This is a genomic window from Cupriavidus numazuensis, assembly GCF_905397435.1.
Taxonomy (GTDB): domain Bacteria; phylum Pseudomonadota; class Gammaproteobacteria; order Burkholderiales; family Burkholderiaceae; genus Cupriavidus; species Cupriavidus numazuensis.
This window is the reverse complement of sequence record NZ_CAJPVI010000002.1, coordinates 113629-170692: the sequence shown is the minus strand read 5'-3', so window position 1 is coordinate 170692 and position 57064 is coordinate 113629. Positions and strand designations below refer to the sequence as shown.

The 57064-nt window shown below is 66.2% G+C and carries 51 protein-coding genes, 2 tRNA genes and 1 pseudogene (2 of these 54 running past the window's edge); 22 read left to right on the top strand and 32 right to left on the bottom strand.

Annotated elements, in window-relative coordinates:
* The 3 genes from KHO41_RS02780 to KHO41_RS02770 form a co-directional block, all read left to right on the top strand.
* Positions 1 to 193, top strand: partial view of a RidA family protein gene (locus KHO41_RS02780; RefSeq protein WP_011300142.1) — the 3' portion only. Its footprint begins 200 nt before the window's first position; 193 of the gene's 393 nt are visible here — the last part of the coding sequence; its start codon lies off the left edge, out of view; its stop codon occupies positions 191 to 193.
* A 133-nt stretch (positions 194 to 326) separates the two neighbouring features.
* Positions 327 to 1688: a GntP family permease gene (locus tag KHO41_RS02775; RefSeq protein WP_211951778.1), complete on the top strand. Its 1362-nt coding sequence runs from the start codon at positions 327 to 329 to the stop codon at positions 1686 to 1688.
* A 122-nt stretch (positions 1689 to 1810) separates the two neighbouring features.
* Positions 1811 to 2986, top strand: a complete 1176-nt coding sequence (locus KHO41_RS02770) for an ABC transporter substrate-binding protein (protein WP_211951777.1) — start codon at positions 1811 to 1813, stop codon at positions 2984 to 2986.
* Positions 2987 to 3020: 34 nt separating this feature from the next.
* Here KHO41_RS02770 and KHO41_RS02765 read toward each other — a convergent pair whose 3' ends face one another.
* The 13 genes and pseudogenes from KHO41_RS02765 to KHO41_RS02710 all read right to left on the bottom strand — a co-directional run bounded on the left by KHO41_RS02765 (position 3021) and on the right by KHO41_RS02710 (position 14581).
* Entirely contained in the window at positions 3021 to 3977 is a 957-nt protein-coding gene (locus KHO41_RS02765) for a phosphatidate cytidylyltransferase (RefSeq protein ID WP_211951776.1), read from the bottom strand.
* Between the two features lie 4 nt (positions 3978 to 3981).
* The gene (locus KHO41_RS02760; RefSeq protein ID WP_211951775.1) at positions 3982 to 4617 is read right to left on the bottom strand and encodes a lysophospholipid acyltransferase family protein; all 636 of its coding nucleotides are present in this window, start codon (positions 4615 to 4617) and stop codon (positions 3982 to 3984) included.
* A gap of 7 nt (positions 4618 to 4624) precedes the next feature.
* Positions 4625 to 5083 carry a hypothetical protein gene (locus tag KHO41_RS02755; protein ID WP_211951774.1) on the bottom strand — a complete coding sequence of 153 codons (459 nt, stop codon included), beginning with the start codon at positions 5081 to 5083 and terminating at the stop codon, positions 4625 to 4627.
* A complete protein-coding gene (locus tag KHO41_RS02750) occupies positions 5073 to 6467 on the bottom strand; it encodes a phosphatase PAP2/dual specificity phosphatase family protein (protein WP_211951773.1) in 1395 nt (464 codons plus the stop codon). Before KHO41_RS02750 ends, KHO41_RS02755 begins: the two co-directional genes overlap by 11 nt.
* Positions 6467 to 8242, bottom strand: a complete 1776-nt coding sequence (locus KHO41_RS02745; RefSeq protein ID WP_211951772.1) for a bifunctional alpha/beta hydrolase/class I SAM-dependent methyltransferase — start codon at positions 8240 to 8242, stop codon at positions 6467 to 6469. The genes KHO41_RS02750 and KHO41_RS02745 overlap by 1 nt, the downstream gene beginning before the upstream one ends.
* Before the next feature lie 18 nt (positions 8243 to 8260).
* Positions 8261 to 8890, bottom strand: coding sequence for a CDP-alcohol phosphatidyltransferase family protein (locus KHO41_RS02740; protein WP_211951946.1), 630 nt, complete (start codon positions 8888 to 8890; stop codon positions 8261 to 8263).
* Positions 8891 to 9071: 181 nt separating this feature from the next.
* Positions 9072 to 9773, bottom strand: coding sequence for an ABC transporter ATP-binding protein (locus KHO41_RS02735; RefSeq protein ID WP_211951771.1), 702 nt, complete (start codon positions 9771 to 9773; stop codon positions 9072 to 9074).
* Entirely contained in the window at positions 9766 to 9849 is an 84-nt protein-coding gene (locus KHO41_RS41865; RefSeq protein ID WP_407065372.1) for an ABC transporter ATP-binding protein C-terminal domain-containing protein, read from the bottom strand. The genes KHO41_RS02735 and KHO41_RS41865 overlap by 8 nt, the downstream gene beginning before the upstream one ends.
* A 156-nt stretch (positions 9850 to 10005) precedes the next feature.
* Positions 10006 to 10509, bottom strand: a pseudogene (locus tag KHO41_RS02730) (ABC transporter ATP-binding protein); the annotation flags it as partial.
* Between the two features lie 5 nt (positions 10510 to 10514).
* Positions 10515 to 11552: a branched-chain amino acid ABC transporter permease gene (locus KHO41_RS02725; RefSeq protein ID WP_211951945.1), complete on the bottom strand. Its 1038-nt coding sequence runs from the start codon at positions 11550 to 11552 to the stop codon at positions 10515 to 10517.
* Between the two features lie 17 nt (positions 11553 to 11569).
* Positions 11570 to 12433 (bottom strand): branched-chain amino acid ABC transporter permease, encoded by an 864-nt coding sequence (locus tag KHO41_RS02720; protein WP_211951769.1) that lies wholly within the window; start codon positions 12431 to 12433, stop codon positions 11570 to 11572.
* Between the two features lie 57 nt (positions 12434 to 12490).
* Entirely contained in the window at positions 12491 to 13678 is a 1188-nt protein-coding gene (gene pobA / locus KHO41_RS02715; RefSeq protein WP_211951768.1) for a 4-hydroxybenzoate 3-monooxygenase, read from the bottom strand.
* A 264-nt stretch (positions 13679 to 13942) separates the two neighbouring features.
* The gene (locus KHO41_RS02710) at positions 13943 to 14581 is read right to left on the bottom strand and encodes a VTT domain-containing protein (protein ID WP_211951944.1); all 639 of its coding nucleotides are present in this window, start codon (positions 14579 to 14581) and stop codon (positions 13943 to 13945) included.
* Positions 14582 to 14765: 184 nt separating this feature from the next.
* Between KHO41_RS02710 and KHO41_RS02705 the strand changes: the two genes are divergently transcribed.
* A complete protein-coding gene (locus KHO41_RS02705) occupies positions 14766 to 15689 on the top strand; it encodes an aldo/keto reductase (protein WP_211951767.1) in 924 nt (307 codons plus the stop codon).
* A gap of 3 nt (positions 15690 to 15692) precedes the next feature.
* Entirely contained in the window at positions 15693 to 17087 is a 1395-nt protein-coding gene (locus KHO41_RS02700; protein WP_211951766.1) for an NTP/NDP exchange transporter, read from the top strand.
* Positions 17088 to 17111: 24 nt separating this feature from the next.
* Here the strand turns inward: KHO41_RS02700 and KHO41_RS02695 are convergent, their stop codons facing one another.
* A complete protein-coding gene (locus KHO41_RS02695; RefSeq protein WP_211951765.1) occupies positions 17112 to 18833 on the bottom strand; it encodes a methyl-accepting chemotaxis protein in 1722 nt (573 codons plus the stop codon).
* 254 nt (positions 18834 to 19087) lie between these two features.
* On the opposite strand from KHO41_RS02695, the gene KHO41_RS02690 reads away from it, so the two are divergent.
* Both KHO41_RS02690 and fghA read left to right on the top strand, forming a co-directional pair.
* Entirely contained in the window at positions 19088 to 20194 is a 1107-nt protein-coding gene (locus tag KHO41_RS02690) for an S-(hydroxymethyl)glutathione dehydrogenase/class III alcohol dehydrogenase (protein ID WP_211951764.1), read from the top strand.
* Between the two features lie 10 nt (positions 20195 to 20204).
* On the top strand, positions 20205 to 21056 hold the full coding sequence (gene fghA / locus KHO41_RS02685) for an S-formylglutathione hydrolase (RefSeq protein ID WP_211951763.1): 852 nt from the start codon (positions 20205 to 20207) through the stop codon (positions 21054 to 21056).
* 44 nt (positions 21057 to 21100) lie between these two features.
* Here the strand turns inward: fghA and KHO41_RS02680 are convergent, their stop codons facing one another.
* From KHO41_RS02680 to KHO41_RS02665, 4 genes are all read right to left on the bottom strand, one after another.
* Positions 21101 to 21355, bottom strand: coding sequence for an RNA-binding protein (locus tag KHO41_RS02680; RefSeq protein ID WP_211951762.1), 255 nt, complete (start codon positions 21353 to 21355; stop codon positions 21101 to 21103).
* A 43-nt stretch (positions 21356 to 21398) separates the two neighbouring features.
* Entirely contained in the window at positions 21399 to 21980 is a 582-nt protein-coding gene (locus KHO41_RS02675; protein WP_211951761.1) for a GNAT family N-acetyltransferase, read from the bottom strand.
* A gap of 186 nt (positions 21981 to 22166) precedes the next feature.
* Positions 22167 to 22243 (bottom strand) — tRNA-Arg (locus KHO41_RS02670).
* Positions 22244 to 22339: 96 nt separating this feature from the next.
* Positions 22340 to 23086 carry a hydrolase gene (locus KHO41_RS02665; protein ID WP_342344453.1) on the bottom strand — a complete coding sequence of 249 codons (747 nt, stop codon included), beginning with the start codon at positions 23084 to 23086 and terminating at the stop codon, positions 22340 to 22342.
* A gap of 393 nt (positions 23087 to 23479) precedes the next feature.
* Here KHO41_RS02665 and KHO41_RS02660 point away from each other — a divergent pair, with 393 nt between their 5' ends.
* Positions 23480 to 25279, top strand: a complete 1800-nt coding sequence (locus KHO41_RS02660; protein WP_211951759.1) for a GGDEF domain-containing protein — start codon at positions 23480 to 23482, stop codon at positions 25277 to 25279.
* 88 nt (positions 25280 to 25367) lie between these two features.
* Here KHO41_RS02660 and KHO41_RS02655 read toward each other — a convergent pair.
* The 11 genes from KHO41_RS02655 to KHO41_RS02605 form a co-directional block, all read right to left on the bottom strand.
* Positions 25368 to 25454: transfer RNA gene (locus tag KHO41_RS02655), tRNA-Leu, on the bottom strand.
* Between the two features lie 95 nt (positions 25455 to 25549).
* On the bottom strand, positions 25550 to 26848 hold the full coding sequence (locus tag KHO41_RS02650; protein WP_211951758.1) for an amidohydrolase family protein: 1299 nt from the start codon (positions 26846 to 26848) through the stop codon (positions 25550 to 25552).
* A 27-nt stretch (positions 26849 to 26875) separates the two neighbouring features.
* Positions 26876 to 27841: an ABC transporter permease gene (locus KHO41_RS02645; RefSeq protein ID WP_376989613.1), complete on the bottom strand. Its 966-nt coding sequence runs from the start codon at positions 27839 to 27841 to the stop codon at positions 26876 to 26878.
* A complete protein-coding gene (locus tag KHO41_RS02640; protein ID WP_211951756.1) occupies positions 27838 to 28929 on the bottom strand; it encodes an ABC transporter permease in 1092 nt (363 codons plus the stop codon). The genes KHO41_RS02645 and KHO41_RS02640 overlap by 4 nt, the downstream gene beginning before the upstream one ends.
* A complete protein-coding gene (locus KHO41_RS02635; protein WP_244873688.1) occupies positions 28919 to 30541 on the bottom strand; it encodes an ABC transporter ATP-binding protein in 1623 nt (540 codons plus the stop codon). Before KHO41_RS02635 ends, KHO41_RS02640 begins: the two co-directional genes overlap by 11 nt.
* Positions 30542 to 30559: 18 nt before the next feature.
* Entirely contained in the window at positions 30560 to 31567 is a 1008-nt protein-coding gene (locus KHO41_RS02630) for a BMP family protein (protein WP_211951755.1), read from the bottom strand.
* A 39-nt stretch (positions 31568 to 31606) separates the two neighbouring features.
* Entirely contained in the window at positions 31607 to 32308 is a 702-nt protein-coding gene (locus KHO41_RS02625; RefSeq protein WP_211951754.1) for a TetR/AcrR family transcriptional regulator, read from the bottom strand.
* Positions 32308 to 32991, bottom strand: coding sequence for a uracil phosphoribosyltransferase (gene upp / locus KHO41_RS02620; RefSeq protein WP_211951753.1), 684 nt, complete (start codon positions 32989 to 32991; stop codon positions 32308 to 32310). The genes KHO41_RS02625 and upp overlap by 1 nt, the downstream gene beginning before the upstream one ends.
* Positions 32992 to 33089: 98 nt before the next feature.
* On the bottom strand, positions 33090 to 34394 hold the full coding sequence (locus tag KHO41_RS02615; RefSeq protein ID WP_211951752.1) for a URC4/urg3 family protein: 1305 nt from the start codon (positions 34392 to 34394) through the stop codon (positions 33090 to 33092).
* The gene (locus tag KHO41_RS02610; protein WP_211951751.1) at positions 34391 to 35629 is read right to left on the bottom strand and encodes a GTP cyclohydrolase II; all 1239 of its coding nucleotides are present in this window, start codon (positions 35627 to 35629) and stop codon (positions 34391 to 34393) included. Before KHO41_RS02610 ends, KHO41_RS02615 begins: the two co-directional genes overlap by 4 nt.
* A 278-nt stretch (positions 35630 to 35907) precedes the next feature.
* Complete coding sequence (locus tag KHO41_RS02605) at positions 35908 to 37002, bottom strand: acyltransferase family protein (RefSeq protein WP_211951750.1); 1095 nt, start codon at positions 37000 to 37002, stop codon at positions 35908 to 35910.
* Positions 37003 to 37271: 269 nt separating this feature from the next.
* On the opposite strand from KHO41_RS02605, the gene KHO41_RS02600 reads away from it, so the two are divergent.
* Entirely contained in the window at positions 37272 to 38186 is a 915-nt protein-coding gene (locus KHO41_RS02600; RefSeq protein WP_211951749.1) for an amino acid ABC transporter substrate-binding protein, read from the top strand.
* A 194-nt stretch (positions 38187 to 38380) separates the two neighbouring features.
* Positions 38381 to 38683: an amino acid ABC transporter permease gene (locus KHO41_RS02595; RefSeq protein WP_211951748.1), complete on the top strand. Its 303-nt coding sequence runs from the start codon at positions 38381 to 38383 to the stop codon at positions 38681 to 38683.
* Positions 38684 to 38765: 82 nt separating this feature from the next.
* Here KHO41_RS02595 and KHO41_RS02590 read toward each other — a convergent pair whose 3' ends face one another.
* Positions 38766 to 39611 (bottom strand): hypothetical protein, encoded by an 846-nt coding sequence (locus KHO41_RS02590; protein WP_211951747.1) that lies wholly within the window; start codon positions 39609 to 39611, stop codon positions 38766 to 38768.
* A 215-nt stretch (positions 39612 to 39826) separates the two neighbouring features.
* Between KHO41_RS02590 and KHO41_RS02585 the strand changes: the two genes are divergently transcribed.
* The 8 genes from KHO41_RS02585 to KHO41_RS02550 all read left to right on the top strand — a co-directional run bounded on the left by KHO41_RS02585 (position 39827) and on the right by KHO41_RS02550 (position 47987).
* Positions 39827 to 40387 carry an HdeD family acid-resistance protein gene (locus KHO41_RS02585; protein WP_211951746.1) on the top strand — a complete coding sequence of 187 codons (561 nt, stop codon included), beginning with the start codon at positions 39827 to 39829 and terminating at the stop codon, positions 40385 to 40387.
* Between the two features lie 424 nt (positions 40388 to 40811).
* Positions 40812 to 42533 (top strand): glycosyltransferase family 39 protein, encoded by a 1722-nt coding sequence (locus tag KHO41_RS02580; RefSeq protein ID WP_211951745.1) that lies wholly within the window; start codon positions 40812 to 40814, stop codon positions 42531 to 42533.
* Positions 42534 to 42543: 10 nt separating this feature from the next.
* On the top strand, positions 42544 to 42915 hold the full coding sequence (locus KHO41_RS02575) for a DMT family transporter (protein WP_211951744.1): 372 nt from the start codon (positions 42544 to 42546) through the stop codon (positions 42913 to 42915).
* A 52-nt stretch (positions 42916 to 42967) separates the two neighbouring features.
* Positions 42968 to 44143, top strand: coding sequence for a DegT/DnrJ/EryC1/StrS family aminotransferase (locus KHO41_RS02570; protein WP_211951743.1), 1176 nt, complete (start codon positions 42968 to 42970; stop codon positions 44141 to 44143).
* Positions 44122 to 45099, top strand: coding sequence for a glycosyltransferase (locus tag KHO41_RS02565; protein WP_211951742.1), 978 nt, complete (start codon positions 44122 to 44124; stop codon positions 45097 to 45099). Before KHO41_RS02570 ends, KHO41_RS02565 begins: the two co-directional genes overlap by 22 nt.
* The gene (locus KHO41_RS02560; protein WP_211951942.1) at positions 45099 to 46034 is read left to right on the top strand and encodes a formyltransferase; all 936 of its coding nucleotides are present in this window, start codon (positions 45099 to 45101) and stop codon (positions 46032 to 46034) included. The genes KHO41_RS02565 and KHO41_RS02560 overlap by 1 nt, the downstream gene beginning before the upstream one ends.
* Positions 46031 to 47083 carry a bifunctional UDP-4-keto-pentose/UDP-xylose synthase gene (locus KHO41_RS02555; protein WP_211951741.1) on the top strand — a complete coding sequence of 351 codons (1053 nt, stop codon included), beginning with the start codon at positions 46031 to 46033 and terminating at the stop codon, positions 47081 to 47083. Before KHO41_RS02560 ends, KHO41_RS02555 begins: the two co-directional genes overlap by 4 nt.
* Positions 47084 to 47093: 10 nt before the next feature.
* Entirely contained in the window at positions 47094 to 47987 is an 894-nt protein-coding gene (locus KHO41_RS02550; protein ID WP_211951740.1) for a polysaccharide deacetylase family protein, read from the top strand.
* A gap of 168 nt (positions 47988 to 48155) precedes the next feature.
* Here KHO41_RS02550 and KHO41_RS02545 read toward each other — a convergent pair whose 3' ends face one another.
* On the bottom strand, positions 48156 to 50531 hold the full coding sequence (locus KHO41_RS02545) for a heavy metal translocating P-type ATPase (protein WP_211951739.1): 2376 nt from the start codon (positions 50529 to 50531) through the stop codon (positions 48156 to 48158).
* 149 nt (positions 50532 to 50680) lie between these two features.
* Between KHO41_RS02545 and czcI the strand changes: the two genes are divergently transcribed.
* From czcI to KHO41_RS02525, 4 genes are all read left to right on the top strand, one after another.
* Positions 50681 to 51052: a cation efflux protein, CzcI family gene (czcI, locus tag KHO41_RS02540; protein WP_211951738.1), complete on the top strand. Its 372-nt coding sequence runs from the start codon at positions 50681 to 50683 to the stop codon at positions 51050 to 51052.
* A gap of 170 nt (positions 51053 to 51222) precedes the next feature.
* Entirely contained in the window at positions 51223 to 52503 is a 1281-nt protein-coding gene (locus tag KHO41_RS02535; protein WP_211951737.1) for a TolC family protein, read from the top strand.
* A 20-nt stretch (positions 52504 to 52523) separates the two neighbouring features.
* Positions 52524 to 53762, top strand: coding sequence for an efflux RND transporter periplasmic adaptor subunit (locus KHO41_RS02530; protein ID WP_211951736.1), 1239 nt, complete (start codon positions 52524 to 52526; stop codon positions 53760 to 53762).
* 13 nt (positions 53763 to 53775) lie between these two features.
* The gene (locus KHO41_RS02525) at positions 53776 to 57000 is read left to right on the top strand and encodes a CusA/CzcA family heavy metal efflux RND transporter (protein ID WP_211951735.1); all 3225 of its coding nucleotides are present in this window, start codon (positions 53776 to 53778) and stop codon (positions 56998 to 57000) included.
* Here the strand turns inward: KHO41_RS02525 and KHO41_RS02520 are convergent.
* Positions 56997 to 57064 carry the end of a GAF domain-containing protein gene (locus tag KHO41_RS02520; RefSeq protein WP_211951734.1) on the bottom strand. 436 nt of this gene lie beyond the right edge of the window, so the window shows 68 of its 504 coding nt (coding positions 437–504); its start codon lies beyond the right edge, outside the window; it ends in the stop codon at positions 56997 to 56999. The two genes, KHO41_RS02525 and KHO41_RS02520, sit on opposite strands and share 4 nt — an antisense overlap.

The following is a 57064-nucleotide window of genomic DNA, read 5'->3' as shown; positions in this document are numbered from 1 at the left end:
CGGTTACGGCCCCGAGCACGTGGTGCGTTGCGGCGTTTGGCTGGACGACGCGCGCGACTTTGCCTCGTTCAACAAGATCTTCAAGGAATACTTCGGCGCCAACCCGCCCGCGCGCGCCTGCGTGCAGTCCAGCATGGTGGTGGACTGCAAGGTCGAAGTGGACTGCATCGCGTACAAGAAGCCGGCAGCGTGAGCCAGTTGCCTGCTGATTGCCTGACTGTCTGACTGTCTGATTGCGCTTTCCCCGCCCGCGACCCGGGCGGGACATGAACTTAATTACAAACATTGCCGCCACAAGCGGCCTTTTTTCCACTCAAGGAGACAACATGGGTGCCGTCACCGGAACCACACTGTTGGTGTACGCGCTGATTGCCGTGATCGCCCTGGTCATACTGATCGCGCGCTTCAAGCTCAACCCCTTCATCACCCTGGTCGTCGTCTCTGTGCTGCTCGGCTTCGCCGTGGGCATGCCCATGGGCGACATCATCAAGTCGTTCGAAGCCGGCGTAGGCGGCACGCTGGGGCATATCGCCCTGGTCGTGGGCCTCGGCACCATGCTCGGCAAGATGATGGCGGAATCGGGCGGCGCCGAGCGCATCGCCCGCACGCTGATCGATTTCTTCGGCGAGAAGAACGTCCACTGGGCCATGGTGACCATCGCCTTCATCGTCGGCCTGCCGGTCTTCTTCGAAGTCGGCTTCGTGCTGCTCGTGCCGATCGCCTTCAACGTGGCCAAGCGCACCGGCACGTCGATGGTGCTGGTCGGCATTCCGATGGTGGCGGGCCTGTCCGTCGTGCATGGCCTGATTCCCCCGCACCCGGCCGCGCTGCTGGCCGTCACCGCCTACGGCGCCGACATCGGCCGGACCATCATGTACGCGCTGATCGTCGGCATCCCGACGGCGGCCATTGCCGGCCCGCTGTTCGCGAAACTGATGGACCGCTACGTCAAGCTGCCCGATGTCAATCCGCTGGCCGCGCAGTTCACCGAGGAAGACGAGAAGGTCAAGGAATCGCACGACCTGCCGGGCTTCGGCATCACGGTGTTCACGATCCTGCTGCCCGTACTGCTGATGCTGATCGGCAGCTGGGCCGACCTGTTCACAACGCCCAAGACCTTTGCCAACGACTTCCTCAAGCTGATCGGCAACTCGGTCATGGCGCTGCTGATCGCCGCGCTGGTGAGCTTCTACACCTTCGGCAAGGCGCGCGGTTTCAGTCGCGATGCGATCCTGAAGTTCACCAACGAGTGCGTAGCGCCTACTGCCATCATCACGCTCGTGGTCGGCGCCGGCGGTGGTTTTGGCCGCATCCTGCGCGACTCCGGCATTTCCACCGCCATCGTCGACGTTGCCACGAACGCGCACGTGTCCGTGCTGGTGCTCGGCTGGCTGGTTGCGGTGATGATCCGCATCGCGACCGGCTCCGCCACCGTGGCCATGACCACGGCCGCCGGCATCGTCGCACCGATCGCAGCCAGCGTGCCGGGGACGCGCCCCGAACTGCTGGTGCTGACCACCGGCGCCGGCTCGCTGATCTTGTCGCACGTGAACGACGGCGGCTTCTGGCTGGTCAAGGAGTACTTCAACATGACCGTGACCCAGACCTTCAAGACCTGGTCGGTCTGCGAAACCCTGATCTCGGTGGTGGCGCTGCTGCTTACGCTGGCACTGGCCACGGTCGTCTGACCTGCACTGCTCCGGGCCCGGGCACCCGTGTCAATCGGGATTGCCTTGGCCCGGGCACCCTCCTACACTCCCTCCTCGATGCGGCCGCCAGTGCCGCACCGGTCCTATCGAGGAGACAATCCATGACCTTCACGCTGTTGCAGCGCGCCATCGTTGCCTGCGGCGCCCTCGCCCTGCTGTCGACCGCGGCACAGGCCGCCGATCCTATCAAGATCGGCCTGATCGCTCCGTTCTCCGGCAGCTTCGCCGATTACGGCAAGCAGATGGAAGCCGGCGTCAAGGCCTACCAGTCGCTGCATGGCGACACGGTGGCCGGACGCAAGGTGCAGGTCATCATGAAAGACACCACGGGCCCGGTACCGGATGTGGCCAAGCGCCTCGCGCAGGAACTGGTGGTACGCGACAAGGTCGACATCCTGGCCGGCTTCGGCCTGACGCCGGAAGCGCTCGCCGTCGCGCCGGTCGCCGAGCAGGCGAAGAAAGCCATGGTGATCTTCAACGCCGCTTCGTCGGTCATCACCACCAAGTCGAACTACATTGCGCGTGTGTCGATGACGTTGCCGCAGATTTCGGCGCCCATGGCCACGTGGGCGGTCAGGAATAATGTGCGCAAGGTGGTCACGCTGGTGGCCGACTACGCGCCCGGCATCGATGCCGAGACCGCGTTCAAGACCAACTTCATCGGCGGAGGCGGGCAGATCATCGAGTCGATCCGCGTGCCGCTGCGCAACCCGGAGTTCGCGCCGTTCATCCAGCGCATCAAGGACGCGAAGCCGGAGGCGGTGTTCCTGTTCCTGCCCGCCGGCGAACAGGGCGTCGCTTTCATGAAGGGCTTCCGCGAGCGCGGGCTCGCCGAGGCAGGCATCCGCGTGATCGCCACGGGCGACCTCACCGACGACCACGTGCTGCCGGCCATGGGCGATTCGACGCTGGGCGTGATCACGTCGTTCCACTACTCGATGGCGCACGATTCGCGCGAGAACAAGGCCTTCCTGAGCGCCTATTCCGCCGCCAACCCCGGTGCCGGCCGCCCGAATTTCATGACGGTAGCCGCCTATGACGGCATGGCGGCCATCTACGAAGCGCTGAAGAAGACCAATGGCGCCACCGATGGCGACAAGATCATTGGCGCGCTCAAGGGCATGAAGATCATGAGCCCGCGCGGGCCGATCATGATCGATCCGGCCACGCGCGACGTCATCCAGACCGTCTACATCCGCAAGGTGGAAAAGCGCGGCAGCGAGCTCTACAACATCGAGTTCGACAAGTTTGCCGATGTGAAGGATTCCGGCAAGTAAGCCCCTCGCCGCCCCGCTTCCGGACCGGCACCGCTCACGGCACCCACCAGTAGCGCGTGAGATGGAAGAACACCGGGGCGGCGAACACCACCGAGTCGAGCCGATCCAGCATGCCGCCATGGCCCTGGATCATATGACCCCAGTCCTTGATGCCGCGGTCGCGCTTGATCGCCGACATCACCAGCCCCCCGAAAAAACCCATCAGGGCGATGACCAGCGCGATTGCACCGGCTTTCCACGGTGAGCCGTAAGGCGTGATCCACCACAGCGAAGCACCGAGTGCCGTCGCGCTGGCCACACCGCCGACAAAGCCTTCGACCGTCTTGGACGGCGACAGCAACGGCGCGATCTTGCGTTTGCCGAGCAGTTTGCCCCACACATACTGCAACACGTCGCTGCCTTGCACGACGATCACCAGGAAGGCGATCAGCAGCAGGTTGCGGTCCTCGTAGCCGGGAATCGGCAGCGTCAGCAGCGCCGGCACGTGCGAGATGCAGAAGACGCAGATCATCACCGCCCACTGCACGCCCGCACACCGCTCGAGGAAGCGCGTGGTCTCCGAAGACAGCGCGGACAGGATCGGCAGGATCAGGAATGCATAGACCGGGATGAAGATCGAGAAGAGCCCATACCAGCCGATGTAGACCAGGATGTACTGACAGGGCAGGAAGACAAAAAACGCGGCGACCATCGCGCGATGATCGCCGCGACGGGTCGTCGTGATCGTGATGAATTCACGCAGCGCGTAGAACGACAGCAGGCCGAACAGCACGATGATCGCCGTGCGTCCCATCGCGAACGCAATGCCAAGGACGGCCACCATCCACCACCAGGCCGATACCCGCGCCGCCAGGTTGTCGATGACTGCGTGGGGCGCGCCGCCCGCCACTCGCCAGCGCAGCAGTGCGGTCACCAGGGAGGCCAGCAACAGCACGCACAGCACGCCGCCGAACAGCACGCGCGTATCGTGGATAGCCTGAACACTTGACATGGTTTCACTCCAGCGCCGGCGCCAACGCCAGCAGTTGCTCGCGGCAGCGGGACAGGAAGGATTCTTTCGGTTCCTCGGGCTGCAGCCGCAGCGGCGTGCCGAAGGTCACGGTGCAGAGCAGCGGCACGGGAATGACCTCGCCCTTTGGCATCACACGGTTGAGGTTATCGATCCACACGGGCACAAATTCGATATCCGGGCATGCGCGCGCCAGGTGGAAGACGCCGCTCTTGAACGGCAGAAGCTGCGCGTCGGTTGTGTTGCGCGTGCCTTCCGGGAAGATGATCAGCGAGGCGCCGCCTTGCAGCGCCTGCTCCATCTGAGCAATCGGATCCGGCCCCGCCCCGTCACGGCCGGCGGTGCGGTCGATCAGCAACGCGCGGAAGACATCGCGCCCGATAAAGCGCCGCATCGGCGAGGCTTCCCAGTAGTCCGCGCCAGCCACCGGGCGCGTCGCCGCGCGCAGGTCCGGCGGCAGGCAGCCCCAGATCAGCACGAAATCGCCGTGGCTGCTGTGGTTGGCAAAGTAGACCCGCTGTATGGCCGCCGGCAGGCAACCGTTCCAGCGCGCCTGCATGCCCGTGAGCATCTGCGCGAACAGGATGATGGCGCGGGCCACCAGTCGTGAAAGCCAGGTCATGTGGAAGTCATTTCAGTAGCAGCAACAGGAGCGCCAGCACCAACTGCGCGGACGTGAGGGCGCCGGCGAACTTGAGGAAGCGCAGCGCCGCGCGCGAACGCTCGGCCAGCGAACGGCCGCCACGCCCCGGCGCCAGCCACCCGAGGACGGAAAGTGCCTGGTCGAGTGCGTCCAGTTCAGCCGCATCCGCTGACACGGCAAGGGCGTCGAACAGCCGGCGGTCCAGTTCGACACGAACCAGCAGCCAGAGCTCGATCGCGCCCACGACCGCCACTACCAGACCGAGAATCAGGTACACCAGCGAAGCCGGTGCAAAGTATCCGGCAAGCAGGAGGTTGATCATTGCCAAAACCAGGCCGGCACCGTTCAGCCGGGCGGCGGCGTGCATGGCGCCGGCGGCAATGCGCGCAATCCACGCATCGCTGGCGGGATGGGGATGAGGATGGGGATCGACTTCAATCGGCATGGGCGGCTCCTTGCGGATCGGCTACGGCGGTTTGCAGGTAGCGCGCCAGGGCCGCGACGCTCTGCGGCCCGAGCACCACGGCGGGACGGCTTTGCCGCAACAGCGCCAGCACCTGCCGCGGATCGCGCAGACGTGCATGCACGCCCAGCCACGCGGCCGCGATCAGCGCGCTGCGCGAATAGCCGAGGGCGCAGCTGACCAGCACGGTGCGCCCGTCCTGCTGCCAGCGTTCGATGATCTCCACACCGGCGTGAATCTGCAACTGCGATGGCACGGTCAGGTCCAGCACGGGCACGCAGCGGTAGACCACGCCTGTCACGAGCCGCGGCAGTTCCGCGGTCAGGTCGAGCACGGCATCCGCGCCGGACTCGCGCAGTTCGGCTTCGCCGGGCAGCCTGCCGATCCAGACGCCATCGGTGAGCCGGCTGACGGCGGGCTGGCGCCTTGTCCACCAGCGCGAGTTGGCGAAGGCGCCGAGCAGATAAGGCCACAGCACCCACCACGCCGCCATGGCCAGGGTTCCGTCAGCACGCTTCTGGAACAGCAGCGGCTTGCCGGCACGGTAGATCAGCGCGACGCAGCCCAGCGAGATGGCCGCCCACGCCAGCAGGAAACCGGCCACGACCGAAACCGGCAAGGCCGCGACAGACGCCAGCCCCAGCAGCGCAGCCGCCAGAGCGTAACGGCGCGCAAGCGTGGGATCAGGCGTGCTCGCGTCCGCCCCTGCTGCCGGCATCGACAGCGCTATGGGAAACGCAAATACGCATAGCCAACCGACCAGCCAGCCCGTCGGAATATCGATGAAATGATGCTGGTACGTAGTCAGGACAGAGAGCCCGATCAGCACGAACCAGCCATGCAGCAGCCAGCGCCAGGCGCCGCGCAGGTGCGCGGCATACGCGACCCACAGAATCACCAGCAGGCTGATATGCAGCGACGGCGCCTGGTTGAAGGGCTTGTCGAAGCCGCCAAGCAGCGTGAAAAGCTGCCCCGGCAGCCCCTCTGCGGGTGGACGCGCAAACGCAAAGCGCAGCGGAAACGCAATGAAGCATGCGACCGAGATGACCTGCGCCGCCAGCAAGCGCTTCACGTGGGCAAGCAGGTCCGTGCGGGTCGCCCACAGGAAGAACGAGATGCCGTAAAGCAGGTCGATCGACCAGTACGGCACGATGGACCACGGCACGAACGGCATGCCGCGCTCCCAGCCGAAGTGGAAATACGGCACGTCCGCACGCTGGCTGGCCAGCCAGTTCGCCAGGCCGTAGGACGAAAAGAACAACGCACCCATGACCGCGAGCAGGCCCAGAGCCAGCCCCCATGGTCGGCCTGGCGCCGGACTTCCGTCCAGCGTGGCAGGGCCATACGATGCGCCGTCGCGCTGCATCAGGCGCCCTCGCCTTTCCGGCGCGCCAGGCTGACCGTGAAGATGCCCCACGGATCGATGCGCTGCGCGAGCTTTTCGAAACCGGCGTGGCGCACGAGTTCATCCATCTCGGCCTGCGAGCGGCGGCGCATGACCCACGCGGATCCGGCACGGTGGCTGGTCAGCGCGCGTGCGATGAACTCAAGTTGCGGATGCCACGGCTGCCCCGTATAGACCAGATAGCCGCCCGGACGCACCGCCTGTGCCAGGCCGCGCAGCGAGCGCCCGACCATCTCGTTGTCGCCGAACAGTTCATAGAGGCCGGAAACAATGGCCAGCGTCGGCGCCGGATCCAGCGTGGCAAGGCTGTCGCCATCGAACGCATCGCCCTTTTCAAAGCGCGCGATCGGATGGAGCCCTTTGCGGCGGATCAGGTTTCGTCCCTGCTCGACATTGAGGTCGCTGTAATCGCGCAGCAGGATGCTCTCCACCGCGTTGCCGTCGATGTTGCCGCTTTGCGAGGTCAGCGCCTCCAGCACATAACGCCCGTGGCCGGCGGCAATGTCGACGATGCGCACCGGCGCGCCCACGGCCTGCAGGCGGCGAATGGCTTCGCCGATCAGTTCCTCGACATGCAGCTTGCGCTGCCGGATCCCGCGCCAGCCGATCGCGTCCAGGTAGTTGCGGTCGACTGCCTGGCCAATGCCGAAGCGGCCCGTCGCCTTGTTGCGATAGACATAGTCGAGCGTCGAGCCTGAATCGAAACCGGTCTGGTGACCCAGCCGTACCCCTTCGGACAACATGCCGCCAAAGCGCAGTCCCCCGCGAACCAGCCCCCAATAGAGGCCAGCCGGGCTGCCGGCGGATAGCGGCACGGCGAGCCGGTCGGCCTCGTCCTTGAACGGCCCGTGCCGGTCGGCGCCCAGCAGCGATACAGGTTCCGACGGCGTATCGAATTCGCGAACGATGAAACGCCGCGCAGCCGCCACGGCAGATGCGCGGTCGCGTTCGCCGAGCGTGTCATGGTAGAAGCCATCGAGCACGATGCGCTCCTTCACGCGCGACCCCAGCCGATCGAAGAACGCGTCCTGCGGACCGCGATGCACGACCCAGTCCGCGCCGGAAATCAGCAGTTGCGTGGGAACGGTGATCGCCCCTGCATCGGCCACCACGCGCTCGCCGGCGTCGTAGAGATCGAGCAGCATATTGACCGCGATCGGCCGCGTGATGAGCGGATCAGCGTTGTAGCTGGCGACGCGCTGGGGATCGTGCGTCAGGAATTTCGCCTTGACGTAGCTGTTGACGAAGAACTTGCCGCGCACCTGCTGCATCAGCTTCAGGCCGGGCCGCGCGAATGGCACGTAGAGCTTGACCTTGAACGCCGGCGATGCCACAACGAGGCAGCGAATGCGCGGCGCGTAGTCGTGCACCCACGTCGCGGCCAGCACCGCGCCTACGCTTTGGGCGACTACGGCAATGCGCTCCACGCCGATGCCGTGCGCAGCTTCGATATGGTCGACGAAGGTCTGGAGATCGCGCACCGAACAGGCAAGCCCCGGACTGTAGCCGCGCTCGCCGGGCGAGCGCCCGTGGCCGCGTGCATCCCAGGCAAAAAAGGCATGGTCCGGCAAGTCCAGTTCATCTACCAGATGCGCAACGCGCCCGGAGTGTTCATGCCCGCGATGGAACAGGAGCACAGCCCCGCGCGGCTGGCCGCTGGCCGCCGGCCAGTGCCGGTAGAACAATTCCTGCCCGTCATGGGTGGCAAAGGACGACTCGATCGGCGTACGTTCCACGCGGTGCGTCTCCACAGGTTAGAACGCCGACCGGCGGGCCTGGCTCTCACGAGCCTCCTGCACACCACGGCGTACGCGGTTGATGATGGTCAGCACCGTCAACAGCGACAGCAATATCCAGAACCAGTGCCCGAACCCGCCCAGCCCCAGCCCGCAACCGACCCACAGTCCCAGCGCGCCGAGCACCAGTGCGCGATCGCTCTTGCCGAGCGGGCCGTCATAACGCCGGCTCGCGCCGGCCAGCGGCCCGATCAATCCCGCACACTCGGCCACCACGGCCAGGATCGCGAACAGGATGACTTCGCCACCCGATGAAGGCATGGCCCAGGCAAACGGAATGGTCAGTGCGAGGTCCGAAACAATGTCGCCAAGCTCATTGAGGTATGCGCCCAACACACTTTGCTGCCCGTGTTCGCGCGCGAGCATGCCGTCGATCGCGTTCAGCGCCATCCGCACGAACAGCCACAGCGGCATCAGCAGGAATACGGCCGGGAGCCAGGCCAGTCCGCCAGCCAGCGCGCCGACCACCAGCGAGCCCGCAGCCGCAGCCAGCGTGACCTGGTTGGCCGTCACGCCCGACGCTGCAAGCCGTTGCACCGTGGGGCGCAGCAGGGCCTGGAACTTAGGTTTGATCTGGTAAAGCGTCATGGTCTTGGTCGGTCCCGGGATCGAAGCATGCTGCCGTGCCACGGCACTACCACCGTGTGCGTGAGCTCGCCTGCACAATCTGCGGAGCATAGCGGGAGTTTGCGCAACCGCAAACTATCGTGACAGCCCCCGATACATTTTCGGCCACTGGCGCCCGGGCGAAGCCATCCCGGGACCGTGGTCAGCCTATCCCCATCAGCCGGTCCAGACGCCCTTTGTCCGCCAGCAGGCTGGCGCTGTCGGACGCATGGACCACCCTGCCCCGGTCAAGCACCATCACCTGAGCGGTCATCGCCAGCGCCAGCCGTGCATGCTGCTCGACCACAATCACGGCCATCCCGCCCTGGGCGATCAGCTTGCCGATCACGCGCTGCAGTTCCTGCACGATGATGGGCGCCAGCCCCTCCATGGGCTCGTCCAGCAGCAGCAAGGCGGGATTGAGCATCAGCGCACGCGCAATGGCCAGCATCTGCTGCTCGCCGCCCGACAACTGGTTGCCGAGGTTGCGCCGGCGTTCCTGCAGGCGCGGGAACAGTTCATAGACGCGCGCCAGCGTCCAATGCCCCGGACGCGCCACGGCACTCAGGTTCTCTTCCACGGTCAGCGACGGAAACACCCAGCGCTCCTGCGGCACCCAGCCGATGCCTGCCTGGGCGCGCTGGTGTGGCGGCAGCCGCGCCAAGTCGCGCCCCTGCCAGCGCAGCGTGCCGCGGCGCATGCGCGTAAAACCCATCAGCGTGGCGAGCAATGTGGTCTTGCCCACGCCGTTGCGGCCGAGCAGCGCGAGGCTGTCCCCGGCTCCCAGTGCAAGGTCGATGCCGTCGATCACCACGGCGTCGCCGTAGCCCGCGCTCAGCCCGTCGATACGCAGCAGTTCAGCCATGCGCGGCCTCCCCAAGATAGACCTCCTTCACGCGCGGATCGGCAGCGATTTCGGCCGGTGTACCCTCGGTCAGCACCTTGCCGCCCACCAGCACCGTAATGCGCTCGGCAAAGCGGAATACGAGGTCCATGTCATGTTCGATGAACACGATCGTGATATCGCGCGGCAGCGCAGCAATGACATCGAACAGCTCCGCACTTTCGGCCGATGGGATGCCGGCCGCTGGCTCGTCCAGCAGCAGGATCGACGGCCGCGTGGCGAGCGCCAGCGCGATCTCGAGCAGCCGCTGCTTGCCATACGGCAGCAGGCGCGTCTCCACGTCGGCCTCGCCATCGAGGCGCAGGCTCGCCAGCACCGCCATGGCCTCATCTACCAGCGGGCGCTGCGACGCTACGGTCCGTGACCAGATGCGCGCCGCGCCGGTACGTTCGGCCACGGCCAGCACCACCGATTCGAGCACTGTCAGCCCCGGAAACAGCGTGTTGATCTGGAATGTCCGTGTCATGCCCAGGCGCACGCGCGCATGCTGGGGCAGCCTGGTAATTTCCTGGCTCCCCAGCCAGATGCGCCCGGAGGTGGGCGCCAACGCACCGGTCAGCAGGTTGATGAATGTGGTCTTGCCCGCGCCGTTCGGGCCGATCAGCGCATGGCGCGCGCCGGGTGCGAAGCGGAGCGAGATGTCGCTGTTGGCCACGAATGCGCCCCACTGGCGCGACAGGCCCTCGGTACGCAGCATTGCGGTCATCGCGCACCGCCTTCGGGACGCGGCCCGGCACGCCGCGTCAGCCGGCTTCGCGCGGCATCCATGGCTCCCATGACCCCTCCTCTTGCGAACAGCACCATGAGCACCAGCAACAGGCCGATCCAGAATTGCCAGTACACCGGATTGATGCCGGCCAGCACATCCTGCGCAATCATGAACAGCGCCGCGCCGGCCAGCGCGCCGTACAGGCGCCCGGTGCCGCCCAGCACCAGCATGACGAGCAGCTCCGCCGAACGCGGAAAGCCAAGCACGTCCATGCCGACAAACTGCGTGGTCTGCGCGAGCATCGCGCCGGCCACGCCGGCAATCGCGGCGGACAGCGTGAACACCGCACGCAGCCGGCGCGGCACGTCCGCGCCAAGCGCTGGCATGCGCCGGCCGCCTTCGCGTATGCCGCGCAGCGACAGGCCGAACGGCGACTGCGTCAGGCGCCGCAACAGCAGGAACAGTGCGAAGGTCACCACCAGGCTGTACACATAGGCGGTCTTGCCGAACAAGTCGAATTCAAACACGCCAAGCAAGCGGTCCATGGCCACTCCGGACAAACCGTCCACGCCTCCGGTGAGGAATGCCGCTTTATTGGCCGCCTCGAACAGCATCAGGCCGATGCCCAGCGTCACCATCAGGCGCGTGAGATCGCCACCGCGTACGACCAGGAAGCTGCACAGCCAGCCGACAAAGCCCGCCATTGCTGCGGCGGCCAGCAGGCCGCTGAGCGGCTCGCCCCAGCCGTGCGCCGCCAGCAAGCCGGCCGTGTAGGCACCGAGGCCGAAGAATGCCGCGTGCCCGAGCGAGACAATCCCTGCATAGCCAAGGATCAAGTCGAGAGACAGCGCGAACAGCCCGGTGATCAGGATCTGGCTGCCGAGGATCAGGTAGTCGGGCAGCGCAAAGAAGGCCGCGACAGGCAACAGCCAGAACAAGAACTCGGCCGGATGCCAGCGCCCATCCGGCAACTTGCGCCGCACGGGCGCGGGTGCGCCAGCGGCTTCGCCGGACGGTGCGGGCGGCCGCATCGCACGCATCAGCGCTTTCATGCGCGCCTCCCGTACAGGCCAGCCGGAAACAGGACCAGCAACAGCACCATCATCGCGTAGATGACAAACGCGCCGATCGCCGGCACGTAGTACTTGCCGGCCACATCGGCGACGCCCAGCACCAGCGCCGCAAGCAGCGACCCGCGGATCGACCCGGCGCCGCCCACCGCCACCACGAGCAGGAAATACACCATGTACTTGAGCGGGAACGCCGGATCGAGGCCCAGCACATCGACGCCGAGCCCTCCGCCCAGCCCGGCCAGGCCCGAACCCAGCGCGAATGTCAGGCTGAACACACGCCCCACGTTGATGCCGAGTCCGCGCGCGGCCTGCTGGTTGTCCACCGCGGCCCGCACCTGCGCGCCGAAACGTGTGCGCGCCACCAGCCAGCCCAGCGCGGCGGTAATGGCCACCACCACACCGATCAGGAAGAGCCGGTATGCGCCCAGTTCGAGCGCGCCCACACGCACCTGGCCACGGAGCGCCTCGGGCAGTTCCACAGGCTGCTGGCCCGGGCCGAACAGGTAGGTGGCTCCGGCCATCGCCATGAATGTCAGGCCGATGGAAAACAGCACCTGGTCGAGATGGCTCGCCTGGTAAAGCCTGCGGTATAGCGTGCGTTCCAGCACCCAGCCGACGGCCGCCGCCCCGGCAAACGCGATCGGCAGCGCCAGCAGGAATGGCACGCCCGCACGGTTCATCAGCACCACGGCAACATAGCCACCCAGCATCGCGAAGGCGCCATGCGCGAGGTTGACGAAATTCATGAGGCCCATGGTCACGGATAGCCCGACGCTGATCAGGAACAGCAGGCTGCCGTACGCCAGCCCGTCAAACAGCACGCCAAGAAGGCTTGTCATGGTGATCGGTAGAGTCGCAGGGGCAAAGTTGCGTTGAGGAACAGGACTCGCTCACGTTCACGCAGGCAGCGGCGCGAACGGCAGGCCCACATAGTTCTCGGCGAGCATGCGCGACGCTGCCTGCGATGCGCATACATAGGCCAGTTCGGCATGTTGCAGCCGCGCCATGAACGGCGTGTGGTCATCGAATCGATGCAGCAATGAGGTCATCCACCACGAGAAATGTTCTGCACGCCAGACGCGCGCGAGGCACGCTGACGAGTATCCGGCCAGCAAATCGTCTCGACCGTAGCGGTAGTGCGTGACCAGCGCGTGGGCCAGGTTACGCACGTCGGCCACCGCGAGGTTCATACCCTTCGCGCCGGTCGGCGGCACGATATGCGCGGCATCGCCGGCCAGGAACAGGCGGCCATATTGCATCGGCTCCGTGACCAGACTGCGCATCGGCGTGATGCCCTTTTGCAGCACCGGCCCCTCGTTCAGATGCCAGCCGTCGCCGGTTTCGAGCCGTGCATGCAGTTCGTCCCAGATGCGCCGGTCGCTCCAACCGGCCAGGTCTTCATCGGGCCGGCATTGCAGGTATAGCCGCGTGATTTCAGGCGAGCGCATCGAGAACAGCGCAAAGCCACGCGCATGGCTCGCATAGATCAGCTCCTGCGCCGCAGGTGCCGCCCTGGCCAGTATGCCCAGCCATGCAAACGGATAGGACCGTTCGAAGACCTGCAATGCGCCGGCCGGCACTGCCTGGCGCGACACGCCGTGCGAGCCGTCGCAGCCGGCAATGAAGTCGCATGCCAGCACATGGCGTTGCCCGCCGTGTTCGAACGACACGGACGGCGACTGCGTGTCCAGTCCGTGCAGGGCGACCTGCGATACCTCGAACAGCAGGGGCGCGCCACATGCCTGCCTGGCGGCGATCAGGTCTCGCACAACCTCATGCTGTCCGTACACGGTGATCGCTCGCCCGCCGGTCAGGCCGCTCAGGTCGATGCGGTGGCGTTGCCCGTCGAAGCGCAGGTCGATGCCGTGGTGCACCATGCCTTGCTGGCGCAGGCGCGCGGCCACGCCAGCCTCCTCCAGCAGGTCGACAGTACCCTGTTCGAGCACACCGGCACGTATGCGCGCTTCGACGTGCGCCTGGGTACAGTCTTCGAGGATGACGGAATCAATACCGGCCCGCTGCAGCAAATGACCGAGCAGCAGCCCGGCCGGGCCCGCGCCGATGATTGCGACCCGGGTGCGCATGTTGCCTGTCTCCAGTTCTGGGAATGGGCCACGCCCGGTGACGCGGGGGCGTTACGGTAGCGGCACTTTATCGGGTGGATTGTTGCGGGCGCGAGCGCTTTTTGCAATCGGGCGATGACCCGGGTCGGTCCAACCAGCGTTGACGAGGGATTCCGACGCTGGTCGTTTCGTCTGACACCTGCCGCAACCGCGGGCGACCACAACGCCTGAATGCGACAGTGCCTGCGAGTTGCCGAAGGTGCTGCGAAGGCATACCCGCCGCCACTACTTCCCCGCCCGTAACCTGCGCCACATATTCGTGGCGACCAGCGCCCCCACCCCAATCACGATCCCCGACAACACAATTGCCCCCATGTGATCGCGTACCTGCGGCACATTCCCAAAGAAATACCCAAGGACCGGCAGTGAAACCGACCAGAGCAATGCGCCAGCCGCAGCCGCGAACAGAAAGCGTGCTGCACCCATGCCAGCAATACCACCCACGAACGGCGCGAAGGTGCGCACCACGGCGATAAAGGGTGACAGCAGGAAGGTCACGGCGCCATGCTCGGCATAGAAGACATGGGTTCGCTGGAGCGCCGACTGATCTACCCAGCGCCATTGCCTGCTCAGGACTTTCATTCCGATGACCCGGCCCACGCTGTAGTTCAGCACACTGCCGCCCAACGCTGCCGCGAACAATACCGGCATCAGCACCCACAGGTTCAGGTAGCCCGACGCGCAGAAGGCGCCGCAGATAAACAGCAACGGATCACCGGGGAGAAAGAACAGCGGCAGCACGCCAATTTCGGCAAATACCACGGCGAACAGCACGGCGTAGACGAGCGGGCCGTAGTGCGCGATGGCCGCGCCCAGATGCTGGTCGAAATGCAGCAACAACTCCCACAGAGACATGGAGCCCATGATCGGCACCGGCCCGGAGCTTGCGATCCATCGAGTGTAGTCGGGACCGGGGCAAGCACTGCGAGATTCGCAATTGTGCACTCGAATGCACAACCGCGGACCCATGGCAGCCAGCCGGCCAAATGCTTTACAAGGCAATCGCCGAGGGCTAAGGTCAACGAGTGCCATTCGCCTGGATCCACCCATGTCGATCGATCGCCGCTCTTTTCTTGGGATTGCTGCAGGACTCGCCGCTGTTCCTCGCTTTGCGATAGCGGCCTCTGCCGCCACGGCCGCTACGGTGGAGGCGCCGATGCGGCGGGCCATTCCCGGCACCACAGAATCGCTGCCCGTTGTCGGCATGGGCACCGCCGATACCTTCAACGTTGGAACAGGCGCCGACGAGCGCGCACCCCTGGCGGAGGTCCTGGGCCTGCTGCTGCGGAACCATGGCTCGGTCGTCGATACCGCGCCGAGCTATGGCAGCGCGGAAGCCGTAACCGGCGACCTGCTGCGCAATGCCGGTGCGCGTGCCAAAGTATTTCTCGCGACCAAGGTGTCCGCACCGGCCGGCGCTCCGGCGCAGGCGCAATGGGCGCGTTCGCTCGCCGATCTGCACACCGACAAGGTCGACCTGCTGCAGGTGCACAACCTGATCGACTGGCGCGAGAACCTGCGGTGGCTGCGCGAGCTCAAGGAACAGGGCAAGATCCGCTACCTCGGCATCACCCATTACCGCGAGGACGCACAGGACGCGGTCGTGCAGATCGTACGCAGCGAGCGCGTGGATTTCGTGCAGATCAACTACTCCCTTGCCGAGCGCGGCGCCGAACGAACGCTGCTGCCGCTGTGCCAGTCGCGCGGCGTGGCGGTGCTGATCAACCGGCCGTTCCAGGATGGCCGCATGTTCCGCGCCGTGAAGGACCGTCCGCTGCCGCCGTGGGCCGGCGAGATTGACTGCAACTCGTGGGGACAGTTGTTCCTCAAGTTCGTAGTCAGCCATCCGGCCGTCACCGCCGCAATTCCCGCCACGTCCAAGCCGAAGAACATGGCCGACAACCTCGGCGCCGCGCTCGGACGCATGCCGGACGCGGGCCAGCGCGAACGCATTGCGGCACTGCTCGCGTAGTCGATGGACAACGATTCCCCTGCTCAGGCCGGCACCGGGCCCTTCGCGCGCCTGCGTCACGGCTTCGGTATCCGGCCCGGGGAATCGGGTGCGGTCGTCGCCGGCTTCCTGTTCTTCTTCTGCCTGTTTGCCAGCTATTTCATGCTGCGCCCGGTACGCGAGACCATGGGCATCGCCGGCGGTGTGAAGAACCTGCAATGGCTGTTCACGGCAACGTTCGTCGTCATGCTGGCCGCCATCCCGCTCTACGGCGCATGCTGCGCGTGGCTGCCCCGCCGGCGCTTCGTGCCGTGGGTCTATGCCTTCTTCGTCGCCAACCTGGTCGGCTTTGCGCTGGCCACGCGCGCGGCGCCGGACAATGTGTGGCTCGCGCGCGTGTTCTACGTGTGGCTGTCGGTCTTCAACCTGTTCGTGGTGTCCGTGGCCTGGAGCCTGATGGCCGACGTGTTCCGGCCCGAACAGGCGCGGCGGCTGTTCGCGATGCTGGCGGCTGGCGCCAGCGCAGGCGGACTGGCTGGCCCGGTGATGGGCGGCTGGCTGGTCGTGCATATCGGGCTGACCGGCCTGATGTTGCTGTCGGCCGCGCTGCTGGCGGCCACGCTGCCCGGCGTGGGCTGGTTGTTCGGCTGGCGCAGCCGCGCCGGTGCCGGCGTCGCGGCAGCCGGTGATTCGACGGCCAGCACAGGCGCTAGTGCAGATCCGTCCCATCCCGTTGGCGGCGGCCTGTGGGCCGGCCTGGCGCTGGTGGTCCGCTCGCGCTACCTGCTCGGCATCAGCCTGTTCGTGATCCTGCTGGCCACGGCCAGCACTTTCCTGTACTTCGAACAGGCGCGGCTGGTGGCGGAAGCGTTCCCGGAGCGTGCGCGCCAGACCCAGGTCTTCAGCGCACTCGATGCCATCGTGCAAGCGCTGACGATCATCATCCAGCTGTTCTTCTCGGGGCGCATCGCGCGGCGCTATGGGGTAGCCGCGCTGCTGACGGCAGTGCCTCTTGCGGTGGTCGCCGGCTTCCTGCTGCTGGCCATGTTCCCGACCTTCGGCGTGCTGGCCGGCGTGATGATCCTGCGCCGCGTCGGCGAATACGCACTGCTGCGCCCGGGGCGCGAGATGCTGTTCACCGTGGTGGACCCGGAAACCAAGTACAAGGCCAAGAACGTCATCGACACCGCCGTGTATCGCGCCGGCGATGCGGTGAGTGCATGGGTCAAGACGGGTATCGATGCGATTTCCGGCCATGCCGCCACGGTGGCGCTTGCCGGTGCCGCACTGGCCCTGCTTTGGGCCGTGCTTGGGTGGTGGCTGGGCCGCCGGCATGAACTCCAGTTGATGCCGGCCGGCGCTGCCGTTACGGGCGAGACACCGGACACGCCGGCGTCATCGGCCACGCAACCGCGCTAGCGCCTAACGCCTAACGCCTGGCGCTCAGAACTGTTCCCAGTTGTCGCCAGCGTCGGCGCTTTCGGTGCGTGCAGCACGCGCCGGCTGCGCTTTCAGCGCTTTCGGTGCTTGTTGCAGGACCGGCTCGGCCTTCGGCGCAGCGGGCCGACGCGGTGCCGGGGCAGGCTTGTGCGCGACGGCAACGTGGCTGCCTCCCTGTTGCGCGACCCGGAATGCGGCCACGGACTGGCGCAGCGCCGCAGCTTGCTCTTCCAGCGAATGCGCCGCGGCTGTGGCTTCTTCGACCAGCGCAGCATTCTGCTGGGTCACCTGGTCCATCTGCGCCACAGCCTGGTTGACCTGCTCGATACCGGTGCGTTGCTCCACCGACGCCGCGGCAATCTCGCCCATGATGTCGGTCACGCGGCGGATCGACTGCGTGATCTCCGTCATGGTCGAACCCGCGCGCTCCACGAGGTCCGAACCGCTGCGCACGCGATCCACCGACGTGCTGATCAGCGTACGGATTTCCTTCGCGGCGCCTGCCGAGCGCTGCGCAAGACTGCGCACTTCGCCCGCGACCACGGCAAAGCCGCGGCCCTGTTCGCCCGCGCGCGCCGCTTCCACCGCGGCATTGAGCGCCAGGATGTTGGTCTGGAACGCAATGCCTTCGATCACGCCGATGATGTCCGCAATCTGGCTGGAGCTGTCGGCGATCTGCGTCATGGTGGTGATGACCTGCTCCATCACCTCGCCGCCGCGGTTGGCGATCTCCGACGCGTTATCGGCCAGTCCGCTTGCCTGCCGCGCGCTGTCGGCATTGTGCTGCACGGTCGTGGTCAGCTCTTCCATGCTCGCGGCGGTTTCCTGCAGCGACGCTGCCTGCTGTTCGGTACGCGACGACAGATCCGAATTGCCGGCGGCAATCTGCGCCGTGGCCGTGGCCACCGAGTCAACCGATGCACGGATGCCGCTCACGGTGCCCGCCAGCTTGCGCTGCATGCGCTGCATGGCAAAGAGCAGGCTCGAGGTGTCACCCTGGCGCACGTCGATATCGCGCGTGAAATCACCATCCGCAATGCTGTTGGCCACCGATGCCGCGTAGGCAGGCTCGCCACCCAGGTCGCGGCGCACGCCGCGCAGCAGCCAGCCGGCCAGCACCGTCGCGGCGCCGCCCAGGACGACCAGCATCAGGATGGAGTGCAACAATGCCTGGCGGAACGCCGCCTCGATGTCATCGACATAGGCGCCCGTGGTAACGGTCCACTCCCACGGCTTGAATGCCTTGACGTAGCTGACCTTGGGCAGAGGCTCGCTCGCCCCCGGCTTCGGCCACATGTAGTTCAGGAAGCCCGCACCCTGGGCGCTGGCGATCTTCGCGATCTCCACGTAGATCAGCACACCATTCGGGTCTTTCATCGCACTCAGGTTCTTGCCCTCGTTCTCGGGCTTGAACGGATGCATCTGCGAGCGGCCCGAGAAATCCGTGATCGAGACATAGCCGTCCGTCCCAAAGCGCAGCGGCCGCAGGCGCTCCTTGGCCAGCTTCTGTGCCTCTTCGACGGACAGGCCTTTGCTTGCTGCTTCTTTTTCGATGGCGGCGACCAGGCTGACCGAAGCCTCGGCAACGCTCTGGATTTCTCGTTGGCGTCCGGCGAACATTTCCGCGCGCGTGACGAACGCCTCGTACGTGCAGATGCCGAGCATGGCGATCCAGATCAGGCCAAAGGGGATCCAGAGCCGTTGGTTCAGGGTGAGTGTCTTCATTACAGTTGCGATGTGGGGGCGACCGACGGGCATTGGCATCGGGCCGCAACCCTGAACGCCAACGCTTCCAGCCTGCAAGCAACGGAACATCTGACCATTTGCTGACCCCTACTTTCGAGGGGTATCCGGCATGAGGCAGCCGATCAGCGGCCTCCGACACTCGAGAAGTGATGCCTGTATCTCTCCGGAAGGTCGTATAGTCATGCCTCTGGCCCGAGCGGGCCAATCGTTTTCCTTACCCCCCGGAGGACTCCATGAAAACCAAAGCCGCCATCGCCTGGAAAGCCGGCGCCCCGCTGACCATCGAAGACGTGGACCTGGAAGGCCCCCGTGCCGGTGAAGTGCTGGTGGAAATCAAGGCCACCGGTATCTGCCATACCGATTACTACACGCTGTCGGGCGCCGATCCGGAAGGCATCTTCCCGGCGATCCTGGGTCATGAGGGCGCGGGCATCGTCACCGATGTCGGCCCGGGCGTGACCTCGCTCAAGCCGGGCGACCACGTCATCCCCCTCTATACGCCCGAATGCCGCCAGTGCAAGTTCTGCCTGTCGCGCAAGACCAACCTGTGCCAGGCCATCCGTGCCACGCAGGGCAAGGGCCTGATGCCGGATGGCACCTCGCGTTTCTCGATCGACGGCAAGCCGATCTTCCACTACATGGGCACGTCGACGTTCGCGAACCACATCGTGGTGCCGGAGATCGCGCTCGCGAAGATTCGCCCCGATGCGCCGTTCGACAAGGTCTGCTACATCGGCTGCGGCGTGACCACCGGCGTGGGCGCGGTGCTGTTCACCGCCAAGGTGGAAGCTGGCGCCAATGTGGTGGTGTTCGGTCTCGGCGGAATCGGCCTGAACGTGATCCAGGGCGCGAAGATGGTCGGCGCCGACAAGATCATCGGCGTAGACCTGAACCCCGAACGTGAAGCGATGGCGCGCAAGTTCGGCATGACCCACTTCATCAACCCGAAGGACGTGGGCAACGTCGTCGACCACATCATCCAGCTCACCGACGGCGGCGCGGATTATTCGTTCGAATGCATCGGCAACACGCAGGTCATGCGCCAGGCGCTCGAGTGCTGCCACAAGGGCTGGGGCAAGTCGATCATCATCGGCGTGGCCGAGGCGGGTGCGGAGATCTCCACGCGTCCGTTCCAGCTCGTGACCGGTCGCGAATGGAAGGGCTCGGCTTTCGGCGGCGCGCGCGGGCGCACCGACGTGCCGAAGATCGTCGACTGGTACATGGACGGCAAGCTCAATATCGACGACCTGATCACGCACACGCTGCCGCTCGAGCGCATCAACGAAGGCTTCGACCTGATGAAGCGCGGCGAGTCGATCCGCTCCGTGGTGTTGTACTGAGGAGCGTGCCGTGACCCTCGAACTGCTGTCCGAACACGGCTGCCATGGCGGCGTGCAACGCTTCTACCGGCACGCGTCGGCCGTCATCGGGTTGCCGATGCGCTTCTCGGTGTACCTGCCGCCGCAGGCGCTGGCCGGTGGCGGCAAGCTGCCGACGCTGTTCTACCTGGCCGGCCTGACCTGCACGGAAGAAACGTTCATGATCAAGGCCGGTGCGCAGCGCTTTGCCGCCGAGCACGGCCTGGTCCTGATCGCGCCCGATACCAGTCCGCGCGGTGCGGGCGTGCCGGGTGAAGCCGATGCGTGGGACTTCGGCGTCGGGGCGGGCTTCTACGTCGACGCGACTCAAGCACCGTGGAGCCAGCACTGGAGCATGGAAAGCTACGTCACGCAGGAGCTGTTCGACCTCGTGAGCCGTGAGCTGCCGGTCGATCCGGACCGTGTCGGCATCTTCGGGCATTCGATGGGCGGACACGGTGCGCTGGTGCTGGCGCAACGGCATCCGCAGCGTTTCCGCTCGGTGTCCGCGTTCGCGCCGATTGCCGCGCCGACGCGATGCCCGTGGGGGCAGAAGGCGTTCACGGGCTACCTCGGCGCGGACCGCAGCCGCTGGGATGAATATGATGCCAGCGCATTGATGGCCGCCCAGAAGGTTCCACCCTTCCCTGCCGGCATCCTCGTGGATCAGGGCCTGTCTGACCAGTTCCTGCCGAACCAGCTCCACCCCGAAGCGCTGGAGGCCGCGTGCGCGGCGGTCGGACAGCCGCTGACGCTGCGGCGCCATACGGGCTACGACCACGGCTACTACTTCATCAGCACGTTCATCGCGGACCATATCCGGCATCACGCCGGACAGCTCTGACGATGCAGCGATGACGACGATGCGCGGCCAGCGCCGCGCATCGCTCAGATGTAGCGCTCCGCCATGACCTGCGCGCTCAGGCGGCGCCGTTTCCAGAACATGCCGTTGATGCGCGTGATCAGCTTGCGCAATGTCGCGGGGTCAATTGCGCGGAACGTCAGCATGACCGCGGGGTTGCTGCCATCGCCGGGCACATGCTCCACAGCGTCGAATTCCGGCAGCCCGTACTTCACCAGGAATGCGCGAATCTCGTCATCGGTCGTGCCGGGCTCGATATTGCCGAGCAACAGTACAGACATGGTGACCTCCCGTCGTTCGCCACGGCATCGCCTTCTTTACGTTTCAACCTGCGGCGCCAGCGTTTTCCTGAGTGCCCGGAGTGGCAAGCGGCAGCGTGACAATGCGTACGGTCGCATCATCGGGGCACGCGACGTCAGTAAAGCCGAGCCGGCGCGCAAGGCGGCGCATGGGCGTGTTCATGGCCAGGACGAATCCTTCCATGCGCTGGTAGCCGCGTGCGCCGGCCAGCTCGATCAGCGCCGTCATCAGGATGCGCGCGAGGCCAACGCCATGCCAGTCGTCATCGAGCGTGATGGCGAACTCGCAGACATCGCTAGCCGGCGGCGCCACGAAACGCGCGCCGCCCACCAGCCTGCCACTGCCTTCCTGGCCATCTGCCTCGCTGACGGCAACCAGCGCGCATTCGTGCCCCGGTTCCGGGTGGGTGGCCTGCTCGACCATAGACTCCGGCAACTCTCGCAAAGGCGCCATGAAACGTGTGTAGCGCGCGTCCGGCGACAAGCGGGCAAAGGCCGCGAGCAAACCGGCGCGGTCCTGCTCGCAGATCTCGCGCAACAGGATACGGCGGCCATCCCGCAGCGTCAGGCGGGTGGGTGAAAACGGGGGTGGGTTGGGTGCGGTCATCGGAGCAATGGCTGCGTCACTGGGTGAACCGGAAACCTGGCTGAAACGCCGAGGCTCATTCACTGTAGTGCCAAATGACCCGCAGTGCAGAAGCGCGCATGCCGTGGTTGCGGGCTGGAATTGCACGCAGACGCCGGAAATGAAAAAGGGCTTCCGTTTCCGGAAGCCCTTTTCTTTCTGCATAGGTGGCGCGGCTGGCAGGATTCGAACCCACGACCCCTTGGTTCGTAGCCAAGTACTCTATCCAACTGAGCTACAGCCGCACGCGAGACAGAAATTATATCGCACTTTCGCTTTTGTGCAAGCCCCTCTCAAAAAAACTTCAGATAGCACACGTGGGGCTAGTGAACCCATTACAGCTACCAGCGATAACGCGCACCCACGGTACCGCCCGCATTGCGTCCCGCCTTGACCTTGAACCACAACTTCACGCCCGATGCGGTATTGCCGTGCGCGCCGATGTTGAACGAGAACAGGCCGCGCAACAGGTCCGTATCGATCTTGGTGCCGTTGATGTTGATGGTCTGCTTGCGGCTGTCCTGCCACCAGTCAGCCTCGACGAACGGGTAGACGCCCGCGAGCCGCGTCGGCTGAGCGCCGTACAGGCGCACGCCAAAGCCGGTGGCACTGGAGTCCCCGAGCATGTCGGGCGTCTGTGTCTGCGTCGGCGTCCCTGTGGTCGCATTCCCAGGCTGGTAAGCGATTTGCACGCGAGGCTGGATGGTCAGGCCACCGGCGCGCGGCACGACGGCGTCGAGCGCCACAGCCATGGTACGCACGCGACTGTCCACGAATCCGTTGGCGGTTGTGACATCGTCGACATGAACCAGGAAGCGGCGCGGGCCGTAACGCATGCGCTCAGTCTCGCGGTCGACGTCCGCCAGGCCGGGGGCATCGTCGTCAGGGCCCGGCCCTGCTATTGCCGCGCCGCGCACGAAATAGCCGGGTGGCGGCGCGTTGTGTTCGACGGGGGACAAAGCATTGCCTCTGGCCGGGACCTGCGAGTCCATGCCGGCAAGATCGCTGGCCTGCACTTGCTGCCAGCCCAGGATCGCGTTCGTACCAGGAGCGCCGTCGTCGGCCCTGGCCACGGCACACATCAGCATGGCCAGCACCCAGCAGCATTGAAGATGGTGGTGACGCGCCCCATGCTCTGTCACGGCACAGCCGTGCCACACGGGGTACGCCCCGGCCTCCCTCTCTCTCAATGATGATGACAAGACCTCAGTCATGGCAACCACCTTCGGACGTTATCCAAGCTCGCCCGATTAGCTTGAGCATAGGTCAAATGCCCACCTGCGGTAAGCGGGGATTGTTCGCTGCCGCGCGGCCACTTCCGCAGCGTTTCGGACAGTCCATCCCCAATGCCCACTTAGTGGACCACGGCTGTCGGCTTTACGCGGAGCACTAGCGCTTATCGTCAATAATGTCGAAATTCAACGATTTCCTATGCCTTTCCTGGCCTCTTCCCGGCCAAAGCGGCGCGGGAGGAGACCACCATGGCATTCTGGCGAAGATCTCGCCAAGCCGGCAAAGCCGCCGGCAATCCGCTGGCGACCGGCCAAAGCCAGAGCCTGAAGCGCAAGCTGGCGGCTGCCACGACGGTGGTTGCGGTGTGCACGGTCGGCCTGGCCGCCATGCTGATGGCCGGTGCGTATGGCGATTTCGCCGCCGGGCGGCAGAACCTGTATGACATCTCGGAATACCGTGTCCTGCTTGACGCAGCCAATGTGCTGTCTGCAGAACGCGGGCCCGCCAACAGTGTGCTCGGAGAGGCGCCCACGGAAAGAAGTGCCGCCCGCGACAAGCTGCGCCAGTTTCGCGCGCGCAGCGATGCCGCGCTCGCGCGTCTGCTGGCGCCGCCGCCCACCCCGACAGGCCTTCACCAGCACCATCTGCCGCCGCTGATGGTCGAGCGCGTGCGCGAGCGTCTGCGACGCGCACGCGCGGAAATCGATGCGCTGGCCATGCGGCCGCGCGAAGACAGGCAAATGGATGACCTCCGGCACGCGATCGAAGGCATGTTCGAGGCCGTCGACGCGCTGCAACCGCTGATCGGCTGGCAGGTCAGGCAGCTGTCCGCGTGCGATCCGGGTCTGGCAGCCCCCGCACTCACCGGCAAGATGCTGGGCGACCTGCGCGAATACGGCGGCCGCGTGGCCTCGCAGATCATGGCGCCCATAGCCGCCCAACAGCCGATCCCGATACGCAGTCTCGCCGATGCGTCACGCTCGCGCGGGCGGCTGCTGGAACTTTGGGCGCTCGCGGGGCCGGCCTACAACATGTATGGCGAAGCGCCACGACTCGAGCATGCCTATGCCGATGCCAGCCATCAGTTCTTCGGCCACGGCTTGTCGATGGTCGACAGCATGGTGGCGCAAGGCCGCCTGTCCGGGCATTACTCGATGAGCCCGACCGAATTCACCAACCGCTATGTGCCAACGCTCGAACCGCTGGAACGCCTGCGCAGCGAGTTCCTGAACGAGGTGATCGCGCATTTCGAGGCGGACCGCCAGCATGCGCTGCGCGTGCTTGTGACGGCCGGCAGTGCGACGGCGCTGATCCTGCTGGTGCTTGGCTACGTGCTGGTGTTTGCGCAGCGTTCAGTATTCCTGCCGCTGCTGGATGCACGCGATGCGGTCATCGCGCTGGCCGAGGGCCGCAGCCGCCCGGCCTTCACCCTGCCGGCCTCCGGCCGCGAGATGCGCCGCCTGTTCGATGCGCTGGATATCCTGCGCCGCAAGCTTCGCGAGCGTGCATCGCTCACCGAACAGCTGGAACACCAGGCCCGCACCGACAGCCTGACCGGGCTGCTCAACCGGCGCGCGCTGGAACGCATTGCCGCGCAGCCCGCCGATCCCGCCGGACCGTCAACGACTAGCCTCATCCTCATGGATGTGGATCGATTCAAACAGATCAACGACCGGCACGGGCACCCCGCCGGCGATCAGGTATTGCGCGCGGTGGCCGACCTGATGCGCGATTTGGTGGACCCCGACCATGCGTTGGCCCGCTTCGGTGGCGAGGAGTTTGCGGTGCTGGTGCCTGGCGCCAGCGCTGACGAGGCCGCGTCCCTCGCGCAGGCATTGCGCACGGCGATTGGCGCCGAACCGATCCGCCTGGCCGATGGCACGCGGCTGCCCGTGACCGCCAGTTTCGGCGTGGCCACCGGACTCGGCGGCGCCCCGCACTGGCCGCGCCTGTTCGCCGCAGCCGATGCGGCGATGTATCGGGCCAAGGCCGAGGGCCGCAACTGCGTGCGCCGCGCCGACGTACCCGCCGAAGCCGTCGACGACTGAAGGGACATGCCGTCCGCGACAGGACGGCACCGCAGACGGACGCACAAAACGGAAAAAGGCCCGCATTGCTGCGGGCCTTTTCTGAATTTGGTGCCCAGAAGAGGACTCGAACCTCCACAGTGTTGCCACCGCTAGGACCTGAACCTAGTGCGTCTACCAATTCCGCCATCTGGGCTTCGTTTCGCTGCATTTCTGCTGCGATGCGAAGAACAAGATTATGCTGGGCGGCCAATGTATTGTCAACACCCTTTCACGAAAAAATTGCACGGCTCAGCCGCCGCGCTGAGTACCGTCTCGCGAAACCATGAAATCCACCTGCGTCGGACGGCCGGGCAATTGCAGCGTTGCCGTGGCGGCCGGCGTGGAGGCGATGGTTTTGCCAGCGCGCAATACCAGCAGGCGCGTGGCGCGCAAGCGTATCGCCTCGACCGGATCGCGGGCCTGCAGCAGCACCAGATCCGCGCGGCCACCAGGCAAGATGCCATAGCCTTCGAGCCCGAGGATCTGCGCAGGCGTGGTGGTCACGGCGGCGAAGCAATTGCGCATCGCATCCTGCCCCGTCATCTGCCCGACGTGCAGGCCCATGTGGGCCACCTCAAGCATGTCGCCGCTGCCCAGGCTGTACCACGGGTCCATCACGCAGTCATGCCCGAATGCCACGGGCACGCCTGCCGCCAGCAATTCGGGGACACGTGTCATGCCGCGCCGTTTCGGGTATGTGTCATGGCGGCCCTGCAAGGTGATATTGATCAGCGGATTCGCGATCGCGGCCACGCCGGCTTCGCGCATCAGCGGCAGCAGCTTGGACACGTAGTAGTTGTCCATCGAATGCATCGATGTCAGATGCGAGCCAGCGACACGTCCGTGCAGGCCGAGCCTTACCGTTTCGCTGGCGAGCGTTTCGATGTGGCGCGACATCGGGTCGTCGCTCTCGTCGCAATGCATGTCGACGCGCAGACCGCGCTCGGCGGCCAGTTCGCACAGCAAGCGCACGGACGCCGCGCCGTCCGCCATGGTGCGTTCGAAGTGAGGAATGCCGCCCACCACCTCCACGCCCATGTCGAGCGCACGGCGCAGGTTCTCCAGCGCGCCTGGCGCGCGCAGCACGCCGTCCTGCGGAAACGCCACGAGCTGCAGGTCGAGGTAGGGGCGCACGCGCTCGCGCACGTGCAGCAGCGCTTCCACAGCAAGCAAGCGGGGATCGCAGACATCGACGTGCGAACGGATGGCGAGCAGCCCCTTGGCCACGGCCCAGTCGCAATAGGCAAGCGCGCGTTCGACCAGCGCCTCCTGCGTCAGCAGCGGCTTCAGTTCGCCCCACAGCGCAATGCCTTCGAGCAGCGTGCCCGACTGGTTCACGCGCGGCAGCCCGTATGACAGCGTCGAATCCATATGGAAGTGCGCGTCGACGAATGGCGGCGTCACCAGTTGCCCGGCGGCATCGATCTCGTTCGCAGCCTGCGCGGCGAGCGCGGGCTCCACGGCGACGATGCGGCCGTTCTCAATGCCGATATCGATGCCAGTGCGGCCGTCCGGCAGCGTGCAGTGGCGCAGGATCAGTTCCAGCATGGTCGCTCCACAATCGGATGGTTCATGTCAGCGCTCGCCCCGGCGGTACGGCTTCATCAGCGCCTGCGGATACGTAGCACGGCGCGCCACCAGGATCAGCGCAACGATCGACAGCACATACGGCAGCATCAGGTAAAGCTGGTAAGGCAACGGCGGCAGCCCGGGCAGGCTGGCACCCCCCTGCTGCAAACGCAGCTGCAGCGCGTCGAATGCCGCAAACAGCAGCGCGCCAAGCAGTGCCCGCCCCGGCCGCCACGATGCAAACACCACCAGCGCCACGCAGATCCAGCCACGCCCGTTGATCATGTTGAAGAAGAACGCATTGAACGCCGACAGCGTCAGGAACGCGCCGCCCACCGCCATCAGCGCCGAACCGGCCATGACCGCGCCGATGCGCACGGCGCCGACGCGAATACCCTGGCCCTCGGCTGCCGCCGGGTTCTCGCCGACCATGCGCACCGCGAGCCCGAGTGGCGTGCGGTACAGCAGCCATGCGATCACCGGCGCCAGCAGCAAGGCCAGCAGCGTCAGCGATGTCTGCGCGCCCAGCACCGGCCCGAGTATCGACCCCAGGACCGGCACACCATCCAGCCAGCGCATCGGCGCGAACGGCGTGATGGTGGGCGGCGACGACACGGAGGCAAAGCCGATCCGGTAGGCATAGTACGACAGGCTCGTCGCCAGCATCGTAACGCCCAGCCCAGCCACGTGCTGCGACAAGGCAAGCGTCACGGTCAGCCAGCCATGCAGCAGCCCGAACGCCAGCCCGATGGCTGCGGCCACGGCAACCCCTCCCCACAGCGGCGCGCCGTGGTACACGGCCAGCCAGCCGGAAAACGCACCGGCCACCATGATGCCTTCGATGCCGAGGTTGAGTACGCCAGCCCGTTCGCACAGCAGCACGCCGAGCGTGCCAAAGATGAGCGGCGTGGCCACGCGCAGCACGGCGACCCAGAACGGAGCGGCGGTGATGATATCGAGCAGTTCCATCAGGCCACCCCGCGCACCCGGTCGAGCCGGATGCGGTAGCGCGTCAGCATGGTCGCGATCAGCATGGTCAGCAGCGCCACTGCGACGATCACGTCCGCAATGGCGTTGGGCACGCCGACCGCGCGGCTCATGCCATCGGCCCCGACCAGCACGCCAGCTACGAAGACCGATGCCGCTACGACGCCCAGCGGATTCAGCCCGGCAAGCATGGCGATGACGACGCCCGCATAGCCGTAGCCCGGCGACATGTCGAGCGTGAGGTAGCTCGTGCGTCCCGCCACTTCCACCACGCCGGCAAGGCCCGCCAGCGCGCCAGACAACAGCGCGGCCAGCAAGGTCACGCGGCCCACCGGCATGCCCGCAAATGCGGCTGCGCGCGCATTGGCGCCGACTGCGCGCATCTGCAAGCCAAACACGGTGTAGCGGTTCATCCCCCACACGGCCACTGCCAGCGCACAGGCTGCCAGCAGGCCGCTGTGCACGCGCGAACGCTCCATGAGACGGGACAGCTCCATGTCAGGCAGCAAGGCCACGGACTGCGGCCACCCCATCGCCAGCGGATCCTTCATCGGTCCGTCGAGCATCCACGACACCAGCAGCAGCACGATGAAATTCAGCAAGAGCGTGGTCACCACCTCATCGACACCGAGCCTCAGCTTGAGCCACGCGGGGCCGAGCAGCAGCAGCGCCCCCGCGAGCATGCCGGCCGCCACCATCAGCACGAACAGCAAGCCCGCCGGCAACTGCGCGGCCCATGGCGCGGCGCCGCCGTCGACTTGGCCGCCCACGGCAACGGCGGCAAGCGCACCGAGATAGAGCTGCCCCTCGGCACCGATATTGAACAGCCGCGCGCGGAACGCCACCGCCACCGCGAGTCCGGTCAGCATCAGCGGCGTGGCGCGCGTCAGCGTTTCCGACCACGCAAAGCGCGAGCCGAAACCGCCCTGGAGCAGCGACAGGTAAGCCCGCCCGACCGGCGCACCGGCCCACGTGACCAGCAGTGCGCAGATCAGCAAGGTGGCTGCCACGGCGCCTACCGGTGCGGCCACCAGCGCCACGCGCGAAACCGTTGGCCGGGCCTCAAGCCGCATCGCATACCTCCGTGCCGCCAGATGCCGCCGCTCCGGCCGGCGCCGCATCCGATCCCGCCATCGCAAGACCGAGTGTCGCTAGTGTCCACGCCTGCGCGGGGCGCGCTTCGGTCAGGCGCCCGCGATGCATCACCGCGATGCGATCGGCCAGTGCCATCAGTTCGTCCAGGTCTTCGGAGATCAGCAGCACTGCGGCGCCAGCGTCGGCTGCGTCCAGCAGTTGCCGGTGGACATAGGCGACCGCGCCGATATCGAGTCCCCACGTCGGCTGGCTCGCCACGACGACGCGGGGCACGCGGCCCTCGCCGGCCACCGAGAGCGCCCGCCCGAGGATCAGCTTCTGCATATTGCCGCCAGACAGCGTGCGCGTGGGCGCGTCGATGCCGCCGCCACGCACGTCGAAGCGCGACACCAGCTCGCGCGCGAAACGCCGCGAAGCACCGCGGCGGATTACGCCGGCGCGTGTGAAGCCGGGCTGGCCGAGCTGCTCCGCGATGGCGTTCTCCCATACGGCGAGTTCGCCAACCGCGCCCTGTGCGTGGCGATCCTCAGGTACGCGTGCCACGCCGGCCGCAATCCAGCGCTGCGGATCGGCCGGCATGGCGTGGCCTGCGATTGTCACCGTACCCGACGCCGGTGCGAGCATGCCGCTCATAACCTCTGCCAGCGTGACCTGCCCGTTGCCCGCCACGCCGGCAATACCGACGATTTCCCCGCTGCGCAGCGACAGCGATACATCATGCAGCGCGACGTGCCCCACCGCAGCCGGCACGCTTACTTGCGCCAGATCGGCAAGCATCTCCGCCGCATCGCGCGCATCGGACCGTGTGCGGGCCGGCATCTGCACAGCGCGGCCGACCATCAGCTCGGCCAGCTCCGCGCGCGACGTGGCATCGGCAGCGCGCGTTGCCACGAGCCGGCCCCCGCGCAGCACGGCCACGCGGTGCGAGACACGCAACACCTCGTCGAGCTTGTGGCTGATGAAGATGACCGACATGCCGTCGGCAATCAGCTGGGCCAGCGTGGCAAACAGACTGTCGGCCTCCTGCGGGGTCAGCACGGCAGTCGGCTCATCGAGGATCAGCACGCGCGCGCCGCGATAGAGCGCCTTGATGATCTCCACACGCTGGCGCTCGCCCACCGACAGCGCACCCACGCGCGCGTGCGGCTGCACGGCCAGTCCGAAACGGCGCGACAGTTCCTCCACCCGCGCACGCGCCGCGCGCCGGCCTTGCCGCCAGCGCCAAAGCGGCTCCGTGCCGATCAGGATATTGTCGAGCACCGACAGGTTGTCGGCGAGCGTGAAGTGCTGGTGCACCATGCCGATCCCCGCCGCCAGCGCGGCGCGCGGATTGCCCGGGGGCAAGGCCTCGCCGTCGATCTCGACATGGCCGGCATCGGCCACGTAGTGGCCGAACAGGATATTCACCAGCGTGCTCTTGCCGGCGCCGTTCTCGCCGAGCAGCGCGAGCACCTCGCCGCGCGCGAGTTCGAGCGTGATGTCGTCGTTGGCGAGCAAGGCGCCAAAGCGCTTGCTGATGCCGGCCATGCGGAGCACCGGCGGCGATGTGGGCAGGGACATGGAAACGAAAGGAAGAAGGGCGATCCGCATGGAATCGCCGCAGCACGCTTACGGTGTGGACTTCGGCTCCGTCTCGACCACCTTCACGGTGTCCTTGCCGTCGAGGATGGCTTTCTCCTTCGCGCGCACCTTGACCATCAGGTCGGCCGGCACCTTGCCCTCGAACGTCCCGAGCGGCGCGAGTTCGGCGCCCTTGTGCTTCATCAGCGAATACTGGCCGTAGTCCTCGCTCTTGAACTGCCCGGCCTTGACCTTCGACAGCGCCGCGCCGATGGTCGGCTCCATGTTCCACAGCGCCGACGCCACGACCGTGGCCGGATACTGCGGTTGCGTGTTGATGACATTGCCGATCGCGAGCTTGCCGCGCTCCTTGGCGGCATCGGACACGCCGAAGCGCTCCGCGTACAGTACGTCGGCGCCCTTGTCGATCATCGCGAACGCCGCTTCCTTCGCCTTGGGCGGATCGAACCAGGAGCCGATGAAGCTGACGGTGAACTTCACCTTCGGATTGACCGAGCGGGCGCCCTCCATGAACGCATGCATCAGGCGGTTGACCTCCGGAATCGCATAGCCGCCCACCATGCCGATATGGTTGGTCTTGGTCATGCCGCCGGCGATCATTCCAGTCAGGTACGACGGTTCCTGGATGTAGTTGTCGAACACCGAGAAGTTGGGCGCCTGCGGCTTGCCCGAAGACCCCATCAGGAACGCCGTCTTCGGATAGTCCTTGGCCACCTTGCGCGCAGCCGCTTCCACCGCGAACGATTCGCCGACGATCAGCGCCGCGCCCTGCTCCGCATACTGGCGCAGTACACGTTCATAGTCGGCATTGGAGACGCTTTCGGAGAACACATAGTCGACTTCGCCGCGGCCCTTGGCCTCGTTGAGCGCCTTGTGGATGCGCGACACCCACTGCTGCTCGACCGGCACGGTGTAGACCGCAGCCACCTTCAGCTTCGCTTGCGCGTGGGCCAGCGGCATTGCGCCGATGGCGGCCACGGCGGCGCCTGCGGCGGCCAGCTTCAGCCAGGTCCTGCGATTGCGTCCAGCATTCATGGTTCTCCCTCCCTGGTTTGAGTACTACTGTGATGAGTACTACGGTGTTGTTATGTCCTGCGCCAACTGTGCGCTCACGGGCAGCAGTCCGCAGCCTCGCAGCAGCAACGCCACCAGGTGTTCGGTGGCCAGTTCGAAATCGCGCCGGCCCAGTCGGCTCACACCAAGCACGGCGCAGATCTGCGATTCGAAATCGGCGTAGGTCTGGGTCGCCGCCCAGATCGTGAAGAACAGGTGTTGCGGATCCACGCTCGCCATCTGGCCCGTGGCGATCCAGTGGCGGATCACATCCGACTTGTGCGCGACCAGTTCGCGCAGCGCGTGGCGCAGGACTTCGCCGATCTCCGGCGCGCCGTGCAGGAGTTCGTTGGCGAATACGCGCGAGGCATCAGGATGGCTCGCCGACAGGCGCATCTTGGCGCGAATGTACTGTTCGAGCGCGACCTCGGGCGGTAACTCCGCGCGGATCGCCTCGGTCTCAGACAGCCAGAGCTGCAGCGTATGCGCGAGCACCGCGCGGTACAGCGCCTGCTTCGTTCTGAAGTAGTAGTGGAGGTTCGATTTGGGCACACCGGCGCGCACTGCGATCTCGGCCATGGTCGCGCCCGCGAACCCGGCGCGTGCAAACACGTGCTCGGCCGCGCGCAGGATCATGGCTTCGTTCTCCTGCCGGATGCGTCCGACGCTGGCGTCGCGCGCCAGCGGCAGTCGGCGCGCCGCGGCAACCGCGGGGCCGTCCATCACCGTGTGCCGTAGAGGCGGTCCCCGGCATCGCCGAGTCCGGGCACGATATAGCCATGCTCGTTCAGCTCCTCGTCGATGGCCGCCGTGACGATGGCAACGTCCGGATGCGCGGCCTGCAGCGCCTTCAGGCCCGGGCGCGACGCAATCAGGCAGACGTATTTCAGCATGCTCACACCGCTCTCCTTGAGGCGGTTGAGCGCGGCAATCGCGGAATTGCCCGTGGCCAGCATCGGGTCCACGACGATCACCATCCGCTCCTGGATATCCTCGGGCATCTTGAAGTAGTACTCGACCGGCTCCAGCGTTTCCGGGTCCCGGTACAGGCCGATATGCCCGACGCGCGCGGCGGGCAGCAGTTCCAGCATGCCATCGAGGAAGCCATTGCCCGCCCGCAGGATCGACACCAGGCAGAGCTTCTTGCCCGCCAGTACCGGCGATTGCGTTGGCGCGATCGGCGTCTTGATCGCGATGGTTTCCATCGGCAGGTCGCGCGTGGCTTCGTAGGTCAGGAGCTGGCTGATTTCCCGCACGAGCCGGCGGAAATTGTCGGTCGTGGTCTCCTCGCTGCGCGCCAGCGTGACCTTGTGCTGGACCAGCGGGTGGTCGACCACCAGCACGGAGGCGGCCGGTGCGTTGGCGGCTTCGGCCGGAGCCACGGGGACGGCAGACATGTCGTTCATGGTGACGCTCCTATGCAATGGGACTGGCGAGGGAATCAGGGACTGCACCGCCGGATGGAATCATCCGGCGGGCAAGCGTTGCTGCACGGCCGTGGCGCTCAGAACACCGTGCCGTCGCTGTTGATCGCGAACGGTGGCGGACCACCAGGCCTGCGCTTGGCGGCAATGCGCCGCCCCGCCGCCCAGGTGCCGCCTTCCAGCACGCGCGCCAGCGGGAAGTCCGCTTCCGACAAGCCGAGCGCCTGGCGCACGCCGTCGGCCACCAGATCCAGGCCGGTCACGGTCAAGGCGCGCCATTCGACGATGACGGGCTCCTGCACCTCGTGCGCCACCTCGGCGAACGCCGGGTCGCGCGGCACCATCAACTCGAAGTCGAACAGCAGGCCGCCGTTGCGATATTCCGGCAGCCCCGTCAGCGCCTCCAGGCCGGTGACGACCAGCCCGGCGTCCTCCAGCGGCTCCAGCAGCGAATAGGTCAGCCACTGGGTCAGCTTGTGGAACGGCACCAGACCGCCCGGCGCGGCAGCGTGGCGCCAGGTATCGCCGAGCGACACGCCGTCGAGCACGACCCGTCCCGGCCACACCGGCCCCAGCGCCACCAGCAGCGTCTTCAGGATGAAGCTCGCTTCGATGCGCTCGTTGACCGCATTCGCCTTCAGGTAGTCGAACAGGTTGCCAAGCCGCGCCGGCGTGCCGAACACTGCCGGCGTGGCCTGCATGACTTCACCAAGGCGGCGCAGCAGACCCGCGCGCCCTTCCAGGCCTACCAGCGGATTGTGCTGCGCGACCTGGAACGCGGTGGCGATGCTGGACGCATCGATGCGCATCAGCCGTTCGGCATCGGCACGCAGCGGATCGCCGGGCTCGGCGGAGAAGCCGCCACGCGCGAACAGGTCGAAGCTCGCCACGCCCAGCCCTTCCGAACGCGTCAGGATCAGGTCGCTGGCCGGATCGCGGTAGCGCCAGTCAGGACCAGCCCCGGCGTCGAGCAGCACGCTGGGGATGACCAGGTCGATGCCGATCCGTGCGCGGTCCTCGCGATGCTCGGGACCGCTCAGCGCCGCGCGCTCGCACAGGATGTGCCAGCGATCCAGCCGCTCGCCGGAGCCACCGCTTTCAAAATGGCGCCAGCGGCTGTGGTACGGCACCCGCAGGTCCGGATAACGCTGCCGAATGGTGCTGGCCACGTAGTCGGCAATCGCATGCACGCGATCGGGATGCCAGGTGAACAGTTCGGACTGGCCGGCTGCCACGTGCTCCGTAATTGCCGCACAATGCGTGCGTACCGCTTCGGCGCACAGCAGCGCCGCGGCCGGATGCCCCGCCGGTACCGGACTGTACCAGCCACTGCCGAGACCGTCGGCCGGCCCTTCGGGCCGGTCCGCTTCGGGATACGTGCTCATTCGTTCAACCCCCTGCCCTTTGCCAGGGCGAGTTCGTTGGCGTCAGGCGGCGTGTAGTGCGTGAAATAGCCGGCCGCCACCTTGGCGTCGATTTCCACGCGTGCATCCGCCGGGATCAATTCTTCCGGTATGGCAACCTGCTCGACGACTTCGATGCCCTGTGCCACCAGCGCACCGTGTTTCATATTGCTCATCGACGCCCAGCGGTCGATGCGGCGGATGCCCAGCCAGTGGAAGACATCCGGCATCAACTCCTGGAAGCGCATGTCCTGCACGCCGGCGACGCATTCGGTACGAGCGAAGTAGGTTTCGGCGCGGTCCCCGCCGACCTGGCGCTTGCGTGCGTTATAGACCAGAAACTTGGTCACTTCACCGAGCGCGCGCCCTTCCTTCCGGTTATAGACCACCAGACCTACGCCGCCTTGCTGCGCCATCTCGATGCACACCTCGATGCCATGCGCCAGATAAGGCCGGCACGTGCAGATGTCGGAGCCGAACACGTCCGAACCGTTGCACTCGTCGTGCACGCGACATGCCACATGCGTCTCGGGCTTGCCGAGCTTGGCGATATCGCCAAAGAAATACAGCGTCATGCCCCCGATCGGCGGCAGGAAAACCTTGAGGTCCGGGCGGGTCACCAATTCCGGGAACATGCCGCTGGTCTGCTCGAACAGGCTGCGGCGCAGCACGGTTTCCTTGATCTCGAAACGGCGTGCCAGCCCTGGCAGGTACCAGACCGGGTCGACGGCAGCCTTGGTCACCCGCACATCGCCGTTGGCATGGAGGATATCGCCGTCGGGCTTGAGCCGTCCCGCCGCAATCGCCGACGCCAGTTCCGGCATATTGATGTGCGCGCGCGTCACCGCGATGGTCGGACGGATGTCCACGCCTGCCGCGATGCGGTCGGCAAACGCGCTCGACACCAGATGGCCCCATGGATCGAGCGAAACGATCTTGTCCGGATCGCCCCATTGCTCGTGCGGGCCAATCGCTTCGGCAGGCGCGGTATCGGTCAGGTCGGGGCGATGGTCGCGCTGGAGGCGGCCCGACGCCACCGCCAGTGCCCGGTAGATGGCGTACGCACCGGAATGCGTGCCGATCACATTGCGTCGCGCCGGGTCGGTCAGGCTCGCGATCACCGGCCCGCGCTCCGCCGCAGTCGGCGCCCCCCAATTGATAGGCTCGGCCGGCTTGTCGCGGCGTGCGTGCGAGGTCAGGACGATATGATCGGACATGACACCTCTCGATTCCTTGATGGAATCCTGACCAAATGGTCAGGTTTACGATTCCATACTAGGCAATCTCCGTGCCATCACCCAAAGCCCGTTTCAACCCCGTGCGTGGGTCGTCGCACGCTGGCAACGCCACCTCACGTGCACAGGCGGCGTGCGGCCATCGCCGACACTCGTGGTGCATGCGCACCACGAAAAAGCGGCACGCGCCGTAGTGGCCGCGTGCCGCTTTGACTGCACTGCCTGTCCGCGCCATGCGACGCCGACAAGACGACAGGCTGCTACGTCGTCGATTCTCCGGCCGTCCCGCGACGGCCGCCCGCCAGCATCCCGCGCAGGGCCGCGAACGGACTGGTGCTTTCTACATAACGGTGGAACAAGGATCCGGCCACATTGCTCGCTACCCAGGCCAGCAACATACCCAGTGCGTTGATCACCGGTTGGCCGGGGGCGAGGTGCGAAACCACTGCGTTCACGACAAGGCAGATCGGGAAATGCACCAGAAACACCGAATACGAGATGCGGCCAAAGAAGCCCACGACCGCCGCGCGCGGCCAGCGCTCGAGCCAGCCTTCGCGCCTCGCCACCGCGAGCAGCACGGCAGTCGCCAGCGCCACGGCGATGCGCAGGCGGAAATCGATGATCAGCGCAGCCAGCCCCATCGCCCCCAGCAGCAGCAGCAGCGGAATCGCCGAGCGCTCCGGATTGGATGCCCAGTACGCAAGCGTGCCCATGCCATAGGCGCCGAAGAAGTACACCGCCCAGATGTCCCACGACGCATCGCGGTTGAACCAGAACAGCGAGGCCACCGCCAGCGCCGACACCAGCACGACGCCGGCCCGCGCGCCCTGGCCCGACACGCCACGGGCCAGCCACAGCGCGGTCACCAGCAGCGCGAACAACTGGAGGTCGATCGCGACATACCAGACGCCCGCCGACAAGGCATCGACGTCGAGCACGTTATGCAGCAGCAGCACATGGGCAAGGAACTGCATCAGGTGCGGTGGCGCCGGAATCGACTCGTGGACCATCCACGTACGCGCGATGGCTGCCCCCGCGATGCTGATAAGGATCGCCGCGGCATAGGGCGTGACCAGTTTCTGGTAGCGGCGCCAGACAGCGACCAACGGATGCTGGCGAATCGTCAGGCGCCCTTGCGGCGCGAGGCTGCGCGCTGCCAGAAAGCCGCTGACGACCAGGAAGACCTGCACCGCGATACGGGCGTACTGTGACAGCCAGTCCAGCATGTCGGGCGCCAGCGAGTAGGCAGCGTCGGACATGGGGCCGTAGAACGCCAGGTGATGAAGCACGATCAGCTGTGAACTGACCGCCTTCAGGGCGTCAATGCACGCCAGGCGCGAAGGACGGGGGCTCATTGTTATAAGAACGTTGCAAATAAGCGGAATGGGCCGGATTTTACCGCCTTCGCCGAAACAATATGCGGCTTATTTGTCACAAATTGAGTAATCGTTACACAATTCGTCAATATGTGCGGCTCGCGTGGGGACGCCTGGCGCGCATCTGCTGCTCATGTCTTCTCCGCGAGGCATTTGCTTATAAAAAAGTTATCGTTCCGCATTCAGGCGTGCGGGTATACCCTTGCGACTTTGCTGCAACCGGCGTCATGACGCCCTGCCCGTTTCCTATGCCGTCCTTCCGCCTTACCGCCTCCAACCTGTTCCGCCCGTTGACCGCGCTGCTGCTGGCTGTGGCCACGCTGTCTCCGCTCGGCGCCCGCGCGCAGAGCCCGGTGCTGGACAAGATCCGCGACAGCGGCACCATCGTGCTCGGCTATCGCGAATCCGCGCTGCCGTTCTCGTTCGCCGATGACAAGGGCCAGCCGGCCGGCTATGCCGTCGACCTGTGCCTGCGCGTGGCCGAGGCCGCCCGCCAGAAACTGGGCCTGAAGGACATCAAGGTACGCTGGCTGCCGCTCACGCCGCAGAATCGTTTCCCGGCCGTGGTCAACGGCCTGGTCGACCTCGACTGCGCGCCAAACACCAATTCACTGGAACGGCAGAAGCAGGTGGCGTTCAGCGTGTCGCACTACGTTTCCACCGTACGCATGTTGGTACGCGCCGATTCCGGCATCCAGTCATTCGAAGACCTGCGTGGCAAGACCGTCGTCACCAGCGCCGGCTCCACAGGCGACCGCCATGTGCGCCGCCTGAAGCAGCAATACGGCTATCGTGACGTCTACGCCAAGGACCACGGCGAATCGTTCCTGCTGCTCGAATCGGGCCGCGCACAGGCCTTCGTCATGGACGACGTGCTGCTCGCCGGCCTGCGCGCCCGCGCCAAGGATCCGTCGCAATTCGTCATCGTCGGCCCCGCGCTTTCGACGGAACAGAACGCGCTGATGATGTCGAAAGCGGACCCGGAGTGGAAACAGTTCGTCGACCAGACACTGGCCAGCACATTTGCGGGCACGGGCATCACGACCCTGCAAAAGCACTGGTTCCAGCAGCCGATTGGCAGCCGCAAGATCAATCTCGCGCTGCTGCCGTCGAACCAGGTCCGGGACGCCTGGAAGCATCCATCGGACGTCGCCACGGAGTGATTCGAACGTAACAACCCCAATCAGATTGATGCGGCAATCCATGATTTCCATGAGGCCTACCGCCGGGTAGGTCCCAAGTTGACAGCCTGGCGATTGCTTGGCGACACTGAAACCGGTTGCTCCGCTAACGGGGCAGCCGCGAACAATCAACCGCCCGATGGGGCGGTATAACCAGGCAGGACTCAGGAGAAATCATGAACAAGTTCGTTGCGACCGCGATCGCGCTCGCACTGGGCACGGCTGCTGTGGCCGCCCAGGCGCAGACCGGCGGCAAGAAGTTCGACCCGTACACCCAAGGTGCCAAGTCGGGTCAGAAGTTCGACCCGTACTCCGAAGGTGCCAAGAGCGGCGACAAGTTCGATCCGTACAGCCAGGGCGCCAACAAGAGCACCCGCAGCGACCTGACCGACGCCTCCGCCCCGGAAGCCAAGAAGTCGACCAAGTCGAAGTCCAAGAAGAGCAAGAAAAAGGCAGCTTCGGCGCCGGCAGCCAGCTGATTCTGGCCAGCCCCATGACAAAGCCCGTGCATGCACGGGCTTTTTTCATTGTTGGCGAGGTGGCATCGTGAAGCGAATACGCCTATGGCGACTTCGTGTCCAGTTCCATCGCCGTGACGTCGATGCGCTGTACCTTCCCATCCTGTTTGACTTCCGTGCGAAGCACGAAAGCCTCCGAGGGACAGTACCAGTCGGTGATCTGCATCACCGAAGGTTCCACCTGCACGACCTCTTCGCCGACCAGCAGCGGTCCCAGCGACGTGCGCTTCTCATAGGTGATTGGCATGCATTCCCTGCGGCCCAGCACCGTATCGATCATCTGGCGACGGCCCACCTGGCGTGAACTGATGTTGATCGACGCATGCAACGCGCGCATGGTGCCCACCACCTCATCCGAGCCCAACGGGTAGATCTTCAGCGACAGGCTGGATTCGAACGTCTCACCTTCCAGCGTGCTGCCTTCGCGCAGGTTCAGGCCGGCATAGTTGAATACCCCCTTGCCCTTGAATGCCGCCTCACCGTACATGCGGGCATAGCGCGCGCGGGCATTGATGATGGCGTGCTGGCTTTCGATGCTGGTTTCTTCGGCGGGTGTGCGCCGGTCAATGTTGACCATGTGCACCTGATCCATGACCACCGGCGGCCCCATCAGTGCCGACATGGCGGACTTCGACATGACCTCGAGTTGCGCGCGACAGCCCGAAGGGCTGCGACCCACGTTACGCAGCGTCATGGTGATCGACATCGGCAACGCGCCATCCCCCTCCATCTGCACTTGCGAGCCCGAGCGGAACCATGGCGCGTCGCAGATGACGGCGCCAGCCGGCATGGAGCGGGACGCGGCCGGCGCTGCGATACCCTGGCGAGACTCGGCCGGCTCCTCACCCCAGGCGACTCCACCCGCAAGCAATGCCAGGGCAGCAACCATGCCCGCGGGTTGATGTCGCAGGGCGTTCCGCAGGTAGTACTGCGCCTTTGTCTTCACATGAATCCCTGTCTAGAATGGTCTTGCGTCCCCGACTGGCACCCGCCCGGGCCGGTCCGCAACCGCTGCTCTTTAAATTAGCGTGTTTCCCGCGTGCTGTCTCGCCGGGTTTTTGGATGCCGCCGCGGTTGGCATCCCGGTACCTTGCAGGAGATCCCATGCTTCAGTACTACGCGAAATTATGGTGGGTGATCGCACTGCGCGGCATGCTCGCGCTGATTTTCGGCATCTGCGCGTTCTTCGCGCCGATCGCCACGCTGGCGGCGCTGATCCTTATCTTCGGCGCGTTCGCCGCCGCCGACGGGTTGATGGCGCTGCTGATGGCGATCTCCGGCAAGGAACGCGAAACCAGCGACCGCTGGGTCCTGGCATTGCAAGGCCTGCTCGGCCTCGGCGTGGGCGCACTCACCCTGCTGAGCCCGACGATCACGGCGCTGTCGCTGCTGATCTATATTGCCGCCTGGTCCCTGGCCACCGGTGTGCTGCAGATCGTCGCGGCGGTAAGGCTGCGCAAGGAAATCCCTAATGAATGGTGGCTGATCCTTGCCGGACTAGTAAGCATCGCCTTCGCGTTCCTGGTTTTGTGGAAGCCGCTGGCCGGCGCGCTGGCTGTGCTGTGGATGATCGGCTCCTGGGCGATTGTGTGCGGCATCCTGCTCCTCGGTGTCGCACTTCGCCTGCGCAGCGCCAAACCGGTGGCAGTCACCCAACCCGCCTGACGCAGCGACTCCGCGGCCTCACCGGCTACGCGCTGGGCCTTCCGTGGTTCCCGCTACCTCGGAAAGGCAGGATGAGCCCCTGCCCGTGCTACCATTGCCCGCCCGTGAGAGGGACGGGTCTGCGCAACAGGAAAAGATACGTTTAAATCACAATTTTTCCTGACATGAGGCCTTCAGCCGTGGCTTGTCCACCGGGAAACGTCCGCAAACGTTGTGACGACTTCCCGCCATGTCCGGCCAGCTGCCGTCAGGCCGGAATGCCGGAACGGCCCTCGCCCGGGGACATGTTGGAAGGAGCCGATTCCAGGCCAGCCCCGCGCATGACCGGCACAAGCCCGTGATGCGCCGGCGCGGGCGATGGCGGCTCCGCCTGTCGCGCCAAGCGGCGCAAGCTATTCATCCGTCGACATTTCCAGGGAGTTCTATGCGTAGTTCATCGACCTCGCGCTATGCCGGGCTGTCAGTTGGCGTGATCGCCATGATCAGTCTCGGCATCCTGCTGGTCTGGTTCGGCACGCTCGACATGCGGCACCTGCTGCGTTCGGACGAAGGCCGCTACGCCGAAATTGCCCGCGAGATGTTCGCCACCGGCGACTGGGTCACGATCCGCTATCAGGCGCTCAAGTACTTCGAGAAGCCGCCTTTCCACCTGTGGGCAACCGCGCTGTCCTACACGCTGTTCGGCGTCGGCGACTGGCAGGCGCGGCTATGCGTGGCGCTGTCCGGCGCGATCGGCCTGCTGGTTTCCGTGCTCGCCGCGCACCGCTGGTTCGGCGCACGCGTTGCCGTGCTCACCGGCCTCGTGATGGTCGCCGCGCCGATGTGGAACGTCGCCGCGCATTTCAATTCGCTGGACATGACGCTATCCGGCGCCATGGCCTGCGTGCTGGCCTTCATGCTGCTCGCGCAGCACCCCGACGCCACGCCGGCGGCGCGCCGCAACTGGATGCTGGCCTGCTGGGCGGCCATGGGCGTCGCCATCCTGACCAAGGGCCTGGTCGGTATTGCGCTGCCCGGCCTGGTGCTCGTGGTCTACACGCTGGTCACGCGTGATTTCGGCCTGTGGCTCCGCCTGCATCTGGTGTCCGGCATCGTGCTGATGCTCGTGGTCACCGTGCCGTGGTTCTGGCTGGTGTCGGAGCGCAATCCTGAATTCCTGAACTTCTTTTTTATCCACGAACACTGGCAGCGCTATACCTCGACGGTACATTCGCGCAAAGGGCCGCTGTGGTACTTCGTGCCGCTGCTGGTGGCCGGCTTCCTGCCGTGGCTGGGGGCGTTCCCCGGCATGTGGCAGGCCGTACGCGAACGTGCGGGCGTGGAACGCGGCAGTGCATCGCGGCCGTTCCAGCCGGCGCTGCTGGCCGCCATCTGGGCCATTGCGATCTTCGTCTTCTTCAGCCTGTCGGGCTCGAAGCTGCCCGGCTATATCGTGCCGATCTTCCCGGCGCTGGGCATCCTGGCCGGCGTGGCGCTCGATACCGCGACGGAACGCTCATGGCGCCGCCAGGTGAACTTCATGCTGGTGCTCGGCGTGCTTGGCCTGCTCGCCATGCCTTATGTGGCAACACTCGACAAGCCCAGCACGCCGAATGCGGTCTACCGCGAATTCGCGGTCTGGGTGGGCCTGGCCTTCGCCTGCATGCTGACTGGCGCGTTGCTCGCACGGCACCTGCTGCGCACGCGTGGGGTATTTCCGAGCGTCGTCGCCTATGCTGTCGCCATGTTCCTGTGCGCGACACTGGCCTTCCGCGGGCACGAGGCCATGGGGCGCCCGGCGTCCGGCGCCGACCTGGTCCCTGCAATCAACGCGGTGCTGACGCCCGATATGCCGATTTACAGCGTGCGGCTGCTCGATCACACCCTGCCGTTCTACCTTCGCCGCACCGTCATCCTCGTCGAGCACCCCGACGAACTGGAGTTCGGCGTGGGCCAGGAGCCGCAGAAATGGATTCCCACCGTCGATGCCTTTGTCGAACGCTGGAAGCAAGGCCCGCACGCCATTGCCATGATGTCCGCCGAGACATTCAGCGACCTGACGGCGCGCGGCGTCCCGATGGTCACGATCGGCCAGGACAAGCGCCGCATCGTCGTGGCAAATTTCCCGCTGCCGGCAGCCGCCCGGCCGCAATCTTCCAAGGACTGAACCCGGCGCCATGACGCTATCGACTTTCGCTTTCATCTTCACCGGCGTGCTGCTCAATGCCGCCGCGCAACTGCTGCTCAAGGCCGGCGTCAACGCCGTCGGTGCCATCACCATCGATCGGAGCACACTACTGGTCACGGCACTGCGCGTGCTGACGCAGTGGCCCGTGCTGGCCGGGCTCACCTTGTACGTGGTCAGCGTTGGCGTGTGGATCGTCGGCCTCTCGCGCGTCGATGTATCGATTGCCTACCCGATGCTGTCGCTCGGCTATGTCGTCAATGCACTGGCCGCCTGGTGGCTGTTCGGCGAGATGATCGGGCCGCTGCGCGTGTTCGGCATCCTGCTGATCCTGGCCGGCGTGTTCCTGATTGCGCGCTCGTGATCCGGCGCCCTTTTATGTTGCATACCCTGCATACCTATTGGCAAGCTACCCGATGACCGCTACCGCCGCTTCCGACTTCCTTCCCTTCGTCCGGCCCGAGATCGACGCCGACACCATTGCCGAAGTCGGCAAGGTGCTGGCGTCCGGCTGGATCACCTCCGGCCCGAAGATGCAGGCGTTCGAGGACGCCCTGTCCCAGGTCTTCGGCGGACGCCCCGTGCGTACCTTCGCCAATGGCTCGGCCACGATGGAAATCGCGCTGCGCATCGCGGACATCGGCCCCGGCGATGAAGTCATCACCACGCCGATCACATGGGTGGCCACCGCGAACGTGGTGCTGGCGGTCGGCGCGAAGCCCGTGTTCGTCGACATCGACCCGCGCACGCGCAATATCGACCTGGACGCCGTGGAAGCGGCCATCACGCCGCGTACGCGCGCCATCATGCCGGTGTACCTGTCGGGCCTGCCGGTCGACATGGACCGTCTCTACGCGATTGCCGCGAAGCATAAGCTGCGCGTGATCGAAGATGCCGCACAGGCCATCGATTCGCGCTGGCAAGGCAAGCGCATCGGCGCCTTTGGCGACCTGGTCAGCTTCAGCTTCCAGGCCAACAAGAACATCACCAGCGTCGAGGGTGGCTGCCTGGTGATGAACACGCCGGAAGAAGCCGTGCGCGCCGAGCGTTTGCGCCTGCAGGGCGTGATCCGCTCGGGCATGGACGGTATGGACGTGGAAGAGCCCGGCGGCAAGTTCAACCTGACCGACGTGAATGCCGCGATTGGCCTCGCGCAACTCGCAAAGCTCGACGCCATCACTGCGCGCCGCGCTGCACTGGCCGAGACCTATTTCCGCTGCGCCGCCGACGCCGGGCTGGCCGATCTTGGCATTGAACTGCCCCTGCCGCTGGACCCGCAGCAGGCTACGACCAACTGGCACATGTTCCAGGTCGTGCTGCCTACAGATCGCCTCGAAGGCGGCCCGCAGCAGGCCCGCCAGAACGTGATGCAGGCCATGCGCGAGCGCGGCATCGGCACCGGCGTGCACTATCCTCCGATTCACCTTTTCACCTACTACCGTTCCCTGGGCTGGCGCGAAGGCATGCTGCCGCACGCCGAACGCATCGGGCGCGGCATCGTCACGCTGCCGCTGTTCCCCGCCATGCAAGCCACCGATGTGGAACGGGTCTGCGCAACTCTCAGCGAAACATGCAAACGTCTCTCCAAATGAGCCCGGTCGAGGTTTCGGTCGTCATTCCGGTCTACAACGAAGAAGACGGGCTGCAAGCCCTGTTCGACCGTCTGTATCCGGCGCTCGATGGCCTTGGCGAGTCTTACGAGGTCATTTTCATCAATGACGGCAGCGTAGACCGCTCGGCGGCCATGCTCGCCGCGCAGTTCCACAAGCGCCCGGACGTGACCCGGGTGGTGCTGTTCAACGGCAATTTTGGCCAGCACATGGCCATCCTTGCGGGCTTCGAGCACACGCGCGGCAAGATCGTGATCACGCTGGACGCGGACCTGCAGAACCCGCCCGAGGAAATCCCGCGCCTGGTGCAGACCATGCGCGAAGGCCATGACTACGTTGGCACGATCCGCCGCCAGCGCAACGACACGGCGTTCCGCCGCTATGCGTCGCGCGCCATGAACCGCCTGCGCGAGCGGATCACCAAGATCCGCATGACGGACCAGGGCTGCATGCTGCGCGCGTATGACCGCAATGTGATCGACACGATCAATGCGTGCCGCGAGGTCAACACGTTCATTCCCGCACTGGCCTACACGTTCGCGTCGAGCCCGGTGGAAATCGAAGTCGGCCACGAGCAGCGTCATGCGGGCGAGTCGAAGTACTCGCTGTACCAACTCATCCGCCTGAACTTCGACCTGGTGACCGGTTTCTCGATCGTTCCGCTGCAATGGTTCTCGGCCATCGGGACGGTACTGTCGCTGTTGTCCGGCGTGCTGTTCGTGGTGCTGCTGATGCGCCGGTTCCTGTTCGGCTCGGAAGTGCAGGGTGTGTTCACCCTGTTCGCCATGAACTTCTTCCTGATCGGCATCCTGCTGTTCGGCGTCGGCCTGCTCGGCGAATACGTGGGCCGCATCTACCAGGAAGTGCGCGACCGGCCGCGCTACCGGATCAAGGCCGTCCTTGAGGCGGAACCTTCCCGCCACCGGACGGAGGCATGATGCGCGCAGTCGTCTTTGGCTACCACAACGTCGGCGACCGCTGCCTGCGCGTGCTGCACGCGCGCGGCGTCGAGGTGGCGCTGGTCGTCACGCACCGTGACCGCGCTGACGAGAACATCTGGTTCCGCCGCGTGGCGGATACGGCAACGGAACTCGGCATTCCGTTCGTCTATGGCGAAGACCCGGCCGATCCGGCGATTGCCCAGGCCGTGCGCGATGCCAGCCCCGACGTGATCTTCTCGTTCTATTACCGCTCGATGATCCCGGCCAGCGTACTGGCGCTGGCGCCGCAGGGCGCGTTCAACATGCACGGTTCGCTGCTGCCGAAGTACCGCGGCCGCGTGCCGGTCAACTGGGCCGTGCTGCATGGCGAGACCGAAACCGGCGCCACGCTGCATGCGATGGAAGCCAAGCCCGATGCCGGCTATATCGTGGACCAGACTGCCGTGCCGATCCTGCCGGACGACACCGCTGGCGAAGTCTTCGAGAAAGTCACCGTGGCCGCCGAGCAGACGCTGTGGCGCGCGCTGCCGGCCATGATGGCGGGCAACACGCCGCAACATCCGAACGTGCTGGCCCAAGGCAGCTACTTCTCGGGCCGCCGCCCCGAGGATGGCCGCATCGACTGGAGCCGCCCCGCGGCCGAGGTCTACAACCTGATCCGCGCGGTGGCGCCGCCCTACCCCGGCGCGTTCACCGACATCGCCGGCCAGCGCTTCGTCGTGGCGCAGGCGCGCCGCCCGCTGTCCGCCCCGGCGCTGCCGACCGGCTGGCGCCCCGGCCTGCACGTGAGCCAGGGCCAGATCATCGGCCTGTGCGGCGACGGCGGCCAGGTCCGCATCGACAGTCTGCTTGCTGCCGCGACATCCGCGCCGGTCACCGCGCAAGCGCTGGCCCCCATTCTTACCGAACAGTCCAACGAGGAAAACCGATGAAAAAGGTCCTGATTCTTGGCGTCAACGGCTTCATCGGCCACCACCTGACGCGCCGCATCCTGGAAACCACGCCGTGGGAGGTCTACGGCATGGACATGTCGTCCGACCGCCTCGGTGACCTCGTCGACCATCCGCGCATGCACTTCTTTGAAGGTGACATCACCATCAACAAGGAGTGGATCGAGTACAACATCCGCAAGTGCGACGTGGTGCTGCCGCTGGTGGCCATCGCCACGCCGGCGACCTACGTGCGCCAGCCGCTGCGCGTGTTCGAGCTCGACTTCGAGGCCAACCTGCCGATCGTGCGCAGCGCCGTGAAGTACGGCAAGCACCTGGTGTTCCCGTCGACCTCCGAGGTCTACGGCATGTGCGCCGACGAGGAATTCGACCCCGAGTCGTCGCCGCTGATCTACGGCCCGATCAACAAGCCGCGCTGGATCTACGCCTGCTCCAAGCAGCTCATGGACCGTGTGATCCACGCCTACGGCATGGAGCAAGGCCTGAACTACACGCTGTTCCGTCCGTTCAACTGGATCGGTGCGGGGCTGGACTCGATCTTCGAATCGAAGGAAGGTTCGTCGCGCGTGGTCACGCAGTTCCTCGGCCATATCGTGCGCGGCGAGCCGATCAAGCTCGTCGACGGCGGCGAGCAGAAGCGCGCGTTTGCCGATATCTCGGACGGTATCTCGGCGCTGATGCGCATCATCGAGAACCCCAACGGGGTTGCCACGGGCAAGATCTTCAACATCGGCAACCCGTCCAACATCCACTCGGTGCGCGAACTCGCCGAGATGATGCTCAAGATGGCCGCCGACTACCCCGAGTACGCCGAAGAAGCGCGCAAGACGCAGATCATCGAAACCTCGTCGGGCGACTTCTACGGCAAGGGCTACCAGGACGTGCAGCATCGCGTGCCGAAGATCGACAACACCATGCAGGAACTCGGCTGGAAGCCCGAGGTGACGATGGAGCAGGCGCTGCGCCGGATCTTCGAGGCCTATCGCGACAAGGTGGTGGAAGCACGTACCCTCGTCGACGGCGCCAACTGAGTACGGACCCATGGCCAGAATCGCCCTCAAGGTCGATGTCGATACGCTGCGCGGTACGCGCGAAGGCGTGCCGACGCTGTTGTCCATGCTGGACGCGGTGCAGGCGCAGGCGACCTTCCTGTACAGCCTGGGCCCGGACCACACCGGCTGGGCGCTGCGCCGGGTGTTCCGGCCGGGTTTCCTCAAGAAGGTGTCGCGCACCTCGGTAGTGTCCAACTACGGCCTGCGCACGCTGATGTACGGCGTGCTGCTGCCGGGGCCGGACATCGGCCGCAAGGCCGCAGCCGAGATGCGCGCGGCGCGTACGGCCGGCCACGAATGTGGCATCCACACGTGGGACCACGTCTACTGGCAGGACAACGTGCGCCAGCGCGACCGCGCCTGGACGCGTCGCCAGATGCAGAGCGCGTTCGACCGCTACGTCGACATCTTCGGCGAAGCCCCGCCCACGCACGGCGCGGCGGGCTGGCAGATGAACGACGAGGCCTTCCTGCAGATCGACGACTGGGGCATGGCCTATGCGTCGGACGGGCGCGGCACGGCGCCGTATATCCCGACGGTTGGCGGTGTGGCCTGCCGCCACGTGCAGATGCCTACCACGCTGCCCACGCTCGATGAAATGATCGGCGTGGATGGCCTGACGGAAGACAACGTCCACGAAGCCGTGCTGCGGCTCACGGAAGCCACCGTCGGCGACCATGTCTTCACGCTGCACACCGAACTGGAAGGCGGCAAGCTCGCACCCGTGTTCCGCCGCCTGCTGCAGGGCTGGCGCGCGCAGGGGCACGAACTGGTGTCGATGGCCACGTACTACCGGCATATCGACCGTGACACCTTGCCGACGTTGCCAGTGACGTGGGGGTCGATCGAAGGGCGCAGCGGCGAGCTGATCATCCAGCCTTGAAGTTCAGGCTGGCACTTCGTAGAGTCTCCCGCCCTCTCCCCCGGCCCCTCTCCCATTGCATGGGAGAGGGGAGCAAACCTTCAGGCCCGTGCTATGCCTTCTGTGGTCTCCCCTCTCCCGCTTGCGGGAGAGGGGCCGGGGGAGAGGGCAGGCGCAAGCCGAAGCCGCTCACCTCCGCGCCAATCGCAGCCCGTTGAACACCACCAGCAGGCTCGCTCCCATATCGGCGAATACCGCCATCCACATCGTTCCCATCCCGGCCACGGTCAGCGCGAGGAACACGGCCTTGATGCCGAGCGCCAGCGTGATGTTCTGCCACAGGATGCGCGACGTGCTCCGCGACAGCCGCACGAACGCGGGAATCTTGCGCAGGTCATCGTCCATCAGCGCCACGTCGGCGGTTTCGATCGCGGTATCGGTGCCCGCCGCGCCCATTGCAAAGCCGATGTCCGCACGCGCGAGCGCCGGGGCGTCGTTGATGCCGTCGCCGACCATGCCGACCTTGCCACGCGCGGCATGCGTGTCGGCAGCGAGCGTGCCGATGGCGTCCGCCTTGTCCTGTGGCAATTGGTTGCCGCGCGCCTCGTCGATGCCGACCTGCGCGCCGATCGCCTGCGCGGTATGCGGGTTGTCGCCGGACAGCATGATGGTCTTCACGCCCAGCGCGTGCAGTTCGGCAATGGCCTGCCGGCTCGTGTCGCGCACGGTATCGGCCACGGCGAACATTGCCTGGGCTACCGCCGCGCCATCCTTGCCGAGGCGGGCCAGCAGCACCACGGTCTTGCCCTGGCGCTCAAGCGCCTCCAGCCGGTCTTCCAGCGCGGGCGAGCATGCGCCCATGTCGTGGATCAGGCGGTGGTTGCCAAGGCAGTAGTCGTCGCCATCGATACGGCCGCGCGTACCGCGACCGGCCAGCGCCTCGAACTCGGTGACGTCGAGCAATGCGATGCCATCGGCCTGCGCCGCCGCAGCCACGGCCTTCGACACCGGATGATCGGAGCGTGCGGCAAGGCTTGCGGCAATCGCGCGCGCCTGGGGCACATCCTCCGCGAGCATCGCGTAATCGGTCTGCGCGGGCTTGCCGTGCGTGATGGTGCCGGTCTTGTCGAGTGCCACCCATGACAGGTCCTTGCCCTGCTCCAGGTACACCCCGCCCTTGATCAGGATGCCTCGCCGCGCGGCCGCCGCAAGGCCGCTGACGATAGTCACCGGCGTCGAAATCACGAGCGCACACGGGCACGCGATCACCAGCAGCACCAGCGCCTTGTAGATCCAGTCGACCCACGATGCGCCCGTCACCAGCGGCGGCACCACCGCCACGGCCAGCGCGATGGCGAACACCGTTGGCGTATAGATACGCGCGAACTGGTCGACAAAGCGCTGCGTCGGCGCGCGGCTGGCCTGCGCGGCCTCGACGGCGTGGATGATGCGGGCCAGCGTGGAATCGTTGGCTGGTGCCGTGACCTCGTATTCAATTTCGCCGGACTGGTTGATCGAGCCCGCGAACAGCGTGTCGCCAACGCCCTTGTCGACCGGCACGCTTTCGCCGGTGATGGGTGCCTGGTCCAGCGCCGACTGCCCGCGCACCACGCGCCCGTCCAGCGCCACGCGTTCGCCGGGGCGCAGCCTGACCACGGCGCCTACCGCGACGCCAGCCGCCGGCACGGCCGCCCAGTTGCCATCCACCTGCCGGACGGTCGCCTGCTCCGGCGCCATGGCCATCAGGCCGCGAATCGCATTGCGCGCGCGGTCCAGCGACGCGGCCTCGATGCGTTCGGCCAGCGCGAACAGCACCATGACCATGGCCGCTTCCGGCCATTCGCGCAAAACCAGTGCACCGGTCACGGCAATGCTCATCAACGCGTTGATATTCAGGTTGCCGTTGCGCAGCGCGATCCAGCCCTTGCGGTAGGTCGTCAGCCCGCCCAGTGCCACGGCAGCAATGGCGAGCAAGGCCGGTAGCCACGGATCGCCGAGTCCCACCCATTCGGTGACTTCGGCCCCGATCGCCGCCACGCCCGCGAGCGCGAGCGGCCACCACGGTTTGTGTTCCGCGGCGGGCGGCGGAGCCGCCTGCTCCGAGGCGAGCGGCTCGGCTTTCATCCCCAGGCTCGCGATGGCCTTCACCACGGGCTCGGCCGACGCCAGCGTGTGATGCACGGTCAGCACGCGCTGCATCAGGTTGAAATCGAGCGCCGCCACACCGGCCATGCCGCCGAGCTTGTTGCGGATCAGCGTTTCCTCGGTGGGGCAGTCCATCGCGTCGATGCGATAGCTGGCCGAGCGCGCACCGGGCGGAACTACCGCCGGTGTGACTGGTGCGACGCTGATCGCGGCACCACAGCCGCCACCGCAGCAGGCGGGCTCCGGCTGGGCGTGCTCATGATGATCGTGATCACCGTGGCCATGGGCATGGTCATGGTCATGGCCATGTTGATGGCCATGGCCATCATGTGGATGCGGTTGCGCGTGATCGTGGCCGCAGCAGGAATCGCTGCGAATGTGTTCATGTGGCACGGTGTCTTCAGGTGTCGTGCGAGCCATTTCTTCTTTCCCGCTGGTTTGACCTGATGCCATTGAAGACCCTGTAGCCGCTACAGAGTCAAGCCTGGCACCGACAAGCCCGCGCCTGCGTCAGGGTGACGCACGGTACGCTTGCCAGCCGGCCGAGGTGCACCGCTATAATCGCCGCCATGCGTCGCCTGCTGATCCTCCTCTTCGCTGTCATGCTGCCGCTCCAGTTCACCTGGGCGAGCGCGGCTGCATTCTGCGAGCATGGACGCGAGCAGCAGCGCCAGCAGGAAACCGGCTCCGCACCGGCGTGGCACTTCGGCCACCACACGCACGAGCACGAGACCGGCGGCGCCCACGGCAAGTCCGGCACCAAGCTGCCCGATGCCGACTGCGCGATTTGCCATTTCGCCGGCTCGCACGTCATGCTGCCGGCCGCGACGCAACCCGCGTCCTATCACTTCATCACCGTGCGCTACCGCGTGCTGCCCGTGCACTACGGGTCGGTGCCCGCGCGCGCACCGGATCGGCCCCAGTGGCTGCACCTGGCGTAATCCGCCGGTTCGGGGCCATGGCCCATTCCCTGCCTTTGCCACGCCTGTCCTGAGCGGACAGGTGCCGGGTTCCCGGATCGACGGATCGCGCGGCGTGACAGCCGTCAGCGCATGCATGCGCGCATGACGGCATCGCGCCGGTGCTCCCTGGCTTCGATCTGGTGATACCGATGAAACATGTAGTGATTCCGCTGGGGCTGGCTGCCGTCTTGCTCGGCCCCCTTGCGCAGGCCGCCACGGATGCGGCCATGCCGCCCTCCTTGCAGGATCAGCGCCCTGCCCAGCCGTACGACGCCGCCGAGACGCAGGGCGTGCTGACGCTCGACAACGCGCTGGCCCTGGCCATCGCCCGCAGCCCAAGGCTTTCCGCCGCCCAACAGGAACTCGCTTCCACCGAAGGCGGCATCACGCAGGCGCGCACGATCCCCAACCCCGCCGTCGGCTACGAGATGGAAGACACGCGGCGCGCGTCGCGCACGACCACCGCGCAACTAAGCGTGCCGATCGAGCTCGGCGGCAAGCGCTCCGCTCGCATCGACGCCGCGCAGAAAACACGCGAGCTCGCCAGCGCACAGCTCAGCAATGCCGAGGCCGACTTGCGTGCCGCGGTCATCGGCGCCTTCTTCCAGGTGCTGGTCGCGCAGGAACGGGTCAGCCTGGCCGAGAGCTCGGTCGGCATCGCCACGCGCGGCACGCAGGCCGCGGCAAGGCGCGTGGCGGCCGGCAAGGTCTCGCCCGTGGAGCAGACCCGCGCCGAAGTCGAGCAGGCCAATGCCGAGCTTGAACTCGCGGAGGCGCGCGCCACGCTCGACGCGGCGCGCCAGCAACTGGCCGCCCAGTGGGGCAGCCAGTTGCCGGTGTTCGCGTCGGCGAGCGGCGACCTTGAGGCCCTGCCGTCGCGGCCCCTGCCCAATGTCCTCGACGAAGCACTCGACACCGCGCCGGAAATGCGCGCGAGCCAGAGCGAGATGGCGCGGCGCCAGGCGGTGGTCAATGTGGAACGCAGCCGCCAGTACCCCGATGTGACCGTGAGCGTCGGCGCCAAGCGCGAGTATTCGTCGGACCGCGGATACTACCCGGTGCTCGGCGTCTCGCTGCCATTGCCGCTGTTCGACCGCAACCAGGGCAACCTGTACACGGCGATCCGCCAGGCCGACAAGGCCGCCGACGAATCGCGCGCCACGCGCGTACGGCTGGCCAGTGACCTGCGCCAGGCCTCCGGCCAGCTCGCGCTGTCGCGCAATAGCGCGCTGACCCTGCGCCAGACCGTGCTGCCCGCCGCGCAGCGTGCGTACCAGGCTGCCTCGCAAGGGTTCGAAGCCGGCAAATTCGCCTATCTCGAAGTGCTGGACGCCCAGCGCACGCTGCTCCAGGCACGCGTGCGCTATCTCGGGGCCGTGGCCGCGACCTACCAGGCCGCCACCGCCATCGACCGCATGCTCGGCCGCTGAGCGGCCAACCAAGGATTCCCATGGCAATCACCAAGACCCAACGCAATGCGATCGTCGCCATCCTCGGCGTCGGCATGCTGGCTGGCGCCGCACTGCTCTTCACCGGCCGTGGTGCCGGCGACGGACACGACGAAGCCGGCCACGATCATGGCAAGCAAGCTGCCGAGTCGCGCAACAACGAAAGTGGAAAGGAAGGCAAGGCCGCCGCATCGGCCGAGGACGCGCATGCCGCCGACCGCATCGCCATGACGCCCGAGCAGATCCGCAACGCCGGACTGGAATTGCGCACAGCCGGCCCCGGCCGCGTGCAGGCCGCCGTGCAGTTTCCCGGCGAGATCCGCTTCAACGAAGACCGCACCGCCCACGTCGTACCGCGCGTGGCCGGCGTAGCGGAGTCCGTGCCGGCCGTGCTGGGTCAGCGCGTGAAGAAGGGAGAACTGCTGGCGGTACTGGCCAGCACGCAGCTTTCCGACCAGCGCAGCGAACTGCTGGCCGCGCAAAGGAGACTGGAACTCGCCCGCACAACCTACACACGCGAGAAACGCCTGTGGGAAGACAAGATCTCGGCCGAACAGGATTTCCTGGCCGCGCGCACCGCGCTGCAGGAAGCCGAGATCGCCGTGCAGAACGCGACCCAGAAGCTCACCGCTATCGGTGCCCGGCCGGCGTCGGCCGGACTCAACCAGTTCGAGTTGCGCGCGCCGTTCGACGGCATCGTCGTCGAAAAGCATCTGGCGCTCGGCGAAGCGGTAGCGGCGGACACGACCGTCTTTACGATTTCCGATCTGGCCACCGTGTGGGCGGAGTTCGTGATCGCGCCGAAGGACCTGAGCCAGGTGCGGCTCGGCGAAAAGGTCAGCATCGCCTCTACCGCATTTGACGGTACCGCCGCCGGCACCGTGTCCTACGTGGGCTCGCTGCTCGGCCAGCAGACGCGCACCGCGACCGCACGCGTGACGCTGTCGAATCCGGACATGGCGTGGCGGCCCGGGCTCTTCGTCACGGTCAGCGTAGCGGGACAGGAAACGGAAGTCCCCGTCGTCGTCGAAAGCGAAGCCGTGCAGACCGAAGGCCGCCAGCCAATGGTCTATGTCGAAGTCCCCGGCGGCTTTGAAGCCCGCGCGGTCACCACGGGACGCAGCGACGGCAAGCGCATCGAGATCGTCAAGGGGCTGGAGCCAGGATCGCGCTACGTTGCGCGCAACAGCTTCGTGTTGAAGGCCGAGCAAGGCAAGGCCGGCGCCGAGCACGCCCACTAAGCAGGAGCCGACCATGTTCGAACGCATCATCCGCTTTGCCATCGAGCAGCGCTGGCTGGTCCTGCTGGCTGTACTCGGCATGGCGCTGCTGGGCCTCTACAGCTACAGCCGCCTGCCGATCGACGCCGTGCCCGACATCACCAACGTGCAGGTGCAGATCAATACCGAGGCGCCCGGCTATTCGCCGCTGGAAACCGAGCAGCGCGTCACCTATCCGATCGAGACCGCCATGGCGGGCCTGCCAGGACTGGAGCAGACGCGCTCGCTGTCGCGTTACGGGCTGTCGCAGGTCACCGTGATCTTCAAGGACGGCACCGACATCTACTTCGCGCGCCAGCTTGTCAACCAGCGCGTGCAGGAAGCGCGCGAAAAGCTGCCCGAAGGCACGACACCGCAGCTCGGCCCGATCTCGACCGGCCTCGGCGAAATCTACCTGTGGACCGTCGAAGCCGACGACAACGCGCGCAAGCCCGACGGCACGCGCTACACGCCGACCGACCTGCGCGAGATCCAGGACTGGATCATCAAGCCGCAGTTGCGCACCGTCGCGGGCGTCACGGAGATCAACACCATCGGCGGCTTCGCACGCGAGTACCTGGTGGCGCCGAGCCCGGAACGCATGGCGTCCTACGGCCTGAGCCTGCAGCACGTGGTGCAGGCACTGGAGAAGAACAACAGCAATGTAGGCGCGGGGTATATCGAACGGCGCGGCGAGCAGTACCTTGTTCGGGCACCGGGACAAGTCACCTCCATGGATGACATTCGCGACGTGATCGTCGGCACCGCGCAGGGCCAGCCCATCCGCATCCGCGATCTGGCCGAAGTGGGCATCGGCCGTGAGCTGCGCACCGGCGCGGCCACCGACAATGGCCGCGAAGTGGTGCTCGGGACAGTCTTCATGCTGATCGGCGAGAACAGCCGCGCGGTTTCGCGCGCGGTCGATGTCCGCATGACCGAGATCAACCGCACGCTTCCGCAAGGTGTGCGCGCGGTGACGGTGTACGACCGCACCGTGCTGGTCGACAAGGCCATCGCCACGGTGAAGAAGAACCTGCTCGAAGGCGCGGCGCTGGTGGTGGCGGTGCTGTTCCTGTTCCTCGGCAACATCCGCGCGGCGGTCATCACCGCGCTGGTGATCCCGCTGTCGATGCTGTTCACGTTCACCGGCATGGCCACCTATCGCATCAGCGCGAACCTGATGAGCCTCGGCGCGCTGGACTTCGGCATCATCGTCGACGGCGCGGTGGTCATCGTCGAGAACTGCGTGCGGCGCCTGGCCCACGCGCAGCAGCACCATGGCCGGCCGCTTACACGCGGCGAACGCCTGCACGAGGTATTCGCGGCGGCGCGGGAAGCGCGCCGTCCGCTGGTGTTCGGGCAGCTCATCATCATGATCGTCTATGTGCCGATCCTTGCGCTGTCCGGGGTCGAAGGCAAGATGTTCCATCCGATGGCGATCACAGTGGTACTGGCGCTTGCCGGCGCGATGCTGCTGTCGGTGACCTTCGTTCCCGCCGCCGTGGCCCTGTTCATCGGCGACCGCGTCGCGGAGAAGGAAAACCGCGTGATGCAGTGGGCGCGCAAGCTGTATGCGCCTGCGCTGGCCCGCTCCGTCGCGAATACGCCGGTGGTGCTGACCTTTGCCGCAGTGGCGGTAGTGCTGAGCGGGCTGGTCGCCACACGGCTCGGCAGCGAATTCATCCCCAATCTCAACGAAGGCGACATCGCCGTGCAGGCGCTGCGCATACCGGGCACCAGCCTGAGCCAGTCGGTGGCCATGCAGCAGCAGCTCGAATCACGCCTGAAGGAGAAATTCCCCGAGATCGAACGCGTTTTCTCGCGCACAGGCACCGCCGAGATCGCCGCCGATCCGATGCCGCCCAATGCATCCGATGCCTACATCATGCTTCGGCCACGCAGCGAATGGCCAGATCGAGGCAAGACGCGCGATCAGTTGCTCGCCCAGATGCAGGCCGAACTCGAGAAAATCCCGGGGAACCGCTACGAGTTCTCGCAACCGATCCAGCTTCGCTTCAACGAGCTGATCTCGGGCGTGCGCAGCGATGTCGCGGTCAAGCTGTTCGGCGACGACAACGCGGTGCTCGAAGCCACGGCGCAGAAGATTGCGTCCGCGCTGCAGTCAGTGCCGGGTGCGGCTGAGGTCAAGGTGGAGCAAACCACGGGCTTGCCCGTCCTGACTGTCGCGATCGACCGCGCACGCGCGGCGCGCTATGGCTTGAACATGACGGACGTTCAGGACACCGTTGCCATAGCGATCGGCGGTCGCGATGCCGGCACGCTGTTCGAAGGTGACCGCCGCTTCCGCATCGCCGTGCGCCTGCCGGAAGATGTCCGTGCTGACGTGGATGCGTTGCGCCGCCTGCCAATTCCGCTGCCGCCCGATAGCCGCCCGGCGTCGGCCAACGGCGTACGCACAACTTCGGGTGACACCGCGCCACGCACGAGCTACATCCCGCTCGGCGAGATCGCCACGCTCGACATCGCGCCGGGACCCAACCAGGTCTCGCGCGAGAACGGCAAGCGCCGCATCGTGATCAGCGCCAACGTGCGCGGGCGCGATGTCGGCAGCTTCGTGCCCGAGGCGCAGTCTGCCATCGCCGAACGCGTGACGATTCCCACGGGCTACTGGATCGCGTGGGGTGGCACATTCGAGCAGTTGCAGTCGGCCACCGACCGTCTGCAGATCGTGGTGCCGCTCGCACTGCTGATGGTGTTCGTGCTGCTGTTCGCGATGTTCGGCAACCTTAAGGACGGCCTGCTCGTATTCACCGGCATTCCGTTCGCGCTGACGGGCGGCATCCTGGCGCTGTGGCTGCGCGGCATTCCGCTGTCGATCTCGGCAGCGGTCGGCTTCATCGCGCTGTCAGGCGTGGCGGTGCTCAACGGGCTGGTGATGCTGTCATTCATCCGCAGCCTGCGCGAAGAAGGACTCGCACTCGATGATGCCGTGCAGACCGGCGCGCTGAGCCGGCTGCGACCGGTGCTGATGACGGCGCTGGTGGCATCGCTGGGTTTCATCCCGATGGCGATCGCCACGGGGACCGGCGCTGAGGTGCAGCGGCCGCTGGCGACGGTGGTGATCGGCGGGATCGTGTCGTCAACGGTGCTGACGCTGCTGGTGTTGCCTGTGTTGTACCGGCTCGCGCACCGGCGGGATGAGCCGGTGGCTGCCGGTGAGGACGTGCGCGAAACGTTTGCGCAGGAGCCGCTGCGCTAGGCGCGGACCGCGGGCGCCGCCAGGTTCGCCAGGACGCGCAGCGTGGCGATCTCGCGCGCGTCCC

Coding starts and splice junctions, on each gene's coding strand:
- pobA (WP_211951768.1), bottom strand. CDS start 13,678: ATGCGCACCCGGGTCGCAATCATCGGCGCGGGCCCGGCCGGGCTGCTG.
- KHO41_RS02765 (WP_211951776.1), bottom strand. CDS start 3,977: ATGTCAAGTGTTCAGGCTATCCACGATACGCGCGTGCTGTTCGGCGGC.
- KHO41_RS02635 (WP_244873688.1), bottom strand. CDS start 30,541: ATGCGGATCGCCCTTCTTCCTTTCGTTTCCATGTCCCTGCCCACATCG.
- KHO41_RS02625 (WP_211951754.1), bottom strand. CDS start 32,308: ATGGACGGCCCCGCGGTTGCCGCGGCGCGCCGACTGCCGCTGGCGCGC.
- KHO41_RS02750 (WP_211951773.1), bottom strand. CDS start 6,467: ATGCAGCGCGACGGCGCATCGTATGGCCCTGCCACGCTGGACGGAAGT.
- KHO41_RS02705 (WP_211951767.1), top strand. CDS start 14,766: ATGTCGATCGATCGCCGCTCTTTTCTTGGGATTGCTGCAGGACTCGCC.
- KHO41_RS02565 (WP_211951742.1), top strand. CDS start 44,122: ATGCAAACGTCTCTCCAAATGAGCCCGGTCGAGGTTTCGGTCGTCATT.
- czcI (WP_211951738.1), top strand. CDS start 50,681: ATGCGTCGCCTGCTGATCCTCCTCTTCGCTGTCATGCTGCCGCTCCAG.
- KHO41_RS02660 (WP_211951759.1), top strand. CDS start 23,480: ATGGCATTCTGGCGAAGATCTCGCCAAGCCGGCAAAGCCGCCGGCAAT.
- KHO41_RS02545 (WP_211951739.1), bottom strand. CDS start 50,531: ATGGCTCGCACGACACCTGAAGACACCGTGCCACATGAACACATTCGC.
- KHO41_RS02610 (WP_211951751.1), bottom strand. CDS start 35,629: ATGTCCGATCATATCGTCCTGACCTCGCACGCACGCCGCGACAAGCCG.
- KHO41_RS02690 (WP_211951764.1), top strand. CDS start 19,088: ATGAAAACCAAAGCCGCCATCGCCTGGAAAGCCGGCGCCCCGCTGACC.
- KHO41_RS02585 (WP_211951746.1), top strand. CDS start 39,827: ATGCTTCAGTACTACGCGAAATTATGGTGGGTGATCGCACTGCGCGGC.
- KHO41_RS02560 (WP_211951942.1), top strand. CDS start 45,099: ATGCGCGCAGTCGTCTTTGGCTACCACAACGTCGGCGACCGCTGCCTG.
- KHO41_RS02720 (WP_211951769.1), bottom strand. CDS start 12,433: ATGACAAGCCTTCTTGGCGTGCTGTTTGACGGGCTGGCGTACGGCAGC.
- KHO41_RS02630 (WP_211951755.1), bottom strand. CDS start 31,567: ATGAATGCTGGACGCAATCGCAGGACCTGGCTGAAGCTGGCCGCCGCA.
- KHO41_RS02695 (WP_211951765.1), bottom strand. CDS start 18,833: ATGAAGACACTCACCCTGAACCAACGGCTCTGGATCCCCTTTGGCCTG.
- KHO41_RS02580 (WP_211951745.1), top strand. CDS start 40,812: ATGCGTAGTTCATCGACCTCGCGCTATGCCGGGCTGTCAGTTGGCGTG.
- KHO41_RS02595 (WP_211951748.1), top strand. CDS start 38,381: ATGAACAAGTTCGTTGCGACCGCGATCGCGCTCGCACTGGGCACGGCT.
- upp (WP_211951753.1), bottom strand. CDS start 32,991: ATGAACGACATGTCTGCCGTCCCCGTGGCTCCGGCCGAAGCCGCCAAC.
- KHO41_RS02615 (WP_211951752.1), bottom strand. CDS start 34,394: ATGAGCACGTATCCCGAAGCGGACCGGCCCGAAGGGCCGGCCGACGGT.
- KHO41_RS02530 (WP_211951736.1), top strand. CDS start 52,524: ATGGCAATCACCAAGACCCAACGCAATGCGATCGTCGCCATCCTCGGC.
- KHO41_RS02665 (WP_342344453.1), bottom strand. CDS start 23,086: ATGCTGATGTGTGCCGTGGCCAGGGCCGACGACGGCGCTCCTGGTACG.
- KHO41_RS02650 (WP_211951758.1), bottom strand. CDS start 26,848: ATGCTGGAACTGATCCTGCGCCACTGCACGCTGCCGGACGGCCGCACT.
- KHO41_RS02740 (WP_211951946.1), bottom strand. CDS start 8,890: ATGACGCTTTACCAGATCAAACCTAAGTTCCAGGCCCTGCTGCGCCCC.
- KHO41_RS02640 (WP_211951756.1), bottom strand. CDS start 28,929: ATGCGGCTTGAGGCCCGGCCAACGGTTTCGCGCGTGGCGCTGGTGGCC.
- KHO41_RS02775 (WP_211951778.1), top strand. CDS start 327: ATGGGTGCCGTCACCGGAACCACACTGTTGGTGTACGCGCTGATTGCC.
- KHO41_RS02700 (WP_211951766.1), top strand. CDS start 15,693: ATGGACAACGATTCCCCTGCTCAGGCCGGCACCGGGCCCTTCGCGCGC.
- KHO41_RS02735 (WP_211951771.1), bottom strand. CDS start 9,773: ATGGCTGAACTGCTGCGTATCGACGGGCTGAGCGCGGGCTACGGCGAC.
- KHO41_RS02570 (WP_211951743.1), top strand. CDS start 42,968: ATGACCGCTACCGCCGCTTCCGACTTCCTTCCCTTCGTCCGGCCCGAG.
- KHO41_RS02770 (WP_211951777.1), top strand. CDS start 1,811: ATGACCTTCACGCTGTTGCAGCGCGCCATCGTTGCCTGCGGCGCCCTC.
- KHO41_RS02535 (WP_211951737.1), top strand. CDS start 51,223: ATGAAACATGTAGTGATTCCGCTGGGGCTGGCTGCCGTCTTGCTCGGC.
- KHO41_RS02550 (WP_211951740.1), top strand. CDS start 47,094: ATGGCCAGAATCGCCCTCAAGGTCGATGTCGATACGCTGCGCGGTACG.
- KHO41_RS02710 (WP_211951944.1), bottom strand. CDS start 14,581: ATGGGCTCCATGTCTCTGTGGGAGTTGTTGCTGCATTTCGACCAGCAT.
- KHO41_RS02755 (WP_211951774.1), bottom strand. CDS start 5,083: ATGCCGATTGAAGTCGATCCCCATCCTCATCCCCATCCCGCCAGCGAT.
- KHO41_RS02605 (WP_211951750.1), bottom strand. CDS start 37,002: ATGAGCCCCCGTCCTTCGCGCCTGGCGTGCATTGACGCCCTGAAGGCG.
- KHO41_RS02725 (WP_211951945.1), bottom strand. CDS start 11,552: ATGCGGCCGCCCGCACCGTCCGGCGAAGCCGCTGGCGCACCCGCGCCC.
- KHO41_RS02575 (WP_211951744.1), top strand. CDS start 42,544: ATGACGCTATCGACTTTCGCTTTCATCTTCACCGGCGTGCTGCTCAAT.
- KHO41_RS02525 (WP_211951735.1), top strand. CDS start 53,776: ATGTTCGAACGCATCATCCGCTTTGCCATCGAGCAGCGCTGGCTGGTC.
- KHO41_RS02590 (WP_211951747.1), bottom strand. CDS start 39,611: ATGGTTGCTGCCCTGGCATTGCTTGCGGGTGGAGTCGCCTGGGGTGAG.
- KHO41_RS02680 (WP_211951762.1), bottom strand. CDS start 21,355: ATGTCTGTACTGTTGCTCGGCAATATCGAGCCCGGCACGACCGATGAC.
- KHO41_RS02760 (WP_211951775.1), bottom strand. CDS start 4,617: ATGACCTGGCTTTCACGACTGGTGGCCCGCGCCATCATCCTGTTCGCG.
- KHO41_RS02600 (WP_211951749.1), top strand. CDS start 37,272: ATGCCGTCCTTCCGCCTTACCGCCTCCAACCTGTTCCGCCCGTTGACC.
- KHO41_RS02675 (WP_211951761.1), bottom strand. CDS start 21,980: ATGACCGCACCCAACCCACCCCCGTTTTCACCCACCCGCCTGACGCTG.
- KHO41_RS02555 (WP_211951741.1), top strand. CDS start 46,031: ATGAAAAAGGTCCTGATTCTTGGCGTCAACGGCTTCATCGGCCACCAC.